Annotated in this window: 52 protein-coding genes, 2 pseudogenes and 1 riboswitch (1 of these 55 running past the window's edge); of the genes and pseudogenes, 22 read left to right on the top strand and 32 right to left on the bottom strand. The window is 70.3% G+C overall.

The annotated features are described in order from the left end of the window. The 6 genes from ATL40_RS14335 to ATL40_RS14310 form a co-directional block, all read right to left on the bottom strand. Positions 1-1390: the 5' portion of a ferredoxin reductase family protein gene (locus tag ATL40_RS14335; protein ID WP_098470141.1), read on the bottom strand. 53 nt of this gene lie to the left of the window's left edge; only the first 1390 of its 1443 coding nucleotides appear in the window; it begins with the start codon at positions 1388-1390; the stop codon falls past the left edge of the window. Positions 1391-1496: 106 nt separating this feature from the next. Further along, positions 1497-2123, bottom strand: a complete 627-nt coding sequence (locus ATL40_RS14330; protein ID WP_098470527.1) for a DUF4125 family protein — start codon at positions 2121-2123, stop codon at positions 1497-1499. Next, the gene (locus ATL40_RS14325) at positions 2120-4270 is read right to left on the bottom strand and encodes a tetratricopeptide repeat protein (protein ID WP_098470140.1); all 2151 of its coding nucleotides are present in this window, start codon (positions 4268-4270) and stop codon (positions 2120-2122) included. Before ATL40_RS14325 ends, ATL40_RS14330 begins: the two co-directional genes overlap by 4 nt. An 11-nt stretch (positions 4271-4281) precedes the next feature. Then, the gene (locus tag ATL40_RS14320; protein ID WP_098470139.1) at positions 4282-5142 is read right to left on the bottom strand and encodes an oxygenase MpaB family protein; all 861 of its coding nucleotides are present in this window, start codon (positions 5140-5142) and stop codon (positions 4282-4284) included. Between the two features lie 85 nt (positions 5143-5227). Further along, entirely contained in the window at positions 5228-6649 is a 1422-nt protein-coding gene (locus ATL40_RS14315; RefSeq protein ID WP_098470138.1) for an alanine/glycine:cation symporter family protein, read from the bottom strand. After that, the gene (locus ATL40_RS14310) at positions 6649-7083 is read right to left on the bottom strand and encodes a universal stress protein (protein ID WP_169925996.1); all 435 of its coding nucleotides are present in this window, start codon (positions 7081-7083) and stop codon (positions 6649-6651) included. The genes ATL40_RS14315 and ATL40_RS14310 overlap by 1 nt, the downstream gene beginning before the upstream one ends. A 407-nt stretch (positions 7084-7490) precedes the next feature. On the opposite strand from ATL40_RS14310, the gene ATL40_RS14305 reads away from it, so the two are divergent. Together ATL40_RS14305 and ATL40_RS14300 are read left to right on the top strand one after the other, a co-directional pair. Next, positions 7491-7802 (top strand): WXG100 family type VII secretion target, encoded by a 312-nt coding sequence (locus tag ATL40_RS14305; protein WP_098470136.1) that lies wholly within the window; start codon positions 7491-7493, stop codon positions 7800-7802. Positions 7803-7813: 11 nt separating this feature from the next. Then, positions 7814-8104, top strand: a complete 291-nt coding sequence (locus ATL40_RS14300) for a WXG100 family type VII secretion target (protein ID WP_098470135.1) — start codon at positions 7814-7816, stop codon at positions 8102-8104. Between the two features lie 138 nt (positions 8105-8242). Here ATL40_RS14300 and ATL40_RS14295 read toward each other — a convergent pair whose 3' ends face one another. The 4 genes from ATL40_RS14295 to ATL40_RS15125 all read right to left on the bottom strand — a co-directional run bounded on the left by ATL40_RS14295 (position 8243) and on the right by ATL40_RS15125 (position 12102). Next, the gene (locus ATL40_RS14295; RefSeq protein ID WP_098470134.1) at positions 8243-9676 is read right to left on the bottom strand and encodes a type VII secretion protein EccB; all 1434 of its coding nucleotides are present in this window, start codon (positions 9674-9676) and stop codon (positions 8243-8245) included. Between the two features lies 1 nt (position 9677). Beyond that, the gene (locus ATL40_RS14290; RefSeq protein WP_169925995.1) at positions 9678-10943 is read right to left on the bottom strand and encodes an EsaB/YukD family protein; all 1266 of its coding nucleotides are present in this window, start codon (positions 10941-10943) and stop codon (positions 9678-9680) included. Then, complete coding sequence (locus ATL40_RS15130) at positions 10940-11293, bottom strand: hypothetical protein (RefSeq protein ID WP_169925994.1); 354 nt, start codon at positions 11291-11293, stop codon at positions 10940-10942. The genes ATL40_RS14290 and ATL40_RS15130 overlap by 4 nt, the downstream gene beginning before the upstream one ends. Positions 11294-11376: 83 nt before the next feature. Then, positions 11377-12102, bottom strand: a complete 726-nt coding sequence (locus tag ATL40_RS15125; RefSeq protein ID WP_098470132.1) for a hypothetical protein — start codon at positions 12100-12102, stop codon at positions 11377-11379. A gap of 296 nt (positions 12103-12398) precedes the next feature. On the opposite strand from ATL40_RS15125, the gene eccCa reads away from it, so the two are divergent. Continuing rightward, entirely contained in the window at positions 12399-16373 is a 3975-nt protein-coding gene (eccCa, locus tag ATL40_RS14280; protein ID WP_169925993.1) for a type VII secretion protein EccCa, read from the top strand. Positions 16374-16376: 3 nt separating this feature from the next. Here the strand turns inward: eccCa and ATL40_RS14275 are convergent, their stop codons facing one another. The 6 genes from ATL40_RS14275 to ATL40_RS14250 all read right to left on the bottom strand — a co-directional run bounded on the left by ATL40_RS14275 (position 16377) and on the right by ATL40_RS14250 (position 23346). After that, positions 16377-16694 (bottom strand): DMT family transporter, encoded by a 318-nt coding sequence (locus tag ATL40_RS14275; RefSeq protein ID WP_098470130.1) that lies wholly within the window; start codon positions 16692-16694, stop codon positions 16377-16379. A gap of 10 nt (positions 16695-16704) precedes the next feature. Next, positions 16705-16770, bottom strand: a riboswitch (guanidine-III (ykkC-III) riboswitch). Between the two features lie 84 nt (positions 16771-16854). Continuing rightward, positions 16855-18219, bottom strand: a complete 1365-nt coding sequence (locus tag ATL40_RS14270) for a PAS domain-containing protein (RefSeq protein ID WP_098470129.1) — start codon at positions 18217-18219, stop codon at positions 16855-16857. 68 nt (positions 18220-18287) lie between these two features. Next, the gene (locus ATL40_RS14265; RefSeq protein ID WP_098470128.1) at positions 18288-20249 is read right to left on the bottom strand and encodes a DUF1565 domain-containing protein; all 1962 of its coding nucleotides are present in this window, start codon (positions 20247-20249) and stop codon (positions 18288-18290) included. Between the two features lie 36 nt (positions 20250-20285). After that, positions 20286-21113, bottom strand: coding sequence for a carbohydrate ABC transporter permease (locus ATL40_RS14260; RefSeq protein ID WP_098470127.1), 828 nt, complete (start codon positions 21111-21113; stop codon positions 20286-20288). Further along, positions 21113-22018, bottom strand: coding sequence for a carbohydrate ABC transporter permease (locus ATL40_RS14255; RefSeq protein WP_098470126.1), 906 nt, complete (start codon positions 22016-22018; stop codon positions 21113-21115). Before ATL40_RS14255 ends, ATL40_RS14260 begins: the two co-directional genes overlap by 1 nt. Beyond that, positions 22015-23346: an extracellular solute-binding protein gene (locus tag ATL40_RS14250; RefSeq protein WP_098470125.1), complete on the bottom strand. Its 1332-nt coding sequence runs from the start codon at positions 23344-23346 to the stop codon at positions 22015-22017. The genes ATL40_RS14255 and ATL40_RS14250 overlap by 4 nt, the downstream gene beginning before the upstream one ends. Before the next feature lie 194 nt (positions 23347-23540). Here ATL40_RS14250 and ATL40_RS14245 point away from each other — a divergent pair, with 194 nt between their 5' ends. After that, positions 23541-24599, top strand: a complete 1059-nt coding sequence (locus ATL40_RS14245) for a LacI family DNA-binding transcriptional regulator (RefSeq protein WP_098470124.1) — start codon at positions 23541-23543, stop codon at positions 24597-24599. A 27-nt stretch (positions 24600-24626) separates the two neighbouring features. On the opposite strand, the gene ATL40_RS14240 is transcribed toward ATL40_RS14245, so the two are convergent. Together ATL40_RS14240 and ATL40_RS14235 are read right to left on the bottom strand one after the other, a co-directional pair. After that, positions 24627-25586 carry an alpha/beta fold hydrolase gene (locus tag ATL40_RS14240; RefSeq protein WP_098470123.1) on the bottom strand — a complete coding sequence of 320 codons (960 nt, stop codon included), beginning with the start codon at positions 25584-25586 and terminating at the stop codon, positions 24627-24629. Beyond that, positions 25583-26308 (bottom strand): TetR/AcrR family transcriptional regulator, encoded by a 726-nt coding sequence (locus tag ATL40_RS14235; protein WP_098470122.1) that lies wholly within the window; start codon positions 26306-26308, stop codon positions 25583-25585. The genes ATL40_RS14240 and ATL40_RS14235 overlap by 4 nt, the downstream gene beginning before the upstream one ends. A 93-nt stretch (positions 26309-26401) precedes the next feature. Between ATL40_RS14235 and ATL40_RS14230 the strand changes: the two genes are divergently transcribed. Continuing rightward, positions 26402-27103, top strand: coding sequence for an NAD(P)-dependent oxidoreductase (locus ATL40_RS14230; protein WP_098470121.1), 702 nt, complete (start codon positions 26402-26404; stop codon positions 27101-27103). A gap of 369 nt (positions 27104-27472) precedes the next feature. Here the strand turns inward: ATL40_RS14230 and ATL40_RS14225 are convergent, their stop codons facing one another. The 4 genes from ATL40_RS14225 to ATL40_RS14210 all read right to left on the bottom strand — a co-directional run bounded on the left by ATL40_RS14225 (position 27473) and on the right by ATL40_RS14210 (position 32927). After that, positions 27473-27757 carry a hypothetical protein gene (locus ATL40_RS14225; RefSeq protein WP_143557009.1) on the bottom strand — a complete coding sequence of 95 codons (285 nt, stop codon included), beginning with the start codon at positions 27755-27757 and terminating at the stop codon, positions 27473-27475. 2967 nt (positions 27758-30724) lie between these two features. After that, positions 30725-31546: a zeta toxin family protein gene (locus ATL40_RS14220; protein ID WP_281254920.1), complete on the bottom strand. Its 822-nt coding sequence runs from the start codon at positions 31544-31546 to the stop codon at positions 30725-30727. 215 nt (positions 31547-31761) lie between these two features. Further along, on the bottom strand, positions 31762-32283 hold the full coding sequence (locus ATL40_RS14215) for a hypothetical protein (RefSeq protein WP_143557008.1): 522 nt from the start codon (positions 32281-32283) through the stop codon (positions 31762-31764). A gap of 35 nt (positions 32284-32318) precedes the next feature. Continuing rightward, positions 32319-32927, bottom strand: coding sequence for a recombinase family protein (locus tag ATL40_RS14210; RefSeq protein WP_098470526.1), 609 nt, complete (start codon positions 32925-32927; stop codon positions 32319-32321). A 163-nt stretch (positions 32928-33090) separates the two neighbouring features. On the opposite strand from ATL40_RS14210, the gene ATL40_RS14205 reads away from it, so the two are divergent. The 4 genes and pseudogenes from ATL40_RS14205 (at position 33091) to ATL40_RS14200 (ending at position 36750) form a co-directional block, all read left to right on the top strand. Beyond that, on the top strand, positions 33091-33774 hold the full coding sequence (locus ATL40_RS14205; RefSeq protein WP_098470117.1) for a hypothetical protein: 684 nt from the start codon (positions 33091-33093) through the stop codon (positions 33772-33774). Between the two features lie 443 nt (positions 33775-34217). Further along, complete coding sequence (locus ATL40_RS14870) at positions 34218-34790, top strand: hypothetical protein (protein WP_143557007.1); 573 nt, start codon at positions 34218-34220, stop codon at positions 34788-34790. A gap of 576 nt (positions 34791-35366) precedes the next feature. Continuing rightward, positions 35367-35705, top strand: coding sequence for a hypothetical protein (locus ATL40_RS14865; RefSeq protein ID WP_143557006.1), 339 nt, complete (start codon positions 35367-35369; stop codon positions 35703-35705). A gap of 147 nt (positions 35706-35852) precedes the next feature. Beyond that, positions 35853-36750 (top strand): annotated as a pseudogene (locus tag ATL40_RS14200) (IS5 family transposase). Here ATL40_RS14200 and ATL40_RS15510 read toward each other — a convergent pair. The 5 genes from ATL40_RS15510 to ATL40_RS14855 all read right to left on the bottom strand — a co-directional run bounded on the left by ATL40_RS15510 (position 36721) and on the right by ATL40_RS14855 (position 39925). Then, positions 36721-36870 (bottom strand): recombinase family protein, encoded by a 150-nt coding sequence (locus ATL40_RS15510; RefSeq protein WP_098470115.1) that lies wholly within the window; start codon positions 36868-36870, stop codon positions 36721-36723. The pseudogene ATL40_RS14200 and the gene ATL40_RS15510 overlap by 30 nt on opposite strands. Positions 36871-38353: 1483 nt before the next feature. Continuing rightward, positions 38354-38758, bottom strand: a complete 405-nt coding sequence (locus ATL40_RS14190) for a hypothetical protein (protein ID WP_098470114.1) — start codon at positions 38756-38758, stop codon at positions 38354-38356. Positions 38759-38861: 103 nt separating this feature from the next. Beyond that, a complete protein-coding gene (locus tag ATL40_RS14185; protein WP_098470113.1) occupies positions 38862-39260 on the bottom strand; it encodes an Aca2/YdiL-like domain-containing protein in 399 nt (132 codons plus the stop codon). Between the two features lie 52 nt (positions 39261-39312). Next, positions 39313-39519, bottom strand: a complete 207-nt coding sequence (locus ATL40_RS14180; protein ID WP_098470112.1) for a hypothetical protein — start codon at positions 39517-39519, stop codon at positions 39313-39315. A gap of 97 nt (positions 39520-39616) precedes the next feature. Continuing rightward, positions 39617-39925: a hypothetical protein gene (locus ATL40_RS14855; protein ID WP_143557005.1), complete on the bottom strand. Its 309-nt coding sequence runs from the start codon at positions 39923-39925 to the stop codon at positions 39617-39619. 311 nt (positions 39926-40236) lie between these two features. On the opposite strand from ATL40_RS14855, the gene ATL40_RS14175 reads away from it, so the two are divergent. Next, complete coding sequence (locus tag ATL40_RS14175; RefSeq protein ID WP_098470111.1) at positions 40237-40908, top strand: DUF2461 domain-containing protein; 672 nt, start codon at positions 40237-40239, stop codon at positions 40906-40908. A gap of 10 nt (positions 40909-40918) precedes the next feature. Here ATL40_RS14175 and ATL40_RS14170 read toward each other — a convergent pair whose 3' ends face one another. After that, positions 40919-41695: a VOC family protein gene (locus ATL40_RS14170; RefSeq protein WP_098470110.1), complete on the bottom strand. Its 777-nt coding sequence runs from the start codon at positions 41693-41695 to the stop codon at positions 40919-40921. Positions 41696-41833: 138 nt separating this feature from the next. Here ATL40_RS14170 and ATL40_RS14165 point away from each other — a divergent pair, with 138 nt between their 5' ends. Then, positions 41834-45121 carry a DEAD/DEAH box helicase gene (locus ATL40_RS14165; protein ID WP_098470109.1) on the top strand — a complete coding sequence of 1096 codons (3288 nt, stop codon included), beginning with the start codon at positions 41834-41836 and terminating at the stop codon, positions 45119-45121. Positions 45122-45145: 24 nt separating this feature from the next. Here the strand turns inward: ATL40_RS14165 and ATL40_RS14160 are convergent, their stop codons facing one another. Beyond that, positions 45146-46090, bottom strand: a complete 945-nt coding sequence (locus ATL40_RS14160; RefSeq protein WP_143557004.1) for a hypothetical protein — start codon at positions 46088-46090, stop codon at positions 45146-45148. A 69-nt stretch (positions 46091-46159) separates the two neighbouring features. Between ATL40_RS14160 and ATL40_RS14155 the strand changes: the two genes are divergently transcribed. Beyond that, positions 46160-46435 carry an acylphosphatase gene (locus ATL40_RS14155; RefSeq protein ID WP_245867154.1) on the top strand — a complete coding sequence of 92 codons (276 nt, stop codon included), beginning with the start codon at positions 46160-46162 and terminating at the stop codon, positions 46433-46435. Here the strand turns inward: ATL40_RS14155 and ATL40_RS14150 are convergent. Beyond that, complete coding sequence (locus ATL40_RS14150; RefSeq protein ID WP_245867152.1) at positions 46432-47112, bottom strand: MBL fold metallo-hydrolase; 681 nt, start codon at positions 47110-47112, stop codon at positions 46432-46434. The genes ATL40_RS14155 and ATL40_RS14150 overlap by 4 nt on opposite strands. Before the next feature lie 82 nt (positions 47113-47194). On the opposite strand from ATL40_RS14150, the gene ATL40_RS14145 reads away from it, so the two are divergent. Genes ATL40_RS14145 through ATL40_RS14120 form a run of 6 tightly spaced genes read left to right on the top strand, consistent with a single transcriptional unit; the run spans position 47195 to position 50695 of the window. Next, positions 47195-47614 (top strand): TlpA family protein disulfide reductase, encoded by a 420-nt coding sequence (locus ATL40_RS14145; protein WP_098470106.1) that lies wholly within the window; start codon positions 47195-47197, stop codon positions 47612-47614. Continuing rightward, positions 47611-48099: a DUF4395 domain-containing protein gene (locus ATL40_RS14140; RefSeq protein ID WP_098470105.1), complete on the top strand. Its 489-nt coding sequence runs from the start codon at positions 47611-47613 to the stop codon at positions 48097-48099. The genes ATL40_RS14145 and ATL40_RS14140 overlap by 4 nt, the downstream gene beginning before the upstream one ends. 39 nt (positions 48100-48138) lie before the next feature. Then, positions 48139-48432: an SAV_915 family protein gene (locus ATL40_RS14135; protein ID WP_143557003.1), complete on the top strand. Its 294-nt coding sequence runs from the start codon at positions 48139-48141 to the stop codon at positions 48430-48432. Continuing rightward, positions 48429-48698, top strand: coding sequence for a hypothetical protein (locus tag ATL40_RS14130; protein WP_143557002.1), 270 nt, complete (start codon positions 48429-48431; stop codon positions 48696-48698). The genes ATL40_RS14135 and ATL40_RS14130 overlap by 4 nt, the downstream gene beginning before the upstream one ends. Beyond that, entirely contained in the window at positions 48695-49816 is a 1122-nt protein-coding gene (locus ATL40_RS14125) for a hypothetical protein (protein ID WP_098470103.1), read from the top strand. Before ATL40_RS14130 ends, ATL40_RS14125 begins: the two co-directional genes overlap by 4 nt. A 42-nt stretch (positions 49817-49858) precedes the next feature. Then, positions 49859-50695, top strand: coding sequence for a hypothetical protein (locus ATL40_RS14120; RefSeq protein WP_098470102.1), 837 nt, complete (start codon positions 49859-49861; stop codon positions 50693-50695). Between the two features lie 75 nt (positions 50696-50770). Here ATL40_RS14120 and ATL40_RS14115 read toward each other — a convergent pair whose 3' ends face one another. Further along, positions 50771-52546, bottom strand: coding sequence for an oleate hydratase (locus tag ATL40_RS14115; protein ID WP_098470101.1), 1776 nt, complete (start codon positions 52544-52546; stop codon positions 50771-50773). A gap of 238 nt (positions 52547-52784) precedes the next feature. Between ATL40_RS14115 and ATL40_RS14110 the strand changes: the two genes are divergently transcribed. The 4 genes and pseudogenes from ATL40_RS14110 (at position 52785) to ATL40_RS14095 (ending at position 55281) form a co-directional block, all read left to right on the top strand. Continuing rightward, the gene (locus ATL40_RS14110; RefSeq protein ID WP_098470100.1) at positions 52785-53018 is read left to right on the top strand and encodes a glutaredoxin domain-containing protein; all 234 of its coding nucleotides are present in this window, start codon (positions 52785-52787) and stop codon (positions 53016-53018) included. 112 nt (positions 53019-53130) lie between these two features. Next, on the top strand, positions 53131-53496 hold the full coding sequence (locus tag ATL40_RS14105) for an ArsR/SmtB family transcription factor (protein WP_245867150.1): 366 nt from the start codon (positions 53131-53133) through the stop codon (positions 53494-53496). Positions 53497-53630: 134 nt separating this feature from the next. Beyond that, a pseudogene (locus ATL40_RS14100) lies at positions 53631-54347 on the top strand (cation diffusion facilitator family transporter); the annotation flags it as partial. Between the two features lie 631 nt (positions 54348-54978). Beyond that, positions 54979-55281: a putative quinol monooxygenase gene (locus tag ATL40_RS14095; protein WP_098470099.1), complete on the top strand. Its 303-nt coding sequence runs from the start codon at positions 54979-54981 to the stop codon at positions 55279-55281. Positions 55282-55294: 13 nt separating this feature from the next. Here the strand turns inward: ATL40_RS14095 and ATL40_RS14090 are convergent, their stop codons facing one another. Next, positions 55295-56332 (bottom strand): YeiH family protein, encoded by a 1038-nt coding sequence (locus ATL40_RS14090; RefSeq protein ID WP_098470098.1) that lies wholly within the window; start codon positions 56330-56332, stop codon positions 55295-55297. Between the last annotated feature and the right edge of the window lie 56 nt (positions 56333-56388).

Below are 56388 nucleotides of genomic sequence, written 5' to 3'. Positions count from 1 at the left end.
CCAGGTCCCGGGTGAGGGAGGCCATCCAGGGGTCGGGTCCGCACAGGTACACGTCCCACTCCCCGGGCCGATCCAGGCCGGGTGCGAGGTAGCGCAGCAGGGTCGGCCCGTCCCAGGCCTCGTGGGTGCGTGGCATCCAGCCGGACTCGCCGCGCGCCCGGGGCCCCGGGAGGGGCACGTGCACCAGTCCGCGCTCCCGCTGCAGGCGGGCGATGTCCCCCAACCCCAGGGAGGCGGCGGGGTCGTGATCGCGCACCAGGAGGACCGCCTCCCCGGGCGCGTAGGGCTGCTCGCCGAGCAGCGCGATCAGCGGGGTGATCCCCGCCCCCGCGCCGATCATCAGCAGCCGGCGCCCCGTGCGCAGCTCACCCGTCATGCCGCCGTAGGGCCCCTCCAGCAGCACCCGGGTGCCGACGGGCATGTCGGCCAGCGCATGGGTTCCGTCCCCGATCCGGCGCACCGCGATCTCCATCGTGTTCCCGCCCGGCGCGCTGGCCACGGAGTAGGGATGGCCCCGGGTCCAGCCGGGGCCGGAACGGAAGCGGAACACGAAGAACTGGCCCGCGCGCACCCGCAGGGCGCGCATCCGGCGCCCCTTCATCCGCACCCGCACCCCGCCGACCCCGTCGGGTTCCACGTGGGTGACGCGGACGCGGTGCCGCCAGGAGCGCAGCAGGGGTACTGCGACGCGGAAGACCAGGACCGAGGCGAAGGCGAGGGCCCACAGGGTCCACCAGTACGCCGTCGCCACCGGAGAGAGCAGGAAGTCACCCCCGGTCCACAGCATGTGCGGCACCGCGAGGCCCACCCCGAGGTAGGCGTACAGGTGCAGCAGGTGCCAGGACTCATACCGCAACCGGCGCCGCGCGCGGCGGGCCGAGGTGATCATCACCAGGATGATCAGCGCGGTGCCGGCGGTGGCCAGCAGCATGCCGGGGTAGGTCCAGATCATGTCCCACAGCTGCACGAACGGGTTCATCCCGACCGGCAGCGCGTACCCGAGCACCAGCAGCACGATGTGCGCCATCATCAGGGTGAAGGACCACATGCCGATCAGGCGGTGGCCCCGCAGGAGCGCATCACGGCCGAACCCGCGCTCGAACAGCGGGATCCGCGCCATCAGCAGCACCTGGTAGAGCAGGAGGTTGGCCGAGACCAGCCCGGTGATCCGACCCAGCGTGCGCAGCGACTGGTTCCCGCCGACCAGGAGATCCTGCACACCGCCGCCGGCGACCCAGACGGCGACCACCCCGAGGCTGGTGACCCAGATCGTGGTGATCGCGGCCAGGTTCCACCAGGTCCGCGCACGGTTGTCCGCCGGCGGCACGGGCGGCGGGGAGAGCTGCCCCGCGGCGTCCGGGTGCGGTGGTGGTGCGAGTGAGGTGGCCATGGGGCCATCGTCGGGACCGGGTTCCAAGCAACGACCAAGGAACCCCGCGCGGCGGCGTGAGCCCGGTCACACCGCCGCGCGGACGGCGGATGGGCGCGCCCGCGCCTCAGTGCTGCGGCTGGGCGGCCTCCGCCTCCGCGAGACCCGGGTAACCGGCCAGCCGCACCGTCCAGCCGAGGATCTGCTCGGTGAGGTTGCCGCCCTCGGAGCGCAGTCCCGCGATCATCGCGCGGTACATCGCGAACGTGCGCCCGGAGTAGCTGCCGAGCTCGCCGCGCAGGTAGGTCTCGAAGGAGGTCTCGGTCGGGGTGTCCTGCGCGGTGCGCAGCACCCGCATCCCGGCGCCCAGGCGCGGGTAGCGCGCCATGAAGTCCGCGGCCCAGGCGACCTGGGTGGTCACCACTTCCTCCTGCTGCGCGATGCGCTGCTCGGGGAGCTCCTGCACCACGGGGGCGATGTCGCGCGCGTAGGCGATCGGATCGGTGTCGGCCATCATGCGGCCGTACTTCTCGCTCACGAGGTTGCGGCCCACCGAGCGGGCTCCCGCGAGGTCGCGGGAGTAGGACTCGATCAGCGCGAGCGGCCACGCCAGGAACTGGCTGATCCGCATCTGGTGGAACGTGGGCCAGTCGTCCTGGCACTGCGCGCGGCCGTCGAGGCCCTGCACCTCCTGGAACTGCTGCCACTCCTGCGCCACGACCTCCTCGGCCGCGGCCACCACGGGGTGCGTCATGCGCTCACCCCCCGCAGCCACGGGTCGGCGATCCGGGCGGCGACCTGCGCGCGCTGGGTCTCCAGGAACGGATCGGCGGTGTCGCTCAGGCCACTGCGGGAGAGCACCCGCGCCACCGCGGCGCACACCCGCTCGATGCGCTGCGTCACCTCGGCCCAGGCGGCCGCGTCGGCGCCGTTGCACGCCGCGGAGGCGAGCGCCACGATCGCCGCCAGGTCCTCCACCACCTCCGGCAGCTTCGCCCCCAGTCGCCCCGAGAGCCGCCGCAGCGCCGGGAACTGCCAGGCGTAGTAGGGCAGGTACCCCACCCGTGCCGGCTTGTTCACGAGGTACACCAGCGACGCGCTCGCCCGCACGAACTCCCCCAACGCCAGCCAGGCCGCCTCCCCCTGACCGCGCTCGAGCATCCGGGGCGCCTTCACCTGCCCCGCCTGCGCCATCATCCCCAGGCGACGCGCCATCAGCGCCAGGCGCACGTCGTCGGGCATCAACCGGAAGGAGTCACGCACCCCGCGGAACTCCCCGAGTGGGTCGCCGAACACGGCGCCGTTGGTGACGGCGGCGAGGGTGGGTTCCTCGAGCATCAGCCATTCGTGCACCGTCTCGGGAGCGCGGCGATAGCCGGTGATCCGTTCGTAGAAGTCCCCGATCTCGAACACCCCGAGGCGACGCTGCTCGCCGACCGCGCGCCCCGACTCCAGCCGAGGACCGAGACCCCCGAACGTGGTCGGGAGCGCCTCGTAGTCGGCCTGCAGCCGCTCGCCGATCTCGGCGTAGTCCTCGGCCGTGAGCCACAGGCAGAACCCGGGGCCCAGGTCGTGGTCACGGGAGTGGGCGTCGTCGAACCCGTAGCACTCGCTGCCGTGCCCCACCAGACCCGCGGCGATCCGCCCCACGTGGTGCGGGTAGCGCTCACGCAGCATCGGCAACCCGAACCGCTCCCAGTACTCCCGGTCGATCTGCAGCGCGGGGCGCACCGGGGTGCCCGCTCGGGCCGGGAGAGCGGTGCCCGACGGCGCAGACTCGCCCCGCGCCGTCGGCCCGCCCGGGGAGGTGGCCGGTGTGGCCTGGCCGGCGGCGGGGGTGGCCTGGCCGGTGAGCGCACGTTCCGCCTCGGCGAGGTTCTCCGCCGTCACGGCGTAGGCGTCGCTGGCGCGCCCGTAGCACTCCTCGATGATGTCCAGGGCGCGGCGGTAGGCGTCCACCGCCTCCGCGGGCCGACCCATCCGGAAGCACGCCTCGGCGTGACCGGCCAGCGCCGAGGCGTAGTGCGGATTGCGTTCGTGCGCGCCGCGGTAGATCGCCATCGAGGCCTCGGCGTGAGCGGCGGCCTCCTCGGCGCGGCCGAGGGTGAACAGCGCGAGGGCCAGGTTGGTGTGGGTGGTGGCGGCATCCAGCGCGGCATCGGAGTCGACGGCGTCGCTCCCGCTCGTGCCGCCACCCTCCAGGATCGCCAGGGCCGCCTCGAGTTCGCCGATGGCACCGGCCGGGTCACCGGTCTCGCTGCGCAGGATCGAGAGGTTGTTGTGCAGCGCCGCGAGGCGGCGATCACCCGCGCCGTAGGCGCGCTCGGCGACCTCCAGGGCCTGGGTGTAGCGCTCCACGGCCTCGCTGTAGCGGCCCGCGGCGCTCAGGGCGGTCGCGGCGTTGGTCAGGGTGGCGGCGTGCGCGTCACTCCCGGGGGCCAGGGCCGCGGCGATCGTGAGTGCCTCCTCGGCGCGACCGCAGGCCTGGTCGTGGGTGCCGGTGGAGCGGTAGAACCCGACCATCTCGTTGAGCACGGTGAGCCGGGCGGCGGCATCGCGGGACTGCTCGGCACGGGTGAGGGCGGCCTGCAGGTAGGGCTCAGCGCGGGTGGTGCCCTCGTGGGCGGCGAAGATCTCATCGAGGCCGGCGAGGAACGCCGCGGTGTCGAAGGGTGCGGTGTCGAAGGGTGCGGTGTCGAAGGGTGCGGTGGTGGGTGTGCTGCTGGCGGATGTGTTGGTGCTCTCGGTGGCGATGATGCGCTCCTTCCCCTGTCCGACCAGCCTGGCACCCGGGTGACGGCGGCGCGCGGGCCGAAGGTCACGGCACGGGGCTGGCGCGCCATACCTGCAGAACCACCTCGCGGTACCTGCAGAACCACCTCGCGGTACCTGCAGAACCACCTCGCGGAGGGTCAGGGGCCGGCCGTGTCCACGGCCGCCAGCGCCCAGCGGATCGTCCGCGTCGCGGCCCAGCCCGCCGCCGGGCCCAGGGTGCGGGTGACCGGGCCGCCGATCCGCAGTTCCTGCTGCGCCCAGCGCGGCAGCAACGCGACGGCGCCCGCGGCCACCAGCCGGTATCCCTGCCGGGAGCCGGGGTCCAGCGGCGGCTCGTGCAACAGGAACGCCGCGGCATCCAGGGCGGCCTCGGAGGCGGCCATCTCCCCGCGGTAGGAATCCAGTACGGCGGCGAGCTGCGCCGTCGTGCGCGGTGGCTCCAGCACGCCGAGCGCGGTGGCGACCCGGGAGGCCTGTGCCACGTAGGCGTCGGCCTCGGCCGGCGTGAGCGCGCGGCGACCGTAGCGCTGGTGGGCGCGCAGGAAGGAGTCGATCTCGGCGGCATGCACCCACGCGAGCAGGTGCGGGTCGCTCGCCCGGTAGGGCCGCCCGTCCGGCGCCTTGCCGCGCACCCGTTCGTGGACGGCGCGGATCGCATCGATCGTCTCCTGCGCCTGCTCGGCGGGACCGAACGTGGTCGTGGCCAGGAACGTGGCGGTGCGGGCCAGGCGCCCCCACGGGTCACCGCGGTACCCGGAGTGCCCCGCCACACCGGCCATCGCCAACGGGTGCAGGGACTGCAGCAGCAGGGCACGCAACCCCCCGATGAACATCGAGGAGTCCCCGTGCACCCGCTGGATCGGGCTGTCGGCCTCGAACCACCGCGGGCCGGGGGTCAGGTGGATCCTGGCGCGGGAGTCCAGGCCCTGATCGCCCGCCACCTTCGTGAACAGGGCGTGCCCGAGCCTGGTGCGGGTCTGCGTCACGGGGTGGGGCATGTCCCAGTATGGGCATCCCGGCATCGACACGGGAAACGGCCCGGCCCCCGAGCGGGGACCGGGCCGCATCGACCGGGAGTGCGGGCTACTTCACCATCGCGATCTCGCCGGACTTGACCTTCGCGCGGTACTGGGTGATCTCCTTCTTCACCACGCGGGCCAGGATGTACATCCCGATCAGGTTCGGGATCGACATGAGGAAGATCGCGGCGTCGGAGAAGCCCAGCACGGAGTCCATCGCCGTGGTGGAGCCGATCACCGCGAAGACGCAGAAGATCACCTTGTAGACGTTCTCCGCGGTGCGGCTGTCGCCGAAGAGGTAACCGGTGGCCTTCATGCCGTAGTAGCTCCAGGACAGCATCGTGGAGAACGCGAACAGCACCACGGCGACCGCGAGCACCGTCGGGAACCACGGGATCACCGACTCGAAGGCCGCCGAGGTGAGCTGCACGCCGTCGCCGTCGGCCGCCTCCGGGATCGCCCACACCCCGGTGATGACGATGGTCAGCGCCGTCATGGTGCAGATGATGATGGTGTCGATGAACGGCTCCAGGAGCGCCACGTGCCCCTCGGTGGAGGGCTGGTCCGTCTTCACCGCGGAGTGCGCGATGGAGGCCGAACCGATGCCGGCCTCGTTGGAGAAGGCCGCGCGCTGGAACCCGACGATCAGTACCCCGATGAAGCCGCCGGCGATCCCCTGCGGGTTGAAGGCCCCGGAGATGATCTCCCCGAAGGCCGTCGGCACGGCGGAGATGTTGCCGAAGATGACGATGAGGCAGGCGAGCACGTAGACCACGGCCATGAAGGGGACGACCTTCTCGGTGACCTTCGCGATGCTCTTGATGCCGCCCAGGATCACCGCGCCCACGACCACGGCGAAGACGATGCCGATGATGAGCGAGGGCGTCCCGCGGTCCTCCAGCGGCACGTTGAAGACGTTGAGGATCTGCGAGGTCGCCTGGTTGGACTGGAACATGTTCCCGCCACCGAGCGAACCCAGGATGCAGAAGATCGCGAAGAGCACCGCGAGCACCTTGCCGAGCCCGGCCATGCCGAGCTTGGCCAGGCCGTCGCGCAGGTAGTACATCGGGCCGCCGGACACGCTGCCGTCGGCGTGCGCACGGCGGTACTTCACCCCCAGCGTGCACTCCACGAGCTTGGTGCTCATGCCGAGGAACCCGGCCAGGATCATCCAGAACGTGGCACCCGGGCCACCGAGCGAGATCGCCACCGCGACACCGGCGATGTTCCCGAGCCCCACGGTGCCGGAGACGGCGGTGGCCAGCGCCTGGAAGTGGGAGACCTCCCCCTCGTCCTCGGGCTTGGAGTACTTGCCGCGGACCAGGTCGATCGCGTGCTTGAAGCCGCGGATGTTGAGGAACTTCAGGTAGAACGTGAAGAAGAACGCGGCGATGACGAGCCACACCACGATGAGCGGGAGGGCGACGCCGCCGACGTCCACGGAGTAGAAGACCGTGTCGGTGATCGCATTCAGCACTGCATCCATCAGGGCACCACCGTCACGGGTACGGACGCCATCTGCGTCAGGTGAGAGGGGAGACTGCCGAAGATCGCGCGACGGATCCGGCTGTCACCGGTGCGCCCGACGACGATCTCGGCGACGGAGAAGCTGTCGGCGAGGGCGATCATCATGTCCACGGGGTCGCCGTGGCGAACCTCAGCGGTGTGGACGGGCGCGCCGAGGGACTCGGCGAGTTCGACCATCGGCGCCATGATCTGCTCGGTGGCGGCCTCGATCTCCTTCTGCTTCACGGTGGTGCGGTGCTGCAGCTCGTCCTGCGTGGTGAAGGAGTACGGCGACCAGGGGATCACGTGGACGAGGAACACCCCCGCCTCTTCCTGCTGGGCGCGGGCGCATGCGAAGCGCACGGCTCGCGAACTCGCCTCGCTTCGGTCGACTCCGACAAGGATCAGCTCCACGGCTTCTCCCCCTCCTTGACCCTCTGCTGGGCCGTTGCTGACGCGGGTGTCCGGAACGTTAGCCAGAGGTGAACACTGAGCGCAACGGTTTCCTTCTCAGATCAGCAAACAGAAACACGACCGTGATCTGTTGGCATTGCGTTGTCAACGTGTGGTTACGGCGAGGTGGGGGTGTGGCGGTTTGCCTGCGTCCGGGCGCGTGTGCCGGCGCGTGTGCCCCCGCGATCGGCCATCCGATTCCCCCGACCCGGGCCCGGCCACCCCGTCGCACCCGCCCGCGTGTCCGGCGGCTGTCCACAGGGCCTCCGCCGCGGGCGGCCCACCAGAGCGAGTCGTTCTACTCTCTTTGAGTCGGTGTAACACTGTTTGGTACGGACCGAGCGGCGCCGACGCGAGAGGACGGCGACATGGCAACCGGATTCGTCTCCCGGGACAACGCGATCACCGCATCCGTGGGAATCCTGCAGGACGGCAAGACTCAACTGACTCAGGCGATCGCCTCGATGAACGCGCAGCTGGACTCCCTCGGCGGTGCATGGCTCGGCGCCGGGGCGAGCGCGTTCCATCAGGTCCGTTCGCGCTGGACCGGCTCGACGACGACCCTGCTGAGCTCCCTGGACGAGTTCGGTCAGATCCTGCAGTCCAGCCAGGCGGCGTACGTCGCCCAGGACGTGGAGACCACCGACGCGATGTCGCACCTCGCGGCACGCCTGAGCTGAGGAGCACGAGGATGAGCGAGAACATCACGGTGGAGTTCGGACGCGTGGCCCAGGCCGCCGGCGACATCCAGGCGGGCGTGGCCGCCCTGCGGGCACGCCTGGAGGACATGAAGGGGCAGCTCGCGGCGCACGAGGCGAACTGGACCGGCGTGGCATCGCAGGCCTACCGCGACGTGCAGTTGCGGTGGGACAACGCGCTGGTCGAGATGGAGCAGGTGCTCCAGGCGATCGGAGCGGCCACCCGCGCCAGCGGCGAGAACTTCCAGGCACGGGAGGCGGCGAACGCCGCGGCCTGGGGCTGAGGCCGGGCTATCGCGGGTACTGGTACGACGGCGACGGGCGGGACGAGCGATCGTCCCGCCCATCGTGGCGCTCGCCTGCGCGAACCAGTCAGCAGCCCTCAGCAGCCCTCAGCGGCCCTCAGCGGCTCTCACCGACCCTCACCGACTCTCAGCGGCCTGGATCGAGAGCGCCACGCCCACCGGGAGCAGGTCCGCCCAGGCTGGCGGGACGGTCACGGGCTCGACGTCCTCGCCGAGCAGGCGCCGTATCGCCTCGCCGGGGTCGGTGCCGCTTCCGCTCGCGAACGGGAAGGCGGTCCCCGTCTCGTCGAGGTAGGCGAGCATCTCGCCCGTCTCGGCGCCCACCCCCGAGCCGGTCTCCCCGCCGCCCCCCGAGCCGGTCTCCGCGGCGAACTCCACGCGCACGAGGGCGCCGGTGCCGGGCACCAGGGTCACGGCGTCCGCCCCCGTCACCTCCCCCGCCGGGGCGGCCATCAGGCGCACACCACCGCTCGCCGTCTGCAGCAGCACGCACGGGACCTCACCCTCCGCCACGGGATCCGGCAACCCCTGCGGCCATCGCGCGGGCCACAGGTCGGCGGGGTCACCATCGGGCACCTGCGCAATCTGGGCGGGCTCGGCGTCCCAGCGCCCGAGCAGCCCACCTGGACCCGCGGTGTACACCGCGTCGGCGAACGGGGTGAGCGCCACCAGGTCGCCGCCGGCGAGCGCGAGGTGGGGCTCACCCTCGACCACCACCACATCACCCGCAGCCACACCCAGGTCGCCGAGCACCCCCGCCGTGGGCCGGCCAGCACCCGCCACCTCGAACGGAGCGATCGGGTCTCCTGGCTCCAGCAACGCGAGCCACGCCGGGGAGACCTCTCGCGCGTCCGCGCGGGACAGGCCCACGGCACGTAGCACGCCGTCCACGCGATCCCCGGTGAGCTCGTGGCGACGCGAACCGACGATCAGCGCCAGGTACTCCCCCGAGGTGACCAGGGCCGCCACCTCGCGGCCGTCCTCACGCGCAGGCCAGGAATCCTCGCCGCCCCAGGCGCCCGCCCCGACCCACAGTCGCGGGTGGTTCCACGCACCGGCGGCTGCGCTCGTGGCACCGGCGACGTCCCCGGGCGAGGCGTCCTGCGAGGGAGCACACGCCAGCCAGGCGTCGCGCACGAGGGACTCGGGGGTGGCGACCCGGTCGGGTGCACCCGCGATGCCGGCCGCAGGCTCACGCGCCACACCGTGGAGCAGCGCACGGTCCAGTGTCAGGACCGGGGCGTCGGCGGAGGTAAGCAGACGCGCACTGGCCAGGTTCGGCACGGGCACCAGGGCGTCCTCCCGGCTGACGAACCGCTCCGCACTCTCGCGGACCACGATGATGCGCCCGTCGCCCCACCCCTGCGGCAACCGGGGCTCGAGCATGCCCGCGAGGCAACTCCCGCCGAGCGCCATACCCGCCACCACGAGGCTCGCCACCACACCGCGGCCCGGGCGCCAGTCCTCCTGGACGCTCCCGGTGCGGAAGGCGGCGAGGAGCCGACGACGCTCCCACCGCTGCGCCTGGAGCAGCTCCCCACGGCTGGGCACGTCAGGTGAGTCCCGCCGCGAGGACCGCGAGCGGCGGCACCAGGAGCAGGGTCGTCACCCATCCGAGGGTGCACACCCTCGAATGCCGTCGCCAGCGGGCGAGCACCACGGCGAGGAGCCCGAGACCCGCCAGCACGAGCGCGGCGACTCCGGCCGAGGCGAGCGGGATCGCCAGGCCCGCGAGCGCCAGGCACTCGCCTGCAAGGAGAGCGCCGCGCCCCCTGGCGCCGTGCCCCCGGGCCGGTGCCGGGGTCGGGGCAGGTGCTGGCGTCGGCGCCGGCGCAGGTGTTGGCACCGGCGCTGTGGTCGGGGCCAGCGCTGTGGTCGGGTCCGGAACGACCATCGGCATGGTCGGCATGGTTGGCATGGTTGGCATGGTCGGCATCGACGTGGCGACGTCGAGCGTGAGGACGGCGAACAGCGTCGCCCAGACCACGGGTGAAGCATCGGGGCCTGCCAGGCCGATGGCGCCACCCGCCACGACGGCGCAGGCCGCAGGCGCCAGCGCCATGAGCGGGACCGGGCGACCGGCGGGGGCGAGGTACCAGGCGAGGGCTGCCGCAACCATGCCGGTGGCGCCGGCCGCGACGAGCGAACCCGGAGGCGGCGCGGCAATCCCACCCCCCAGTCCCAGATATCCGGCCAACGCGGCCATCGCCGGAGCAACGCCCGCAAGAAACCCCGCCCGGCGGCTGCGTGATTCCCGCGCGCCCCCCTGCAGGCGCAGGGCGAGGAGCAGCAGCAGGCTCCCCCCACCGGCCAGGAGGACGCCGGGCCGATCCCGCCACGCCACCAGCCACCACGGTGCCGCCCCGTCAGCGGACGCCACCGCGCTCGGTGTCGCATCCGCGCGCAGCACCGTGACAGTGAGGACCGCCACCAGCAGGGTCAGGCTGGAACCGGCCACCGCGCCCAGGCGAGGGTCGTAGGCGCGATCCTCGCGAGTGGAGCGTGCCGCGGCGACGGCAATGGCCGGGTCGTGGTGGACCTCCTCGATCCCGACCTCCACCTCGTCCAGGATCAGCAGGTCGCCGTCCATCACCCCCTGACGCGCGAGCGGGAGGTCGCTGCGGATCCGGACGCCCTCCGCGGTGCTCAGCCCCAGGGCGAGCGCCCCCGACCCCGGGGATCCGGCGGCGTCGGACCCGGGGGCGGAGAACAGGCGAGTCAGACCTGGGAGGACCTCGGCCACGGCCACGGCGTGCGGCACCCTCGCCTCGCGGACCACCTCTCCCCGGGCCACGGCGATCCGCACGAAGCCGCTCACGCTGCCCTCACCCGGACCAGGCCGCAGAACCGATCGAGCGCAGCCCGGTGCGGCGTCATCAGCAACGCGAGGCCCAGCACGGACAGGGCGAGCAGCACCTGGATCGCCAACCGCTGCGTGGCGGCACCCGCGCTGGGCGCACCACCGCGCCGCCCACACAGCCGAAGGCCCGCCGCGGCATGACCCGGGGACGTTCCTGCCCGCACGGTGACCACCACCAGGACCACGAACGCCTCCACCGCCACCACGAGCGCCAGGACCACACCACCCACGTGCATCGCCGCGAGAATGAGGATCACGAGGAGCGCCAGGTCCACGAGCTCGGCGGCGACCGCTCGAGAGGCGGGCACCGGACCGCCTGCGCCGTTCGCGCTCACCGCGCTGTCATGCACTGCGCTGTCATGCACCGCGCTGGTCCCACTCACCGCGCCAGTCACCGGGTGATCCCGGCAAGCGCACCGAGCACCCCGGCCGCGCCGAGTGCGAGCGTCGGAGCCAACACCACGGTGGCCGATTCCACGCCGTCCACGAATCTCGCACGAGTGAGGGAGGGTTCGCCCCCGGGACCCCACCCACCCCTGGCGCCCCAGAGCATGGCCACCCCCGCCCCCACGAACAGCCCGAGGAGCACCGCCGCGCTCGCGAGCCCGACCCCCGGAGGCAACCACTGCGGACCGACCCAGGCCATGGCACTCGGCGGCACACCCGTCTCGGTCGATGCGCCGCGGGCCACGGCCGCGTCCGCCGCGGCACATGCGACCAGCACGCAGCACGCCGGCGCGCCCGAGGCGACCCGCAGGGCGCGGGCAGCCAGCGGGTCGACCTCACGACCCGCCTGCAGCACCAGTGAGAGCGACACCACCACCCCCAGCGCCGCCACCCCGAGCGCCGCCACCGGCTCCTCCGGTGGGCGCAGCGCGGTCACCCCGCACCCCACGACGAGCAGGGCGAGCACCACGGCGAGCGCCGCACGATGCTGACGCGTCACCGTGGCGACCAGCCCGGCCGCGGCCTGCTGGGTCAGCGCTCCGGCCACCCCGCGCCGAGCGGGCGCGCCCGAGTACGTCACGATCCGCAGGCCCGCCCGGTGACTCACGACGGGGAGCAACCGCAGCACGGCGGGGACCAGCCCGATCAGCACACACGCCGCCACCGTCATCTCTCCCCCTCCGTCCCGTTGCCCCGCGCCACTGCTGCGCGAGGGTTCGTGCCGTGACCGCCTGCGCAGTCCCGACCACCTCACCCTAGGGCTTCTTTGGCAGTGTTTGAGGCGGTTATCCACAATCCACAGGGGTGCGGGGAGGATCGAGCGCGGTGTCGGGCACACGTGCCACGATGCGCGCGAGGGAGGCGAGGGGAATGACGAGGACAGTGCCGCCGGCCACAGCACGCGATATCCCACCGGCACCGCATGCGCCGGGAGCTCCGGGTGCGCCCGGAGCACCGGCTCCACAGATGCGCGCGGCGTCACCGCCCGCGCCCCTGCCGCCGGCCCGACCCGAGGGTGTCCTGCACGTGGAGGCCCCGCCCGATCTGCTGCGGCCCGAGGGCGGGCTCTCGGGTCTGATGATGGCGATGCCCGCCATCGGTTCGGTGGGGTCCGTGGCCCTCATCGCCTTCGGCTCCCCCGGTTCGACCTCGGTGCTGCGCTACGTCTTCGCCGGGTGCGTCCTGATGGCCTCCCTCGGATTCGTCGTCGCCATGGTCACCCGGAACCGGGTGAAGCACGCCCGGGCCGTGACGGCGAGCAGGCGCGGCTATCTGACGCATCTCGACGGGCAACGCCACGCAGTGCTGAGGGCCGCCCGCGCCCAGCGAGCTCACGACCTCTGGCACCTCCCTCCTCCCTCGGCCCTGGCCGTCCTCATCGAGGCGGGCGATCGCGTCTGGGAACGCACCAGCGCGGACTCGGACCTCCTCCTGACCCGGCTCGGCACCTCGCCGCAGGACCTCGCGCTTCGTCTGGAACCCGCCGCGCCGGGGCCGATGAGCGACCCGGACCCGACCGCGAGCGCGGCGCTGCAGCGGTTCCTGGCCACCCATGCGGTGCAGCACGACCTTCCGCTCGGACTCGACCTGCGCGACCACTCCCACCTGCAGGTTCACGCGGAGGCCACCACCGCTGGGCTGGAACGCGCCCGGGGGCTGGTTCGCGCCCTGCTGTGCCATCTCGCCACCTTCACCTCGGCCCAGGAGGTCCGCATCGCCGTCGTGCGCACCGCCACCGATGGCTCGATCACCTCAGTGCCCGTGGCGCCGGGCCCGCCTTCCGACTCGGACACCGACCCGGCCCCGCGCCCGGGCGGGAGTCCGGACGCGGACCCGGATCCGCACCCGTCGTGGTCGTGGCTGCGCTGGCTGCCACACGCCTGCGACCCGGGCGACCCCGATTCGCTGCCGGCGAGTGGGACGTGGCCCACCCTGCAGACTGCCGTGCGGGCGCTCGACCTCGACGCGCGCCCTGCCTACTCACCCCTGCACGCCATGGCCGCACCACATGTGGTCCTGGTGGTGGACGGACCGATCCCACCCGGCGCCGAGGGCAGCCGGGTCCGGGACGGCGTGCAGGGCGTCACGGTGGTCAGCGTGGACCCGCGGCCGGGCGACATCCCGCCCTTCGGCGCCCTGGTGCGCCTCGTGGGCGGCAGCGTGCTGCAGCGGGGCGCCGGACCGGTGGCGCCGCTGCGACCCGACAGTCTGAGCGCCCCCGAGGCCACCGCCATCGCGCGGCGGCTCGCCGCGCCCGCGGCCGCACGGTGCCGCAGCCAGGGACAGCACGGCGCACCCTCGAGCCTGATGGAGCTCCTGGGGCTGCCACCCCGCCCGGAATCCGGCGACATCACCACGGTGCGACGCACCTGGCAGGCGCGGGCAGAGGAGGCTCGGCTCCACGTCCCGCTCGGTGTCGACGAGCAGGGCGCGCCGGTGATGCTCGACCTCAAGGAGTCCGCCGAGGGGGGACTCGGTCCCCACGGGCTGCTCATCGGCGCGACCGGGTCCGGCAAGTCCGAGGTGCTGCGCACGCTCGTCCTCGCCCTCACCCTCACCCACGACCCCGAGCAGCTGAACCTTCTCCTGGTGGACTTCAAGGGCGGAGCGACGTTCGCGCCGATCGCACCCCTGCCGCACGTCTCCGCCGTCATCACCAACCTCGGCGAGGAACTGGACCTCGTGGAACGGATGGCGCAGTCGCTGCAGGGAGAACTCACGCGGCGGCAGGAACTCCTGCGCAGGACCGGCCCCTTCGCCGGCGTCGCGGAGTACGAGCGGGCACGCCGTGGTGGCCGCGAGGACCTCGAGCCGCTGCCGACGCTGCTCATCGTGTGCGATGAGTTCTCCGAGCTCCTGGCCGCTCGGCCCGAGTTCGCCGAGACCTTCGCGGCCATCGGGCGACTGGGCCGCTCCCTGCGGGTCCACCTCCTCCTCGCCTCGCAGCGGCTGGAGGAGGGGCGGCTGCGCGGGCTGGAGTCCCACCTGTCCTACCGGATCGGGCTGCGCACGTTCTCCGCCGCGGAGTCGCGTCAGGTGCTCGGCGTACCCGACGCCCACACCCTGCCCGCCGAGCCCGGGCTGGGTCTCCTGCGGGGGGCACCCACGCAGTTGCGCGCCTTCCGCGCCTCCTACGTCTCGGGCCCTGCCCCCACGCCTGCCCTCACGCCGACCCCTGAGCCGGGTGCGCCCGACACTCTGCTCAGCGCGTGCGTGGCGGCGATGACCGACCTCGGGGCACCCGCGCACCGGATCTGGCTGCCGCCGCTGACCAGTGCGCCCGCCCTGGGCGCGCTCCTCGGCGACCTCGCCGAGGACCCGACCCTGGGCCTGCACTCCCCGACGTGGCGGGAGCATCGGGCGCTTCCCGTGGCCGTGGTGGACCTCCCCCGCGAGCAACGCCGAGAGACACTGACGGTCCCACTCGACGGCGCCGGAGGGAACATCGCCGTGGTCGGAGGCCCCAGGTCGGGCACGAGCACCGCCCTGCGAACGATCGTCGCGGCGCTCGCCCTGACACACACGCCGCTCGAGGTGCAGGTCTTCGCCCTCGACCTCTCGGGCGGGCTCGGCCCCGTGCACGCATGGCCGCAGGTGGCCGGGTACGCCCGCCGCCGCGAGAGCGACGTGGTGCGGCGCAGCGTGGCGGAGGTCGCCACGATCCTGCGACAGCGCGAGGGCTTCTTCGCCGACCACGGCATCGACTCGATCACCGACTACCGTGCGCGCCGGGCTCCCGGCTGCGACGACGGGTACGGCGAGATCTACCTCGTGATCGACGACTACGCCGCCCTGCGCGCCGACCACGAGGACCTCACCCCGGTGGTGCAGGACATCGCGGCCCGTGGCCTGGCTTTCGGCGTGCACATCATCGTCAGCGCCAAGCGCTGGCTCGACCTGCGCGCCGCGCTGAAGGACGCGCTCGGAACCCGCTTGGAGTTGCGTCTCGGCGAGACCACCGACTCCGTCCACAGCCGCCGGCTCGCGCAGTCCGTCCCCGCCGATGTGCCCGGGCGCGGCCTGACCCCGCAGGGCCACGCCATGCTCCTCGCGCTCCCGCTGGCGGACCAGTCGCGGGCATCCGACGGCGAGGCCCAGTGGGCGGCGCGCCTCACCGCGGCATGGCGTGGCCCCGCCGGACCCCGCCTGCGCCTCCTGCCCGACCGCATCAGCCGCCAGGAGATCACCAGCGGGGGGATCGTGCGAGAGGACGCGATACCCCCGGGCACACCCGATCGCCCGACTGCGCCCTCGATCATGCTGGGCCTGGAGGAGGAGAGCCTGCACCCGTTCCTGCTGGATGGCAACGAGCGCGTGCTGACGGTGTTCGGGGACGCCGGATCGGGGAAGTCCTCCCTCCTGCGGCTCCTCGCGCAGGAGGTCACGCACCACGCCCCCTCCGGCGCGGGGGATCAGGTCCTCGTCCTGGACCCGCGCCGGTCCCTGCTCTCGGACGTGGCGGAACCCGCACTGCTGGGCTACGCCGCGAGTCACGAGGCGGCGCTCGCGCAGGTGACATCCCTGGCCGAGTACCTGCGCGGGCGTCTGCCCGGAGCCGAGGTCACCCCGGCGCAACTGCGCACGAGGTCCTGGTGGCACGGCGCCGAGGTCACGGTGCTCGCGGACGACTACGACCTGCTCACCACGTCGCAGGGCAGCGCGCTCGCCCCCCTGGTGCCCCTGCTCCCCTTCGCCGCCGATATCGGCCTGCGGCTCGTGTTCACCCGCAGGACCGGGGGCGCCGCCCGCGCCTCGTTCGACCCGGTGCTGCAGGCCGCGCGGGATCTGGGCGCACCGGGGATCCTGCTCTCCGGCGACCCAGCGGAGGGAGCGTTGGTGGGCGGGGTGAAGGCGCGGCACGCACCACCCGGACGGGCACTGCTGGTGCACCGCGGGCAGACGCGGGTGCTGCAGCTCGCCTACGAGCCACCACGGGCATGAGCCTCAGTGCGTGATCAGCTTCAGCCCGAGAACTCCCCCGACGATCATCAGCAGGAACAGCACCTTCAGCACCGACACGACCTCGCCGCCGGTGGCCATGGCATAGACCACGGTCAGCACCGCGCCGATGCCGACCCACACCGCGTACGACGTGCCGACCGGCAGCTCCCGCATGGCGTAGGCGAGGCCCGCCATGCTCGCGAGCAGGGCACCGGCGAAGACCAGGGACGGCCCGAGGCGGGTGAATCCCTCCGACTTGCCCAGGGCGGTGGCCCACACGGCCTCCAGCACCCCGGAGAGAATGAGAACGAGCCACGACATGACAACCTCCCGTGGGCCGTCTTGTCGCACACCGGGTACGGCACCCCTCGTCCGGGAGACCCTGATCGGGCTCCCCGCCACCGTCTCACACCCGGGGGCCGCCGGCAACGGAAGCCGGCCCGCGACGGGTTCCGGCCCGCCACCGGCGGGCGCCTCGGCCTCAGGCGAGGCCGGCGACCCCGGCGGCGATGTGCTGCACCTGCTCCCGCGCCTGCGCCACCTCGAACCGCACCGGCGTCTGCCGCATCCGCGCCGAGAGCCCGACGATCTCACCCAGTGGCTGCAGCTGGGTGCGCATCACGCGGCACACCTCCTCGGCCGCGGCCCTCGCTTCCGCCGGTGCCTGATCCGCGGTCACGGCGGCGCGCCACCCGTCCGCGCGCACCTCGACCTTGTCGGTGCTGCGCACGGCGGCCTCGACCTGCTCGGGGATCTCCCGCAGCAGCCGCGTCACGTCCTCCACCTGCCGCTCCGCCTGCGCCAGCGCGTGCGCAAGCGCATCCGAGAGCAGCCGCAGTTCGGTTCCGCGCTCCTGCCCGGAGGCGATGACCTCGCTGGTGAACCGGCTCACGGTGTGGGTGTGCAGCACGAGCATGCTGGTGCGCAGGGCGAGGTCACGCAGCGCCCGCTGCAGGTCGTCCAGCTGGCCGGGTAGATCCTCCAGGCCCGCGATCGCCTCACCGATCCACCCGTCCATGTCCCGGGTACGCGCGGCGAGGTCGGGGTCCGCCACCGCGGCGGCGACCTCCTGCAGGAGAGAGCCGACCCGGCGCAGGTCCCCCAGCACCGGGGTCACACTCTCGCGCTCGGCCTGCACCCGGCGAGCCAGGTCCTCGAAGTCGGCCAGTCGCGTGGCGAAGGCCCCGACGTTGACCCCGAGGCTCTGCGCGGCACGCAGCACGGCGGGCAGCGGCCCGGGGCCGGCACCCATCGCGCGGGCCGGGGGGACCGCGGCGAGGAAGGCCTCGACCTCGCGCGGCAGCACCGCCCGGGTGAGGTCGGCCATCGAGGCGTACCCGAGGTCCGCCAGCTGCTCGAGCAGCACCTGGGAACCGCGCTCGGCGCGCTCGTGACGACCCACGCCGCCCTCCTGCCACTGCTGCTCGGCAGCGCGCGTGGCGTCCAGCGCGCGCAACACGCCCCGTTCGAGCTCGGCCACGCCGGGGCGCAGGCGCACCGAGAGGTAGCCGCCGTCGATCGGGCTGATGGTGGCGGCGACGTCGTAGCGCACCCCGTCACTAGCGCGGTTGGCCATGTAGAGGCAGACCGGGCGCCCCGCCTCGAGTTCGTCCCACACCAGGCGGAAGGCGCCCCCGGGCATGCCGGGGTGGCGGATGAGGTTGTGGGGCGAGCCGATCGCGGCGTCGGTCTCGAGCCGGGCCAGCCGCAGGAAGGTCTCGTTGGCGTGAGTGATGACGCCCTTGGTATCGGTGGTGGAGAAGAAGACGTCCGCGGCCTCGAAGGTGCGGCGCTCCTCCCCCGTGGTGGCGTCGGTCTCGGCGACGAGCGGTGTCAGCGTGTCCACCCCTCCACGCTAGGCAACGGCGCTGCGGCGCACCCGGGCATGAGGTCCCGGGTGCGCCGCGAGGTGGATCACCACACGCGGATGCGGGCGCTGCCTGCCGTGAGCGAGGCGATCGGGCCGGCCGCCACCGGGGTGCCGGACGCCGCGGCCTCCCCCAGCAGGTCCGTCTCCAGCCGCACGGGGCTGCCGTCCCGCTCCTCGAACTCGGCGTCGGCGAACCGGACCCGGGGGAGTTCGCCCGCGTGAGCCGCCGCGTGCCGGGCCTCGTCGAAGCCCTCGGGCATCCTCGCCTCCAGGTAGACCGCGTCGCCTTCCTCGCGCACCGCGATCCCGGCCGCACCCTCGAGCACCACCGGGGAGTCCTCGCCGTCGCGTCCCGCCGCGCCGGTCAGGTAGACGTTGCGGGCGAGGTAGGCCGGCTGCAGCTGTCCGAGGAAGCGTTGGTGATCGCCCTCGGTGTCCACGCGTTGCAGGTACTCCTCGAATGTGGCGGGGTAGGCGGCGTATCCCGCCGTGCCGTAGCCCGACAGCTCATGCCCCAGCGTGCCCTGCGGGTAGGCCGCGGCCAGGTCCCCACCGAGGAAGACGTTGCCGATCCACCGGTCGTCACCGCCCTCGATCACCGCGTATCCCGCCACCTGGGTGGTGTGCGGCAGGTGGTAGGGGGTGGCGCGGTCGCGCACCGTCTCCAGCCGCACGGCGCCACCCACCAGGTTGTGCACGTAGGCCCCGCCCTGGCTGAAGTTGTCCAGGGCGACCGGCGAGGCGAGCACGTTGTGGTCCACCACGTAGGGACCGTGACTGACCTCGATGAACAGGTCGCGGCAGTTGTCGTAGTACAGGTTGCGCGTGACGCGGGTGCCCTGGGTCTGCCAGTCCAGCCAGGTCCCCAGCGAGCAGTCGTGGATCCGGTTGCCGCGGATCTGCACGTCGATCGCGGCGTGCAGCTTGATCCCGCCGATCTCATACCCGTAGAACTCGCGCTTGGTGGCGATCGCGTGGATGTGGTTGTCCTCGATCACGGAGAACACGCAGCCGAGGTGTCCGACCACGCCGTTCTGCCCGCAGTCGTGGATGTGGTTGCGGCGCACGATGTGGGAGCCGATGTGCTCGGCATCCCACCCGCGGGAGTGGGCGATGAAGACCGACTCGAGCTGGTACTGGTAGCCGGGCTTGTCACCGCGCTCGGTGCAGTAGTTGTGTCCGGTGGATGCCTCCTTGCCCAGCGAGACCGCGGAGCACTTCGCGTCGTGGATGTCGTTGTCCTCGATGATCCAGCCCTTGGCCCAGTTCGGGCCGATCAGACCGGGCTGGTCGGCGGTCGGCGGGGTCCACGGGCAGGCGGCCTTGTCGAGCTCGAAGCCCCGCACCGTGATGTAGTCCAGGTGGTGCTCGGTGGGGTAGAAGACCGAGCGGCGCACGTTGATCTCCACCTCGTGCTCGCGCGGGTCGGCGCCGTCGAAGCTCGCCCAGATGGTGGTCTCGCTCTGCCCGACCTCCGCGTACCAGGTGCGACGGGTGGCCGCCACATCGGGGACCGGGACCTCCCGCTCGGTCCAGTCATCCAGCACCGTGCGCCGCTCGCGCGGCTCCCGGACCTCCTCGAGGGTCTCCACCTCGTAGGAGCCGGCGCCGTCGAGGTAGACCTCGGCCAGGTGACGCGGGCCCTGTCCTGGTCGCTGCACCACCCAGTCACCCTCGACCTCCCGGGCGAAGGGGTTGTGGTCCCCGAAGAGGGCATTGGGCACGACGGCGCGCCACGCCGCTCCCTGGTCCGGCTCCCAGCCGGTGATCACCTCGGCGCCGGTGATGCGCACGTGCTCGCCGGGGGCGGCGGCGTAGGTGATGCGCCGGGCATCGCTCAGGCCACCGCGGCGTGGCTTGACCCACTCGCGGTAGGTGCCGGCGTGCACCAGCACGGTGTCCCCGGGCACGGCCCGTTCGGCTGCGGCGCCGATCGTGCGCAGCGGGGCCGCCTCGGTACCGGCGGCGGTGTCATCGCCGTTGGTGGCGACGTGGATCTCGGTCATGGTGCAGCCTTTCTGCTGAGGAAGTCGATGGGTCGGCTACTTGCCGAAGCCGGCGGTCAGACCCGCCACCAGTTGGCGACGGCCCACGATGTAGGCGGCAAGCAGCGGCAGGATGGACAGGACCACCGCGGCGAGCACCGCGGGGATGTCGGTGGAGAACTCTCCCTGGAAGCTCCACAGCGACAGCGGGATCACGCGCATGTCCGCGCTCTGGGTGAGCACCAGGGGGAAGAGGAACCCGTTCCACACGGTGAGGGCGTCGTAGATCCCGACCGTCATCAGCGCGGGCTTGGTCAGCGGGAGCACGAGGCGCCACAGGATCATCCAGTCCCCCGCACCGTCGACCCGCATGGATTCGAAGAGTTCCTTGGGGACGTCGCGAATGAAGTTCACCAGGATGAGCACGGTGATCGGGATCGCGAACGCCACCGAGGGCAGGATGAGCGCCCAGAGCGTGTCATACAGGCCCAGCTGAACGATCAGGTAGTACACCGGGATGATCGTGGCCTGCATCGGGATGGCGAGACCGAGCAGGAATATCGTGAAGATCCGCCGTGCGGCCGGGCTGCTGGATCGCACGATGACGTAGGAGCCCATCAGCGAGACCGCCAACAGGATGGCCACGGTCGCCAGGGTGACGATCACGCTGTTGGCGAAGTACCGCAGGAAGTCATTCTCCAGCACTCGCTGATAGGCGCCCAGCGTCGGCTCGGAGGGGATCGAGAGCGGATTCTCGGTGTAGTACACCGCCTGCGGGCGCAGGCTGGAGACCAGGATGAAGTAGATGGGCAGCAGCACGACGGCGAGCCACGCCCACGCGAGGAAGGACCCGATGATGTTGGGTCGAGTCTTCACGGCGGTCATCAGGCTCCCTCCTGCTGAGAGTCCATGCGGTGGCTCCCGGACATCCGGTTGAGTCCGAGCGACATCGTCAGGCCCACCACCACGAGCAGGACGGCGACCACGCTGGCACCACCCATGTCGAAGGATCGGAATCCGGTGAGGTACATGTGCAGCGGAAGGATGCGGGTCGCATCCCCCGGGCCACCACCGGTCAGCACGTAGATCAGGTCGAAGTAGGTGAGCGACCCCACCAGGATCAGCGTGGTCGAGGTGACGATCGTGTACCGCAGTTGCGGGATCGTGATCTGCCAGAACCGCTGCCAGGTGTTGGCGCCGTCGAGCAGCGCCGCCTCGTACATCGTGGTCGGGATCTGCCGCGCACCCGCCTGGTAGAGCAGCGAGTGGAACGGGATGAAGCACCACGAGATGACGAAGACCGTCACCACGAGCGCGAGGTCGGGTTGCCCGAGCCAGTCCTGACTGAGGAAGTCCAGTCCGGTGGCCGCCCCGAGCCCGAAGTTGGGGTCGAGGAGCGACTTGAACGCGATCGCCACCGCCGCGGAGGAGAACAGCAGCGGCAGGAAGTACAGGATGGACAGCACCTCACGCCACTTCTGCTTGCCGGCCATGAAAACCCCGAGCAGCAGGCTGGCCGGCGCCTGGAAGAGCAGACACAGCAGCACGACCTTGACCGAGAGCCAGATGGCGTTGTGGGTGAGGGGGTCGGCGAGCATGCGCGACCAGTTGGATCCACCGATGAACTCGGGGGACCCCAGCCCGTCCCAGCTGGTGAAGCTCAGGACGAGGACCCCGACGAGGGGAAGCAGCGCGAAGAACGCGAAGAACCCCAGCGCCGGCGCCGCCAGCCATGGGGCCGGGCCGGTGCGGCGGCGACGAGCCGCACCGGTTCCGGCGCCACGGGTCATTCGATGGTCGCGTTCATGTTGTCGACGAACTCCTGCGGCGTGATCTGGAGCAAGAAGATGTTCTCCAGGTTCGTCAGCAGTTCCTGAGCGGCCGCAGGAGCAAGCGCCTGGTCCCAGGAGAGCTGGAAGTGCGGGGCGTCGCGCACCATGCCGTAGGCGAGTTCCACGAACGAGGAGTCCTCGATCTCCGCGATCCGGTCCTCCAGGCCTGTCACCGGGGGAACGCCACCCTCGGAGAGCAGCAGGTCGGTGTACTCCTCGTCGAAGATGATCTCGTTGAGGTAGGAGACCGCGGTCTCCTGTGCCGCCTCATCGGCATCGGCGGAGACCGACCAGTAGTTGGAGGTGTTGCCCACGATGTTCGCGGGGTCACCGGCGCCGCCCTCCACCTCGGGGAAGGTGGTGTACCCGAGGCCACCGTCCATCGTGAACTCCTCGGCGTCGGCCTTGAAGGTCGAGTACACCCAGGAGCCCTGCAGCATCATCGCGGCGCGGCCGGTGTAGAGCAGGGCGAGGTCGGCGTTGGCATCGGCCACCACCGATCCGTACCCGTCCACGAACCCGTCGGCCTCGACGAGCTCCTGGATCTTGGTGAGCGCTTCGGTGATCGCGGGGTCGGACCATGCGTCGGGCTCGTTGTCGAGCACCGCCTGGAAGACCTCGGGGCCGCCGATGCGGTCCGTGAGGTACTGGATCCACATCAGGTAGGGCCACTTGGACTGCCCGGCAACCGAGAACGGCGCGATTCCCGCCTCGTTGAACGTGGCGGTGACCTCCATCACCTCGTCCCAGGTGGTGGGGACCTCCGCGCCGACCTGCTCGAAGAGCTCGGCGTTGTAGTACATGATGACGGGCTGGCTCTGCGCGTTCGGCACACCGTACACCGAGCCGTCGACGATGCCTCCGGCCGCGACGGAGGGGATCACGCGGTCCAGGACGTCCTGCGTCCCCTCGGTGATGTCCACCACGTTGCCGTTGTCGACGTACTCCTTCAGGCCACCACCGCCCCAGCCGAAGATCAGCGTCGGGGCGTTGCCGGCGCCGACCGCCGTGCGGATCTTCTCCTTGTAGGCATCGTTGGCGAAGGCCTCGACCTCGAACGCCTCGTCGGGGTTCTGCTCGTTCCACCACTCGAAGGAGTCCGCCCACAGGGCACTGGACCCGGTCGTGATCCAGGCGGAGGCGGTGGCGCTGCCGCCGGCAGCACTGGACTCGCCGTCGCCCGCGTCACTGCCCTCCCCGGGCTGGACTCCACTGCCGCACGCTGCAAGCAGACCGATCGAGGCCGTGAGAGCCGCAACCACGCTGAGCCGTCTCTTCGTTTGCATGAGCTTCCTTCCGTCGTCGTCGACGTTTGTCTCTGAAACTTTCCGGCCCATGGGGGTGTTGGGTGACCGGACAACCCGATACTTGCCGCGGTTGATCGCGCCGTCAAGGGTGTCACTCCCCCAAATCACGCGGATTCGGCGATCTGAAACTCAATCGAGACCGGATGAAAGTTTCGGGCGAGTAGGGTGGGGGCATGCCTGATGCATCCGATGCGCAGCCGCGTCGCGTCACCCTCGCCGACGTGGCGCGTGAGGCGGGTTGTTCCGTCCCAGCCGCGTCCAAGGCGCTCGCCGGGAAGCCCCACGTCGCCGCGGACACCCGCGAACGCGTGCTCCACGCCGCCGCTCAACTCGGGTTCCGGCGTAGACCCGTCCGGCATCCGCAGCGCGAGAACATGATCGTGGCGGCGTTCGACGGTTTCGGGTCGGTATACAGCGGCGAACTCTTCTCCGGGGCGCTGGCGACCGCGACCGAGTCCGGCGTGGAGGTGCTCACGCAACTCCTGCGACGCGGCAAGGGCGTGGACGCCGTGGTACTGGACCGCCTTCTGGCCACCGAGGCCCGCGGCGCGCTGATCGTGACCTCGACGATCGAACCGGAGTTCCTCCGAGCGGCGCGCGAGGCTGACTTCCCCATCGTCACGGTCGACTCGAAGTCGCGGGTGGACGACCGCGTCGTCTCCATCGGCGCCACGAACTGGGCGGGTGGCGCCATGGCCACCACCCACCTGCTGGACCTCGGGCATCGCCGCATCGGGTACATCGGGGTCGACCACGACAGCGACTTCGGCCTCGAGCGGTTCGCCGGGTACCGCAGCGCGCTCGAACGCGCCGGCGTGCCCTTCGACGAGAGGCTCACCTATCCCGGCGACACGGAGTACGAGACGGGCTTCGCGATCGGTCGCTCCCTGGCCCGCGACTCCACGCCCCCCACCGGCGTGGTGTGCATCTGCGATGCGGTCGCCCTCGGGGTGATCGAGGGTGCGCGCCGCGGCGGCCTACGCACCCCCGACGATCTCAGCGTGGTGGGATTCGACGACATCCCGCCGGCGAAGTGGATGTCACCCCCGCTGACCACGGTGCGCCAACCCATGCGCCGCATGGGCGGCGTGGCGGTGCGTACCCTGCTGCGGATGATCGAGGGCCGGGAACCGGACTCCCACCACGTCCAGCTCGCCACCAGCCTCGTGGAACGTGGCACCACCTCGCCGCCCGCGGCCCTACGGGAACAGGACACCGAGTCGGCGGACTGACGGCACTGAGGCGCCGAACTCCAGGCCTCAGGCCCGGGTCGCGAAGCGGTCCATCGCCCGCCGGGCGAGGGCCATCTGCACCGGCCCCCCGTGCCCCTCCTCCTCCACGATGTGCAGTGCGCTCCCGGGCCAGGCGCGGTGCAACAGCCACGGCGTGACGGCGGGGCCGGAGATGTCGCGCCGGCCGTGGATGAGCACCCCGGGGACGCCCGCGAGTCCGCCGATCCGGTCTCGGATCCGCAGCGGGCCGGCCAGGAAGCAGTCCTGCGACCAGTAGTGCGTCACGAGCATGGCGAAGTTCACCCGATCCACCGGATCCTCGCGGTAGGGGCCGGGCGCCCAGTGCGGGTCGAGGCTGAGGTGGGTGGACTCCCAGGCGTCCCACGCGGCCGCCGCCTCCTCTCGCCTGGCCGGGTCCCGCAGCAGGCGAGCGACCGCGTCCACCGGCCGTTCGCCGTCGTGCGCTAGGGCGGCGAGCCGCGACTGGGCCTCGGGGAAGATCGCCCCGACGCCCTTCGTGATCCACTCAATCTCCTCGCGGGCGCCGGTGGTGACGGCGACGAGCACGAGCTCGCTCACGCGGTCCGGGTGTGCGAGGGCGTAGGCGAGCGCGAGCGCGCAGCCCCAGGAGACGCCGTGCACGAGCCACCGCTCGATGCCGAGATGCTCGCGCAGCGCCTCCAGGTCGTCGATGAGCGCCTGGGTGGTGTTCGTGGTCAGGGACTCGGGGTGCTCGACGGCGAGGGGCCGGCTCCGCCCGCAGCCTCGCTGGTCCAGGCCCACCACGTGGTAGCGCTCGGGGTCGAACCGGCGCCGGTAGCCGCCGGGGCCCAGGCCACCACCGGGGCCGCCGTGCAGGTAGAGCGCGGGCCGACCGTCCGGGTTCCCGGAGGCCTCCCAGTACAGCGCGGCGCCGTCGGGCCGCAGCAGGGTGCCCGTGCGCTGCGGCTCGATCGCCGGGTAGAGGCCGGGGTGGGTGTCGCTCATGCGCCAGAGGTGAGCGAGGAGGAGGTGGGCGACGCACGGCCTGCGGCGTCGCGCACCGCCGCGAGGGAGTCCAGCACCAGGGCGAGCCCGATCTCGAACTCGGCGCCGTAGTCGTAGCCCGGCCGGGCGACGTGCTCCCGAGTGAGTTCCGCGAGGTAGGGGAACGCGGCGGCCGCCTCAGGCGGCATGATCTGCTCGGCGACCTCGTCGGCCCCCTGCTCCGCGGTGAACGGCAGGCTCAACTCCTGCAGCACGAAGCCATAGAGGTAGGCGTCGAGCAGGGAGACGGCGTGAGCGGCGCCGGACACGGTGAATCCGCCGCGGCGCAGCACGCCGAGCACGGCGTCGTGGTGGCGCAGGGTGGCCGGGCCCGGCGTCGCTCGGGAGTCCATCAGCCCCAGCGCCCACGGGTGGCGCGAGAGCGCCGCCCGAGCCGAGCGGCAGCGCTCGGCGAGGGTCTCCCGCCAGGCCGAGGCTGTGGTGTCCGAGGCCGTGGTGCCATCGGAAGCCTCGGCGCCGTCGGGGATCTCGATCTCCGCGAAGACGGCGTCGACCATGCCGTCCAGCATCCCCTCACGGTTCTTCACGTGGTGGTAGAGCGACATCGCCTCGACGCCGAGTTCACGCGCCACGGCGCGCATGGTGACGCCCGCGATGCCCTTCTCGTCGGCGACGGCGAGGGCCTGCGCCACGATCCCGTCCCGGGTGAGCTTGCTCGCCATGCCTCCCCTTCCCTTGACTTCCTTACGCCGTAAGCCTAGCCTGCCTTACAGCGTAAGTCGCGGCGAGGGTCCGTGACTGGATTGGGGAGAGCAATGGGAGACATCAGGCGGGTCGCGATCATCGGGGCCTCGGGCAAGCTGGGGCAGTACATGGTCGAGCAGTGCCTGGAGCGCGGTTACCAGGTGGTGGCGGTGTGCCGGGAGCAGAGCGTGAGCAAGCTGGAGCGGTTCGCCGGCCGGATCGAGCTCCTGCCGGGCGCCACCAACGACCGGGAGGTGATCCGCCGGGCGGTGACCGGGGTGGACGGTGTGCTCACCGTGCTCGCGCCCTGGGGTGTGCAGCAGTACTCCTCCGGCACGGCGCAGGCCGTGATGGACTTCGCGCCGGTGGATGCGCGATTGGTCTTCTCCTGCGGCTGGCACATCAGCCGCGACGGGAAGGACCGCTACGACTGGAAACTGCGGCTGATGGTGCCGATCATGACGCGGCTGGCAAAGCTGGCGCGGGTGGTGGAGATCGACGACCAGGTGGAGGCATGCCGGCGGATCTTCGCCAGCGACACCCGGTGGACCGTGGTGCGCGGCAGCGACCTGGAGGAGGGACCCAGCCAGGGCCTGCCCGTGTGGTCCGAGCACGTGGGGGACCCGGTGCTGGCCAGCAACATGACGCGGCGGGTGGACTTCGCGCTGTTCATGGTCGAGGCACTGCGGGACGACGCGCTCGTGCAGGTCGCGCCGGCGATCGTGGGGCGCGAGACGGCCAGCGCACGCGAGCACCGCGCGGCCGCCGCCTGACCCCACCCCCTTCGCGAGGCCCTCCCGTCCCCACCGCGAGGCAGTCCCGCCCCCACCGCGAGGCAGCCCCGCCCCCACCGCGAGGCAGCCCCGTCCCGTCCGCCGGGAGGTGTCAGCGTCGATACGGGCGCCCTGCCTGGGTAGGGGAGGGTGGTTCAGTTCATGTTCGTATCGAGCGCTTCAAATTCCGCTGCGTGCTTGCCCTCGATGTGGCGGAATCCCCAGCCGACGGTCGAAGCGGTGTCGGCCGCACCGCAGCGCAGTGTGTTGCTACCCGACGACATCGATGACTTCGCGGTGCGGCTGTACGTAGCCAGCGACGTCTGGTTCGACCCAGACGAGGGGCATTGCTTGTCTTCTTCGCGTGGACTACTCCTTGATGATGGTGCACCTCGAGCCCAATTCAGCGGTCAGTCCTTTTACTGATTCGTCGAGCAAGCGCATATACTCGTGGCGACGCTGTTCCGACTTCCAGCCAAGCTCGGGTACCACTGAATCGTTGAAGACCTCCGCGGTCTCTCTCAGCGTCTGCTGTAGCCCGAGGGAGAGTCCCAAGGCATCGAGATCTTCAATCAGGCCCGCACCCCACAACGGCGTCGATGCGCCGTAATCAGCAAAGACACGTAGGACCCGCTTGTCACTCGGCGACGTCATGCTCGGACGGTAGCAGAACGGGAAGTCGAGAGGAAGAGCCTCCACCACGGGAACCATACTGGGACGTTCCGAAAAGAGCCATCTGCTGGGCGAAGGCGCGTGGTATATCAACCCGGTGGCCGGTTGGCACATTCCGTCCTGGGCTAGATGTTGCGAGAGATGCAGCCTCTGCATTTCTGTACTGATTCGCAGGAAAGCCTAACTACTCTCCTCCTGCCACATCCCCGTTCTCCGACGTAGCAACAAGCAACATGTGATGTCAGCGACGAACGCGGGGCTGGCTGGTTTGACTTGGGCCTCGCGCTCACGCTGGGCGCGGTGCTCGGCGGTTCGCTGGGCGCGGTGCTCGGCGGTTCGCTGGGCGCGTTCTTGGGTGATGCGTTGGCTGGGGGAGCGACGTGGGGTGCCGTTGCTGGTCCAGTGGCGGAGTCGGTAGGCCAGCCACGTGCCGACGTTGCCAACTCCGGTGGCACCGTCGTGGTGCCACCGCGCGTCCCCTGGGCGGACGTCGATGGCGATGAGGATGTCACCGACTGTCCAACCTGCCTCGACGAAGGGGCGCAAGATGCTGCGAACGTGCTTGGAACTGATGGATCGCAGGACCGGTAGCCGCACGCCTAGCTCGTGGCTGGCTCGCAAGGCGGCCGCCTGGCCGTCTGTCGTTACGCCACTGGGCCACCAGTGCCCTGGACGATGCCTGAGGACCGGATCGCGGCGCCGCGCTTGCGCGGCCGTGATGTGGTGGCCGCGAAGCGGCTCCGCATTGGACTGCGGACTGTGCTCTCGCGCGCGTGCGGGGGGGGGGAGTACCAAGCCCTTACGGGGAGGGGTGCCATTTGCATCCACAGACTCGGGGGCGCGCATCATGCTGCGAGCACGAGCGGGCTCCGCGAGTACGTACACAGCGGCCTCGTTGATGGGGTCAGTGGCGCTGTTGACCACCGGCGTGCGCAGGCTGCGGCTACGTGCGAGATGGCCACCGGGGGCGAAGCAGCCGCGGCGTCCTGTGGCCACGATCCCGAGGAGACCCCAGGCGCGCAGGGTGGCTAGCGCACGTGCGACAGTGCGCCGGGACCGCCCAGAGGCGCCCATGAGTGCCTGCCAGCCCGGCCTGGTGGTGTAGCTCGCGTCGGTGTGAGCCAGGAGGCAGCGAGCCACGGCTGCGATGGTGGCGAGTCGGTCGCCCCGTAGGTTCTCGCGAGTGGCGCGGTCGTTGACTAGGGTCAGCCAGGTGCTGGCGCGTTGTACGCGCTGGGAGCCTTGGGGGATGGCCATGGCGATTGCGAGGGGGCTCTTCTCCGCTTCACGCCGCACACGCCGCAGTCGCTTCGGAGGTACGACGCAAGTCTCTTTCGGCGTGTCCACGCCGAAGGGGTCGCCAGACGTCGATGTTGGCAGTATCGTGGGGTCCAATCTCAGGATGCACGAGGGTGCATGAGGTTGAGCGTTGGACCCACCAGCGGCCAAGCAGAGGGGTCCTACGCTTCGGACTTGGGGCCGGCTCCTACGGGGGCCGGCCCTTTTCGGTTTCCTACGGGTTAGGCGCTAGCTCTGACCTCCGGGGCAGTCTCGAGGGGCTCCTGGATGTAAGGGCCTGCGGGCCGCACGAGGCATGCCTCGGCGTCCGCCAGCGTGAGTTGTTCCAGGTACATGGAGATGCTGATGCCGAGGGCGGCAGCAGCTTTCCCTTGCGGCATCCCGGGCTTCCGGGCTGACGCGTCCTTGTAGCAGAACGCTGGGCGCGTTCCGCTCACGGTTCGTTCTCAGGGCCGTACGCTTCCGAGGCATTTATGCATAATGCAGCCTCGAGGTGGGCTCCGCGCGGATTTGAGGTGGGCGTGTCGCGATCAATCTTCATGGGTGCCCTAGAGGCCAGGTCCCTCCACGGCCACCTGGGCTCCGAGCGAGTGCCCTTGCCCAGAAGTCACCTAGTCGTTATCAACCACTCTCCCATACAATGGCTGCGATCCGCGAGCAAGGGAAAGCAGTGCAGTGGTACCCGCTAGCGCGAGACAATGGCCTCCCGATGTGCCCGGCAGGCTCGTCCTTGAGCGCAGGCGACACTCCGGACTGGTGCTAGTTGGAAGATCGTAACAACCATCTCGCAAGGCCTCACCACCTGCGGAAGGTGAGTACCGACCCTCTTCTCGGCAATGGGGTCGGTACTCACCGAACAGTTGTATCGCGAGAGTCCGGCCTTACCCGACCCGCGGGCGAAGGCACCCTGCGCGCCCCGGCAAGAATCACCCAGCGCCAAGCAAATTTGCTCGCCATTCACCGTCAACGATGACGAACTCGATGGACCACGTTACCTGTGTACCTTCGGGCAGTGACAGGTCTGTACCGTGCGCAGTAAATGAGACGTCAACGATTGCGGTGCCGTCAGCCCGTTCCCGGGGTGGATACAGTTGTGCATCACGCATTGACGCGCCAGAATCCAGCCACGACGAAAATGGTGAATTGCTCGTGCTGAGTTCCGCAACTAAGTCTGAATCCCCCACATTCACTGCATCGACAAGGGCCTGAGCAACCACAGCGGGAGCTGCCCCCTCCGGCGGCGTGGCGATCAACGAAGCATCCGATCCGTCCCCGCATCCAGCAAGAAGCCCAACCGCAACCGAAGCGCTCGCGAGGGCCGCACAACGAGTGTTCATCTAGAAAGACTAACGGTGCCTGATCCGCACGGCGATGCGGTTCGTGTCCGACGGCGACGGGTAAAGCCATCGCCGCAGAGCTGAAGCCGATCTACACCGCCCCGTGGGGTGTGCCCCACGGGCGGCGCGAACCCTCACCCGTGACCTCTCCGACGGCGAACAGCAGAGGACCGCGCCGTACGGCTCCTGCTCGAACAGGCCCACCAACACAGGGCAGCCCTCTTGATCGTTACTCATGACCCCGCCATCGCTGACCAAGCCACACACCACCTGCACCTCGCAGACGGCCACCTCGCGCCCGCATGAAACTCATCTAGAGCTCGCGGCCAGGATCGGACGCAGGCCCCGGCGCCCGTCGAGGCTGCTCACCACGGCTGGAGGTGCCACGTGCTCGGCCTGGAAAACTGGCTGAGCGGAACTGCCCGGCCACCGGCACGCTGCGCAACTCTCCCCCAACCTCCGCCCGGCGCTTCTCCTCCACCAACTCCCGTGGAACGTGCGCAGCGGTGGCCTCGAACCGGCGGTAACGCACCACCGCAGGACAGGTCTCAGCCAGCAACTCAGTAGAGCGCTGAGACAGAGACCGCTGATCGGGATCCTCCGGCGCGGCGAACACGCTGCGCCGGTACTCACTCGGCACCCACCGCCCACCCAAGTGCTGCTCACTGACAGGGCTGGCCTCCTGCGCCTCGAGGTACTGCTCACGCCATCGGCGCTCGATCGAAGCTTCCGAGACCGCCTGAGGCACCTCGACGTCCACCACCTCAACGGTGTACCCCGCCGCGTGCAACTGCCGGCCCAAGACCTGCGCCGCCTCCGGTTTCGACAGCACCGTATCCAGCACCACATTGCGACCAGCCGCCAGGGCCTCACGCCGGGCCGAGGCCGCCAACATCGAGGACTCTTCATGCACCAGGGAAGCAAGTTCCATCGGGTAGAACGGCTCACCCGCCTCTCCTGCCGCACGGACCTCCGGCGGCACCAGCACACGCGCATAGGAACCATCCCGCAGCGCCTCGTGCAGCAGGGCGGCCTTGAACTCATCCGCGTCGATCCGCTGCCAGCGCGAGGGATCATGCGAAGGATCGTTGCCCATCACCCGCGACTTCCCCGCACCAGGAGGGCCAGCAAGCACCAGCGCCCGGTACTCCCGCGGCACGTCGCGGATAGCTTCGCGGCTCAGGCGCCGATGGAGCTGACGGCGGGCACCGCGAGGCTCGGGCCCAGGATCGAACCACTCAGGCTGGTTGACCGAGGCGTTCGGCCCCTTGGCGTCAAGAGGCGCACCCGGGCGTGAAAACTCCCGGATGCGCTCCCTGTGCCTGGCCGCGACCTCGAAGGACTCCCCGCTCACGCGCTACGCGCGTTGCGGGACAGTGAGGCGGTGTCCTCACCAAGGGTGACGACCACGTGCTTCTCCGCGATCTCGTCGTAGGTCTCCATGTCGATCAGACCTTCATCGAAGGCTTGCCCGACGTCCTCGAAGGACCCCTCAGGCAGGAACAGCAGATCGTCATACGGACCGTCGGTGAGAGGCCGGGGCGGGTACTTCCATCGGGTCAGTTCCTCCACCAGCTGCGTCCGGTCAATGTCTCCGGCCGCGTAGCGCTGAGCAATCTCGTACGGGCTCGCCCCGCTGAACCCCTCCACCACCGCCGGGGTCTTGTTCACACCCTTGGACAAGCCACCCTGCGTGATGCGCAACTCCCGAGCCACCTCGGCCTGGGTGATCTGCCCACTACGCGTGGAGCTCTGCACGAACCGGTAGAAGTCCAAGTCATCCAACGCTCGCCGCACATACCGAGCGCGCGCCTCGCGCACGATGCGCAGCGCACCCGGCTGAGCAACCGCTGATTCCATTTCCGTGGCCATAGCCACCATCCCCTTACCTATTCCTACGGGAAATCCTACTCTGTTGCGGCGCCAGCCGCCAGACCCCCATCCGTGGACGCGGCCCGTTCCAGCGCTCGGGTCACCGAGGAGCGACCCACGCTCAACACTCGCGCGATGCTCGCCAGGCTCGCCCCGGCCTCGCGCATAGCGCGGGCCTGGGCGACCTTCTCGGGCGTCATCACCGTGGGGCGCCCGCCCACGCGCCCCTGAGCGCGAGCGTGAGCCAGGCCGCGCATCGTGTTCTCGCGGATCGTGGCCACGCGCAACTGCGCCAGGACGGCCATGATCCCCACGATGGCCTCCCCCATCGGCGTGGACGTGTCCACGTCCAAGAACGGCTCCGTCAGGCTACGTAGCCGCACCCCACGCCGGCCAAGGTCTCGGATCAGCTCGATAGCCATCTGCTCGGTTCCAGCGATCCGATCCAGGGCCCGGACCACCAACGTGTCCCCCTCGCGCACGTAGTCCAGGCACGCGCGCCACTGCGCGCGATCAGCGATCCGACTCGACTCCCCGTGATCCACGAACACCCGCACAGCGCCCGCGGCCCGCAACTCCGCCTCCTGCGCCTCGGGATTCTGCTCGCGGGTACTCACACGCGCGTACCCAACGACACCGCCCACCACTTCTCACTCTCCCTCGCCTCACCGACGCTGCGAGGCCACGCCCCACCTGCCCGCAAACGGCGCAAGGCACCTTCCGGACAGCCAACGCATTCTCTCGCGCGCTATCTCCTGGCTGGATGAGCACCACGAGGGCATCCCGACCATTCCAGACCTGCTCGCCGTGGTGCGCCAGGCACCACCGGAACTGCGTGAGGCAGCGCTGGACCGCGGCCGCGACGAGAAGTACCGCCAGGTGACCGAAGAGCTGGAAGCATCACTGGTGGCCCTGTGCCCGGGCGGCCGGTTCGGGGACGTGTTTGCTCGACAGACCACCAACCCGATGCGGCGCGATCGCGCCGTGGGGTACGACGTCTCGGCCATTCCCCAGTCAGATGGTGACCTGCGTGCCGTGGCACTGCTGGCCTCCTGGACCAGCGGGTTCGCCACGGTGAACATTGCCCAGACTCTCGCCGATCACAACCTGGAACCGCGCCGACACTACTTCGTGATCCTGGACGAACTACACCAGGCCCTCAAGGCCGGCCCCGGTCTGGTCGATCGTGTCGACTACCTCACGCGCCTGAACCGCTCAGTCGGCGTGGGCATGGCGATGATCACCCACACGATGAAGGACCTGCGCTCCCTCCCGGTAGAGGAGGACCGGCAAAAGGCCATGGGCTTCATCGAGCGTTCGGGCTTCGTGGTGTGCGGAGGCTTGCCCATGAGCGAAATGCCCGAGGCCCCTGTCCCTCCTCGCGCAAACTTGAGCGCTATCGCACCACCCAATCCGCGCACTTTCCGCACCCTTGACCCAACGATGACGCTCGTGTACGGTCTTCAGACCGATACAGTGGAGGACCGATGACGATCCGCCCCGCCGAAGCGCAAAACTGCAAAACCAAGCGCAAGTACGGACTAGCGATTTTCCTGCTTGCTCTTGCCACGCTCGCTCTCACTCCGACAGCCCAGGCGTTGAACCACTACTACGCGTACAATCTGCTAACCGATGAAAATGTCACTCGCTACTCCGGGTCGATCCCCGGAAGTATATTCGGGGGCGTTGTCAGACCCGATCCAATTTCAGCCGACGGTGCAGACGTACACACATCAATCTCAACCTATCGGCCAGCTCCCGGGTACATTTTATTGTCTAGGGCCACCGGCGGAACGACCACAACCATGTCACACCGCCACTACAGTGACGTAAGCCAGAAGTGCCACTGGTACTGGCCATATCATCCTGGAAGCATCGGAGAACTAGAACTAACCTGCTACGCAAGGAAATAGATCGAGAGAAAGGAAACAGCCGTGAGGTCGATCAAACTAGCAGTAGTTGTTCTTGGCGTCGGAGTAACTGGTGGACTCGTGGGCGCATCAGGCAGCGGCCAAGACGCCACCCCGATTGAAGAACTAATCCCTGCACTAAGCAGCCCAACCTCCAAGACAGACATCCCCCCGGCGACCCTGGGGTTGCGGTCCTTGAACGTGCCAGATGATGCCGTGATTCGAAATCTTGGGAGCGACAGCCTCGCCGAGTATTGGGTTACCGTTGCAGACGACGAAGTCTGCCTTATCGCTGACATCAACACTCACGCCGAGTCGGCCGCTTCCGGCTGCTCACCCCTGCCTGCATTCAAAAGAGAGGGCCTTTCTTTAAACGCCTACTCTCACGTCGACGGAGATACGATCGAGGTAGAGGCGCACCTAGTCCCGGGCGACGTTGAAATATCGCCCGACTTGAGCGACTTGCATGCTAGCCGTGGCCTACAGCCGGGTCTCATCACTTTCGACCCCCGTCTAGAAACCTTGGAGACCACACATCTTTACCGGACCAATGGCGGCACGTTTGAGTTGACACCGGTGGAGGTTCCCGATGCCTAGAAAACGCCGCGCTATCGGAAAGACCCTCGCGGCAGTCGCTATCGGCCTAATGGGAGTGGCCTCTCTCGCCCCCGCCGCCACGGCTGCAACGACCGTGTACTGGAATGGAGCCACCGAGCAAGGAGTGAATAGATACTCAGGGTATACGCCTGGCCTGAGAGGGGGAAGCAGTTCAGTGTGGATCGGCGTGGGAACCAATACCGTAGTAAACTATCTATCCTACCCTGGCTACACAGTACTCTCGGGAGCTACGAGCCCCAACCACATTAGTGCAACTGTCACTCATCCAGCCACCAACGCATATAGCAAGTGCTACTGGTCTGTTACTGGATACGGAGGCGGCGGAGAGATTCTCCGCTGCGAAAAGCGCACTTAGGGAGAAGAATGCAGGGTGATGTTGCGCCTTCACGAGAACTATGGCGCCCTTTGATGTGGACAGCGATTGGGACCGTCGCAGGAGCGGCTTATGTTCTGATCGTTGGATTTAACTCAGCGCAAGCCGTCGCTCAGAGGTCGGGGGTTTTAATCGACGCGAGCAACTCAGTGGTTGCCATAACGGGAAGAACATACCCATTCTTGCCGAGCCTGTCGATTGCCTGCGCCGGCACCTTGGTCCTGTTTTTCCTAGTACGCTGGCAGGAAACTGCGGCGAATCGCAGATCCTCCTTTTTCATGATGATCGGCGCCTGCTTGGCGCTGGTGCTATCAGTAATTGTTGGCGTGGCATTGGCGAGCGACCTTGATGCTAATAGTTCGATGGTTACGAACGACCGAGCCCCACTACAAGAGTGGTTTGAGTTTGGCGCAGAGTCTGCGGCCACGCAGACCGTGACGCTGGTTGCGGTGCTGATTCTCGCGCGCACGATTCGGCGCCATCGGATGGCGATCCGCGAGGCAGCAGAATCGGAGTCATAGTCACGCCCACAACCAGGTTTTAGACACCTGACTCGCCGCGGCTCTGGGACTGGTCTTGTCAGTTCCTCGTCGGACCAACTAGCGGGACAGTTCGCTGCGCTGCCTAGGGCGTGTTGCTGAACCTCTTCGAGGTCGGGATCGGCGAGCATGAGACGCGTGACGCGCGATGTGATCTCTGATGAGCTCTGGACGGTGATCGAGCCGACGTTCCCGGCGGCGCGGGCGGTGGGACGGCCGCCGGTTGACCGCAGGCTGGTGGTCGAGGCCATGGCGTGGCGGTTCCGCACGGGATCGCCGTGGCGTGATCTGCCCGAGCGCTTCGGGAACTGGAACACGATCTACAAGAACTTTAGCCGCTGGGCCGAGCAGGGCGTGTGGGCTCGTCTGCTGGAGCCGGTCCAGGCCATGGCACAGCGTGCCGGGACGCTGGACTGGGTCGCCTCGATCGACTCCACGATCGTGCGCGTGCATCAGCACGGCGCGACGCTCCCGCGCGACACAGGGGGCAGGGTCGAGTGACAAGAAGTTCGCCGATGAGCCGTCCGATCACGCCATCGGCCGTTCCCGAGGGGGTCTGACGACCAAGAATCACCTGGTCAGCGACGGCAGGGGCAGGGTGCTGGCATTCGTCCTGTCCCCCGGGCAGAGTGCAGACACGAGCATGCTGATCCAGACGATGGAGCAGGTCCGGGTGCCCACCGGTGGTCGTGCGCGGACCCGTCCGGACCGACTGCTGGCCGACAAGGGCTACCCCTCCAAAGCAAACCGCGCCTGGCTGCGACAACACGGAATCGCCGCCACGATCCCCGAGCGCGAGGACCAGATCGCGCACCGACGCAAGAAGCCCGGCAGACCCATCGACTCCGGCGATGCCCAGCGCGAACGCTACAAGGGCCGCAACGTCGTTGAGCGCTGCTTCAACAAGCTCAAGCAGTGGCGCGGCCTCGCGCTGAGATCAGACAAGTACGCCCGCAACTACCACGCCGGCATCTGTCTGGCCGCCACCCTCGACTGGCTACGAACAGGGTTCAGCAACACGCCCTAGCACGCGCTCGCGCCTCCACCTCCGCTGCCTTTCAACCGCGGCGCGCAACTCCGCCTCCTGCGCCTCGGGATTCTGCTCGCGGGTGCTCACACGCGCGTACCCGACGACGCTGCCGACCACTTCTCACTCTCCCTCTCCTCACCCACGCTGCGAGGCTACGCCCCACCTGCCCGCAAACGGCTCGAAGCACCTTCCGGGCAGCCAACGTTTCGGTCCCTAGTTTCGGGCAGTCCGCACGCGGCGTGTCGCACCCACCCGGCACCGACGTCGCCACCTGCCCAGAAACGACCGTTAACGACCCCGCCACCCAACCTCCGAGCTCCGGGGTAGTTGTGCTGACGGCCCACCAGGGCCCTCCCGTGCACGGCCGGCGCCTCCCGCACACCTAGAGGAGGACTGGCCGTGCTAGCGGCATCAGGCAGGAGAAAAGGAGGCGACATGGTGTCGTCCGAGACGAAACGGCGCAAGCACGAGTGGCGCGTGCGCAAACTACAAGCCGAGGTGGTTGCCCACTACGTGAGAATCGCCCTGACGGTCCTGTGGAGCCTCATCCTCATTGGGTAGCGGCGACACCAAGGCGGGGCAGTCCGCGGAGCTCTCGGCGGACCGCCCCGCCTTGGCCACCGTGCTCGGTGAGCTCGGCAAGAGCGTCGCGGGTTCAGACAGCGAAACGCGCCGGACCGGTTGAACTTGGTCACCGCCAGCGGGCCCGAGAGTTGACGTCCGTGCGTACCGTGGCTGCTACCGGTCGCAGGCAGGCGCAGGCCAGTTGTCCACACGACCAACACCCGGCCCACGGGGTAGTTATCCACACGAGAGAGGGTGCCCCTTACAGCAACCTTCAGGCGCAGGACCGAAGGAGCACCACGGAGAACGTCCCACGCAAAGAACAAGGCACACGGGTAGAAAGCTCACAAGCAACACGCCGAGGCCTTCCCCTCTATGCACAGGTCGCCCTCGGCTTGCTGATTCTCATTGGGATCATTGGGGTAGCGCCCGCTACCAGGAACAACACCATCCCAACAACCTGTGGAAAATCCTCCTGTGGACTACAGCTATGCCCCACGAGACGCCCCCACGAGGGCTATACTGAAAAAGTGCGCCACGGCGGCAACCGTGACGCACTTAGCCCCAGAGAGAAGGGGCGGGTACTACTGGCAGCACCAGCCTATACAGGGCCGGCGGCTTTGTCCACACCCAACCCCTTCTCTCACACACAGTGAGGAAGGAGCTGACATGGAGACGGTCCTGATTCTCGTTCTGATTCTGGCCATCTTGCGCCTGAAGTAGGACCACGGGCCCTCGCGCGCCGCGCGAGGGCCCGTGCACCAGCCACGTCAGCGGAGCGCATCCGGTGTAGCGCCAGCGCTTCGCCACAACCTTCGACCTCGTGGGCACCCAGCCCCGACATCAACGATCCTAGGCAACTCCGGGGTACACACCTCCGCGCGGTCCCTGGCGGCGGTGGTCGCGAAGATCGGCACTTAGCCCTCACCTGCCGCAACTACAAGGTCGCGGAGGGGTAAGGCGGCGCAGGTTCCGCCCTTGGCCAGTTTCCTAGTCGCGCAGGAGTATTTCTCAATGGGCGCCATCCGCGGCGGCCTTACTCGCCCGATTTCGTTTGTGGCCAGTCGTAGAGGCTCGGGAGGGCGGGAAACCCAGCCGGGTAGCCGTCATCGTCAACAATCACGGTGCTGTGTTCGTGCGAACCTCCAGCATGAGCGATCGCCGCGAGCACGAGCTCAAGTTGATGGCGATCAAGCCGGGGCACTTCGTCGCTGAGGTCCACTGAGTCCCCAAAGAGGAGCGAGGCCGCGATCGTGACTAGCCTCCTCACGCCACCAGGCTGCCCCTGAGTCTCCTCGATAAGCACCGCACCGACGACCCTCCCGCCCGTTACCCAGGGCGCGCCGTCGTACAGCAGACCACTGCGTGCGAGGAGCTCGACGCCTGCCTCTCGAGGGTGATTGCCCTTGGCCCACTCACGGGCAGCCTCTACGTTGCTCATGCTTCCTCCTTAACACCGGGCACTGACATGGTGCGGCACTCCCTCATGGGGCGGCTGGCGGGGCTCACAACACGGCACACGGCCACGCGTGGCACCAGTACGGTCACCGCGCTAAGGCATCGCCGCTGACGACCTCCACCCCCGGCACCTCCTGGCAGGCGCGCGCCACGACATGCCGCCACCACCTCGCAGGTAGGTGCGCCAGGTCCGGGCGGGCAGCGTGCATGTCGTCATCGGTGCGGTAGACCACCACGGCGGGGTCACGGGCGTCGGAGAGGGCCGCCACGACCTCACCGACCGCCGCGCCCGTCATGACCTCAATTTGCTCAACCTGCTCGCGGATCGCGTCGGGGACTGAATCGCGCCCCGCCTCCCACGCCCGCAGTGTGCGCGGCTTCACCGGTTCCCCGAGCCGATTGCGCAGCATCCCCGCCAGCCCATCCCCGGTCAGGCCCAGGAACTCCCGGACCATCTGCAACTCCCCGCCATCCATCCTGTCCATGCGGCCTCCTGGTAGCAGTGCGCAGTGCGCATCCTTCCCCGCCTCAGTGTGTTCAACGAGCGTGGCGCTCGACAGCGGCCCAGAACCCCTCGGTGTTCGCCATGACCTCGTATCCCGGGAGGTAGTCGGAGAGCACCTCGTCGGCGATCGCATCAATGTCGAACTCAACGCGGGCGTCGGCGACCTCACCTGTCCCCTCGATCGCGGCGATGATCTCGCGCTCGATGGCCTCCTTGCGGGTGGCGTAGTTGGCGCTCATGGTGCCCTCCTGGACTCTATGGTCTGGGCTCATCCCCTGACCTCAGGAACACCATGCTCCCACCTAATTTAGGGGGTGTGCAACCGGTGCGCGGTGTTCACCGCGGCGTTGGTGCGGGTATGGGTTCCCCGCCGGCCACGGCGCGTTTGATGCGGGCGATGATGTCAGCAACGAAGGCGGAACTGGCTGGTTTCACTTGGGCCTCGCGCTCGCGCTGGGCGCGGTGTTCTGCGGCGCGTTGGGAGCGCTCTTGGGCGATGCGTTGGCTGGGGGAGCGACGTGGGGTGCCGTTGCTGGTCCAGTGGCGGAGTCGGTAGGCCAGCCACGCGCCGACGTTGCCAACTCCGGTGGCGCCGTCGTGGTGCCACCTGGCGTCCCCTGGTTTGACGTCGATGGCGATGAGCACGTCACCGACTGTCCAACCTGCCTCGACGAAGGGTCGCAAGATGCTGCAAACGTGCTTGGAACTGATGGATCGCAGGACCGGTAGCCGCACGCCTAGCTCGTGGCTGGCTCGCAAGGCGGCCGCCTGGCCGTCTGTCGTTACGCCACTGGGCCACCAGTGCCCTGGACGATGCCTCAGGACCGGATCGCGGCGCCGCGCTTGCGCGGCCGTGATGTGGCGGCCGCGAAGCGGCTCCGCATTGGACTGCGGACTGTGCTCTCGCGCGCGTTCGTGCGGGGGAGGGGAGTACGGCCCGTGACAGGATCAACGCCATGGCGGCGCACGCAGGCATCCCCACCGATGCGGTCAGCTTCTACGCGGACCTGACCGCGAACAACGACCGCGAATGGTGGGCGGCCAACCGCGATCGCTGGCAGACCAGCGTCAGGCAGCCCGTCACCGCGCTCACCGACGCCCTCGCCGAGGAGTTCGGCTCCGCCAAGCTCTTCCGCCCCAACCGGGACGTGCGCTTCTCCAAGGACAAGTCGCCCTACAAGACCCACCAGGGCGCCGTCGTCGGGACCAGCGCCGGATGCGGCCTGTACGTTCAGGTGAGCGCGCGCGGCCTGATGACCGGCGCCGGCTGGTACCAGCCCACGCCCGCGCAACTCAGGGCCTACCGGGCCGCCGTGCTCGCCGAGGGCTCGGGCGCCGAACTCGACGCCCTCACCACGGCCCTCGCGGGCGACCCGGACGCGCCCGAGACCGACGACCTCCCGCAGGATGCGATCCGCATCGACGGCGACCAGCTCAAGACCGCACCGCGCGGCTTCCCGAAGGACCATCCTCGGGTCCATCTGCTGCGCTTCACGTCGATGCTCGTCTCCCGCGACCACGGCACGCCGACCTGGCTGGCGAGCGACGCCGTCGTGGATCACGTCCGGGAGGACTGGCGCATCTACGCGCCGCTGCTCGGGTGGTTCGCCGCGCACCTCGCCCCGTGAGTCCTCGGGACTACTGATCCCAGCCCGGCGCCAGCTCGTGCAACTTGAACTGCGCCCCGCCGGAGTCCTGCACGGAGGCGAGGCGACCGAACGGCGAGTCCTCCGGCGGCCGCACGACCCCACCACCGAGTTCCGTCACCTTCGCGCACGCCTCGTCGATGTTCGCCACCCCCAGATAGAACGACCAGTGCGAGGGCACCCCCTCGGGCAGGAAGTCCCCGGCGTCCATCACCCCCGCCACGCGCGTGCCCTCCAGCGACGCGATGCCGTAGGTCATCTCCCCCGGCGTCCCCTCATACGACCACCCGAAGACGGTGGTGTAGAACTCCGAGGCCGTCGGGTAGTCCCGCGCCGCCAGTTCGAACCAAGTCGGGGCGCCGACCTCGTCCACCACGCCGAAGCCGTGGTGCCCGCGCGGCTCCCAGAAGAAGATCGCGGCCCCGGAGGGGTCGGTCACGCCCGTCATCGCGCCCATCGCCGGGATGTCCATCGGCTCCATCAACGCGGTGGCCCCCGCCGCGGTCGCCGCCGCGAGGTCGTCCGCAATCGACTCGCTGCGCAGGTACAGGCCCCACATGTCGGGCATGCCGGGCATCTGCGCGGGGCCCGCGCCCGCGATGGGCGCGCCGTCCTTGGTGAAGAGCACGTAGCCGCCGTACTCCTCCCCCTGCGCCTGCGCGTCCCAGCCGAACAGGCCCGTGTAGAACGCGGTGGTGCGCTCCAGGTCGTTCGATGACATGTCGATCCAGCACGGCACTCCCCGTGCCGGTGCCTCGGTGCGCTTCATGATTCGCTCCCCCCGGGCCGCTTCGCCCAGCCGCGCACGGCGCCGCTCGCCGCGCCTGGCTACCCAGTGAACCACTCCGGCCGCGCCTTCCACAGCCCCCGCAACGGATTGTCACACCGCGGGCCTAGGCTCGTTGCCATGCATGCACCGATCGAGCTCGTGGGGCTCGTGGGCCGCCACGCGTTCGACGCGGGCACCGCCTACGCCCGCCAGCACCGCGCCGTGGTGCGCCGCCACGACGAGGCCGCGCACGTCGTCGTCGGCACGATCGAGGGCTCGGGGCGCAACGTCTACACCGCCACCACGTACTACGACCTGACCCGCAACGGCGTGATCGACGAGTTCGACGGCCGCTGCTCCTGCCCGGTGCAGGTTGACTGCAAGCACACCGTGGCGCTGCTGGTCACCGCCCTGACACAGAAGCAGAACGGCAAGACCACGCCGTCCCTGGGCCGGTGGCGCTCCCAACTCGAGGGCATCTTCCCCGATCCCGCGGCCACGCCGTACTCGCCGCTGGCCCTGACCCTGCAGTTCGCGGCTCCCGCCGAGCTGCCCGGGGCCGCCGGATGGCGCGCCGCCGCCGGCGGGCTGGAGGCGCGCGCGATGCGCCGGGGGAAGAAGGGGAAGTGGATCGCCACGGGTGCCTCCTGGTCGGAGATCCAGCGCAATGCGATCGCCGACGCCGACCCGGCCCAGTTGGACGCCCTCGCTGCCCTCGTGCGGCTGCACCAGGTCGCCGACCCGTACTCCTACGGGATCCCCGCCTGGCTGTCGCTGGCGGGAGTGAACAGCCGGGAACTGTGGAGCGCGCTCGCGGACGTGGTCGCCTCCGGGGTGAACCTCATGGAGCAGGACGGCGGTGAGGTCGCCCTGGCCACCGAACCTGCCCGGGCCACGGTGGCGGTGGGCGCGCCGGAGGCGGCGGGTCACCCCGACCTGACCGTCACCGCCGCGCTCGAGCATCCGACGGCGATCGCGGAGCCGCTGCTGATCGGTCGCCCCGCGCACGGGTACGCCGGGCGCGACGAGGCGGGCACCCTCACCCTGGTGCCGCTGGCCACCCCCGCGACCCGGGCCTGGATGGACCTGCGCCGCGCCGGCACCGTGGTGGTGCCCGGCGGGGAGCGGGAGGTGTTCGAGCGCACGATCCTGCCGCGGATCGCGAGCCAGTCCTGGCGGCCGGAGGGTTCCTACGAGCCCGCACCGCCGCCGACCCCCACGTTCGTCATGACGGTGCGGCTGCTCTACACGGAGATCGGCGCCACGCCACGGGCCTCGGTCGAGTGCCGCTGGTCCTACGGCGAGGGCCCGCACGCGGTGGTGCACACCCTGCCGCCGGATCCGCGCGGGATGGGACGGGACGCCGCGGCCGAGCGCGCGATCCTCGCGCGGGTGAGCGAGGCGATGGCGCCGCTGCCCACGATCCTGAACTCCGCCGGTGGCCCGCTGGAGGAGGCCGTGGTGGCGGGGCACGCCTTCATCGCCCTGATGGAGGAGGTCGTGCCGCGCCTGGAGGTGCTGGAGCACGTGCGCCTCGACCTCCCGCAAGACGTGCCGACCTTCCGTGACCTCGGCGAGGCGGAGATCGCGGTGGACGTGGTGGAGACCACGCGCGACTGGTTCGACCTGGAGGTCCGGCTGAAGCTGGCTGACCGGGACGTGCCGATCGGGCAGGTGATCACCGCGCTGGCGCGCAACGAGCGCACCCTGTTCATGGAGGACGGCGGGTACGTCAAGCTCGACCGCCCGGAGCTGGACCACCTGCGCCAGCTCCTGGAGGAGGGCCGGGCCCTGCAGGACCAGCGCCGTGCGGGCCTGCGGGTCTCCCGGCTCAACCTCTCCTGGTGGGAGGAGCTGCAGGCGCTCGGGGTGATCGACCACCAGGCGCAGGAGTGGCTCGCGCGGGTCAAGGCGGCCACCACCGACGGCGACCCGCCGCCGCTGCCCACCGGCCTGCAGGCCACGATGCGCCCCTACCAGCGGGAGGGGTATGAGTGGCTCACCCGGCTGCGTCACGCCGGCCTGGGTGGGGTGCTGGCCGACGACATGGGCCTGGGCAAGACCCTGCAGACCCTCGCGATGATCCTGGAGCACAAGACCTCCGAGCCCGACGGCGCCCCCTACCTGGTCGTCGCCCCCACCTCGGTGGTCTCCAACTGGGCGGCGGAGGCGGCCCGGTTCACCCCCGACCTGACGGTGGCGGTCATCAGCGCGACGGCGAAGAAACGCAACCGCCCCATCGCCGAGCTCGCCGCGGGCGCGGACATCGTGGTGACGAGCTACACCCTGTTCCGTCTGGAGCACGAGGAGTACGCGGCCCTGGAGCCCGCGGGGCTGATCCTGGACGAGGCGCAGAACGTCAAGAACCGCACCTCGCGGGCGTTCGCGCTGGCCAAGACCATCGACGCGGGCGTGAAGTTCGCCATCACCGGCACCCCGATCGAGAACAACCTCACCGAGCTGTGGGCGATGTTCGCGATCGCCGCGCCGGGGTTGCTGGGCACCCCGCAGCAGTTCCATGAGTTGTATGCCGCGCCCATCGAACGCGGCCACGGGGAGGAACTGGAGCTGCTGCCGCGGCTTCGACGACGCATTGCCCCGTTCCTGCTGCGGCGCACCAAGGAGCAGGTCACCCCGGACCTGCCGCCGAAGCAGGAGCAGGTGCTCTCGGTCGAGCTCGAACCGGCGCACCGGCGCGTCTACCAGCGCCACCTCGGCCGTGAGCGCCAGCGGGTGCTCGGGCTGGTCAAGGACATGGAGCGCAACCGGGTGGAGGTGCTCAGCGCCCTGACCCGACTGCGTCAGCTCGCGATCGACGCGTCCCTGGTGGACGAGGAGTATGCCGACATCCCCTCCTCCAAGCTCGAGGCGCTGCTGGAGATCCTCACCGAGGCGGCCGAGGAGGGCCACCGGGTGCTGGTGTTCTCCCAGTTCACGCGGTACCTCGCGATGATCGCCGCGCGCCTGGACGCCGCCGGGATGGACTACGCCTACCTGGATGGGTCCACCACGCGGCGGGCGCGGGTGATCGAGGGCTTCGCGCAGGGCACGCAACCGGCGTTCCTCATCAGCCTCAAGGCCGGCGGTGTGGGCCTGAACCTCGCCATGGCGGACTACTGCATCCTGGCGGACCCGTGGTGGAACCCGGCGGCGGAGGCGCAGGCGGTGGACCGCGCGCACCGCATCGGTCAGACCCGGCCGGTCATGGTCTACCGGATGGTCGCCAAGGACACCATCGAGGAGAAGGTGATGGCCCTGCAGGAGTCCAAGCGGGCCCTGGTGGCCGGGGTACTGGGCGCTGGCGGCGAGAGCGGCTCAGCCGGTGCGAACGGCGGCGGCGATGTGAGCGGCACGGGCGCGGTGAGCGGGAAGGGCGCGGCACCAGGCCGGCTCACCGCCGAGGACATCCGGGACCTGCTGGCCTGAGCCCCGCCCCGCCCCGCCTATGCGTCAACCCGCTGGAGTGGCGGCAGGACCCTGCACCTCGGTTGTCCCGCCCTCTACGCGTCGGTACCAGTCGTCGTGCAGTCGCACGTAGGGCTGGGCCCACGGGCTGGTCACCTCGTCATCCAGGGCCCTGTCGAGGACGAGCGTGAGCGTGCTGCCAGCGGGGATGTCGATGGCGGTGGTGTATGAACTCCACGTCGGGGGCACGATGGCCTCGGGTCGGTCGGCGCCGTCGACGAGCACCTGCTGCAGGGTGAACTCCTCGACCACACCCGAGAAGGGTGAGAGTCGAACACCGGCGGGCAGGGGGCCACCGGCCGGGTCTGTTGTGACGCTCACGCGGACGGGGAAGCTCACGTTCCAGCCGTCCACCACCGCGGTGCCCCACTCCGCCGAGACCGTCGGCGTGTACGGCGCCGTAGGAACGACAGTCACCGGGCTTCCGAGCACGGGGGCCTGACCGCCGACGGTCACCACGACGGGTTCGAACGACGGGCCTGCGGGCCCGATACCGTCGACGATCCGCGAACCGGCCCCAATCGATGCGTAGATGAACTCTCCCGCCGGTACCGGCGCCTGGGTGGCGAGGGTCATCGTCACCTTGTCGCCGTCGGTGTCCTGCGACACCAGCGAGAGATTCGTGAGCGGTTCCATGTCGAAGATGCGGCCGTCGTAGGACACCGTGATGAGGGCACCGGCGGGCACCTCGTCAGTCCCCTCGTTCACGAGCTGCCAGTTCGTCCCGACCGAGGCAGTGCAGGCGATGGTGCGCTCGGCATCGACCCAGTGCTCAACACCGCCGGCGTAGCTCACCAATGTGAACTCGCCCGTGGGCGTGCTCCCGGCGACCGCCGCCGGGGTGAGGGCCGTGACGGCGACAACGGGTGCCGACCAGGCGGCAGCGCTCAGGACGCCTCTGCGGCTCGGGCCGTGTTCGGACATGGTCATGTTCATGGTTTCCCCCCCGTAGTGCGATCACATCGCATGAACCCCGCGCCATTGTGCCACCCTGAAGGTATGCGTCGAGTCAACGCACGCATCACCGGTGTGGTGCAGGGCGTCGGTTTCCGCTGGTCCGCTCAGTCCCAGGCCGAGGCCCTGGGGCTCACGGGCTGGGTGCGCAACCGGCGCGACGGCAGCGTCGAGGCGGAGATCCAGGGGCCGCCCGGGGCGGTGGAGCGCATGCTCACGTGGCTGCGTGAGGGACCCTCGACCGCCCGGGTGAGCGACGTCGTCGTGCGCGAGCGGGAGTTGGTGCGCGAGAACGGCTTCGATCAGCGCTCCACGGCCTAGGCCGGACCGACCGGTGCCACCCCGGCGTGGGTGACGCTCTCCCCCACCCCGACCCGGCGGTAGCGCTCGCCGAGGAAACGGGAGGCCACGCCGTCCAGCAGGGCGGTGCCGCGCTGGTTGAGGATCCCGTCGTGGATGGGGTGCACCGCGGCCCCGGGCGTGCGGCGCGCGAGCGCGATGGCCTCGCCGAGGCGCAGCCAGGGCGCGGTGACGGGCAGCAAGAGCACGCGGACCTCCCCGGCCACGGCGTCCAGGTCGGCGTGATCGACGGCATCGCCCGGGTGGAAGACCCCCTCCAGGAGGTAGCCGTTGTTCGCGATCCCGGGCTGGGCATCGGCGATCTCGGCATGGACCCCGCCCAGGACCATGAGCCCCAGGCCGGCCACGGTGGTGTGGTCGCCGGGTGCGAGGGTGTGCAGCCGGTCCGGGGCGACGCCGGCGTCCGCGAGGTGGGCGACGGCGTCGGCCGGCCCCCAGATCGGCACGTCGCGGTCCACGAGCGCCGCGGGCGCCACGTGATCGGGGTGCAGGTGGGTGACCAGCACGGCGTCGGCGCCCTCCAGCGCCCCGCCCTCGCGCAGGGCGTCGTCACTGAAGACCCCCGGGTCGATGACCACCCGGGCGCCCTCCCGCTCGAGGGAGACACAGGAGTGGCCGTGGAACGTCAGCGTCACCATGCGGGCACCCTAGCGCGTCTCACCGAGTGAGATGTGGCGGGGATCCGGCGGGGTCCGTCCCGGCCGGACATAACCTCGCCGCGTGACCGCACTGATCATCCTCGCGCTGGTGGCGATATCCACGGCCCTCGGCCTGTGGTGGCGATCCCGCCAGGGCCGCACCCGCGCCGTCGACCGCCCGCTCACCCTCGCCGACGTCCCCGGCCTCACGGCCGGCGATGCCCCCGGTGTTCGTGGCCCGCTCGTGCTGCAGGTCTCCAGCGCCACCTGCTCGCCGTGCCGGGCGACGGCGCGCACGTGGGGCTCCCTGGGCGTGGCCCACCGCGAGGTGCTGGTGGAGGAGCGGCCGGAGGTCGCCGAGGCCCTCGGGGTGTGGCACACACCCACCTCCTTCCTCTTCGACGCCGACGGCGCGCTCATCTCGCGCATCGACGGTGCCCCCACCCGGGCCGCGGCGGCCGAGGCACTGCAGGCGATCGACGCCCCGGCGGGTGCACGATGAGCAGCGCAGCCACGCCGGGCCACGCCCCGCACGGCATCGACCCCCGTGGGCCGCGGGTGGGCGCCGGGATCACCGCGGTGCTCCTGCTCGTGGTGATCGCCCTGCAGGGGACGGCGCCCGAGGCGCGGCCGGCCGCCGTCGTCGTGCTCGCCGTCATCGTGGCCTCGTTCATGCTCGGGTCGCTCGGCGGCGTGGGGCGCACCTGGCAGGGGGCGCTCTACCGGGCCGTGATCGCTCCGCGCCTCGGGCCGCCCGCCGAGCTGGAGGATCCGCGCCCGCCCCGGTTCGCCCAGACCGTGGGTCTGGTGATCACCGGGGCCGGGTTGGCGCTTGCGGCGATCGGGATCCCGTACGCGGTGCTGATCAGCAGCGCGCTGGCGTTCGTGGCGGCATTCCTCAACGCGGTGTTCGGCCTGTGCCTCGGCTGCGAGATGTACACGGCCCTGGCCCGCCTCCGGCGCCGGATATCCACAAGTACGCCCTAATCGCTTCAAACCACCTCGCATGTGTCCCAGACTTGGGGCATGCCCGAACTAGCCGACCTCCCCGCCGCGTTCTATCTCCCGTGCGCCCGACCGCCGTCGGACCTCCGGGACCCCGACGACCTCGAGGTCCTCATGCGGCGCACCAGCGATGGGCGCACCGCCCTGCTGCTGTACACCACCCTTGAGCGGTTCCGCCGCTGCAACGGGCCGGATGCCCCGTGGGTCGTGGCACCCGTCCCCTGGCTCAATGACCTGCGCCAGCAGCACCCGTACGACGTCGCCTACCTCGATCTGGTGGTGCCGGAGCGCGAGCGCATCGGGGCGCCGTCATGAGCGTCTCTGTGAGCCCGGGCGTCCTGACCGCGTGCGCTGGGGAGCTCACCGCCGCCGCCGACTCGCTCGCGGTGCTGCCGCCGGGCACCGACAGCCTGGGCGCGGCAGCCGCGGCGCTCACCGAACTCACCGACGCGGTCGCCGGGGCACTCAGCCGCCTGGACCAGGCCACGCGATCCGGCTCCGATGCCTTGCTCGCGAACGCGGCGGCCTACCTCGCCGCGGACCGCGCCAGCGCCTCCGCGCTCGGGTCGGTCGTGTCATGAGCGCCACGCTGGACACCCACCTCACCGGCTCCCCGGACGCGATCCACGCCATCGCCTCCTGGCTGCGCACCGCGGGCCTGCGGACCGAGGATCATGCCGACGCCGTGGCGCGGGCACGGTCGGCGGCGATGGAGTCCTGGACCGGGAACGCGGCCACGGCATTCGGCAGCTGGTCGCTGACGGTCACCGACGGTGCGGGCAGGATCGCCGACACCGCACAGGGACTCCAGTTCCGGGTGAGCACGCTCGCGGAGACGCTCGCCGGGTGCCTGCGGGCCCTGGAGGGCACGCGCACCCGGGCGCGCGCCGCCGGGCTGTCGGTCAGTGGCACGGTGATCCACGCGCCGTCCCCGTTGATCGGGATGCCCGGCGGCCTGAGCGAGGAGCAACTCGAGGCGTTGCGCGCCGCGCACCGCGCACTCCAGGCTGCCTGGCAGGAGGCGCAGGAGTCGACGCGCGAGGCCCTGCGGCGGTGGCAGGACGCCGTCGAGGAGTTCTGCGACCGGACCACCTCGGCGCGGGAGGTACTCCTGGGCGCCCTCGCCGGCCTCATCGAGGCCGTGGCCGACACCCTGGGAGACGCGGGCCTCCTCGACGACGTCCACCCGTACCCGTTGGTCGATCCCCTCGGTCCCCGGCACCTACCGGATGTGGACCTCTCCTCACTCCCGGACCCCCCGAGCGGCATCCGCGTCCCCGTACTGGACGTCCTCCTGGCGGCGTGGAGCACCAAGGCCGACATGGACGCCGGCGAGCCGTTCCCTCAGGCCGTCACCTCTCAGGGCGCCGCGTTCGCGGCCGGCGTCGGCTCGGGGCTCGTCGGAAGCGCTGCAGGCACCGCGATCGGCGGAGTCGGCGGGGCCGTTGCCGGGGCGGCCATCGGCACAACCCTGGGCACAGCCGCGGGGACCTTCGCCAACGGCTTCGTCGACGGCTTGTGGGAGGAGCGCAGCCTCGGTGGCGCGATCCGCACGGGCTGGGAGGATCTCGCTCGCCTCGGCTACGACCTAGGCATGCTCACTGCCTCGCCCCCTCAGGTCGTGGGAGAAGCGCTCGGAGAGGCCCTGCAGGCCACGGCGGACACCGTACTGGACTGCTGGGACGCGCTGTTCGACTGACCACCGCGGTCAGACGAGAACGTCACGAACGGGAGGACGACCATGGCACGAGCCTGGGGACGACGCGCGCTCATCACGACGGTCACCCTCATCAGCGCCGGGAATGCGGCGATCTTCGTCGCCGGCGGCTGGATCGAGGACATGCCGGTGCTGTACACGATCTCGCTGACGCTGCTCGCGACGCCGATCGTGTTCTACCTCGATCACCTGCGGCCGCCGCGCCGGGACGCGGCACTGGTCACCACCGGCGCGGGATCCACCCGCATCACCTACCGGCGCGACCTCATCGTGCTGCGCATCCTCGGGTACGCGATGTGGCTGCCGATGCTCGTGGGCATCCCGATCGCCGTCGGCGTCGCGCTGGGCCGCTCCGAGAGCACCGGTTCCGGCGTGGCCGTGGGTGTGCTGCTGGGGACGGGGAGCGTGGCCCTCGCCCTCGCTCTGACCGACCAGGTGCGCCGGGCCCTGGTGCCGGCGGTGATCGAACTGACCCCCGACGGCGTGCGTGCCACCCTGCCGAACGAGGACGTCGAAGTCGCCTGGCAGGGACTCGTGGAGGTCCGTCGTGCACACGACGTCAACGGCCGGGTCCTCTACCTCGGGTGCATTCCCGCCGGCCTCCACCGCCGCCCACGCAAGCGGTTCTTCCGCAATACCTTCCGCTCCGTGGGCATCCGCCCCCCACTGGCAAGCGTGACCGTGCCGCTGGTGGGCCTGCCGATCGACCCGGACGCCCTGGGTGCCGCGCTGATGTCCTACGCGCGGGACCCCGGTGCGCGGCAGCGGATCGGCACGATCGGGTCCGTGCGAGATCTGACCGCCGCAGCGAGCGGGTCACCGGTTCACCGGCAGGCCACCACCGGGGTGTCGCGGCCCTAGGCCCGAGGGTCGCGCCGGCGGTCCGCCGTCGAGACTCGACGGGCCACCGCCGACGCGACCGTGGAGGAAACCCTGTCAGAGCAACTTGGCGTCCTGCAGCAGTTCCTCCACGTAGGTGCCCTCGACCTTCTTCAGCGCGACCTTCTCGATCATCCGCGCCATGAAGGGCAACTTGATCTCGTGCAGCGGCTTGCGGTCGTTGAGGTAGTAGACGGCGTTGAGCAGCATCCGGACGTCGAAGGAGGAGGCGAACACCTCCGGCACGCCGCGCTCGACCTCGAACAGGGTGTAGACGGCTTCCATCGCGGTGCGGGTGGAGTACTCGGTGGTGAACACCGTGTCCCGCTCGGTCTCGGCGAAGTTCCCAAGGAAGGCGAGGTTCACCGAGCCCTCCGGCACCACCTGGGGGCGGTCACCCAGGGCCCGCGGCATGAAGTAGGAGGTGATGTAGGGCATGTTGCACGGGATGGTGCGGGCGGAGTTGTGCGCAAGGTCCTCGATCTCCTCCACCGGCACCCCCAGGTGGTAGAGCCACTCGGCGCACAGCTCGGCGCCCGTGCACTCCCGGATCGTCTTCTTCACGTAGTCGCCCGGCCGGTCGGAGAACATGCCGTACAACCAGACCACCAGCTCCTTGCTCGGGTCCTGGGCGTGGAAGTGCGGCTGACGGCTCATCGTGAAGCCGTAGAGCCAGCTGGAGTCGGCGATGTTGCACGGCCCGCCGGTGATGATGTGCCCCGAGCGCGGATCACGGCCGGTCAGTCGCTCGATGTAGGGCGCGATCCGGTCATCAGTGAGCGTGACGGTGGCGGAGATCGTCCAGTTCGCCTCCGGGATGTTCTCGCAGAACTTCTCCGGGTGCCCCAGGGCGGGGTCCTGGGCGGCGAGGTTCTTCCACAGCCCCCAGGCTCCGCCGTCGCGCATCTCGATCGGGGCGGGGGAGTCGTTGTCGCCGAAGGTGGAGCTCTCGGTGATGGAACCGTTGGTGACGAACACCAGGTCGCTCGGCGACAGGTCGATCGTGCTCTCCTGGTCCCCGACCGTCAGGTGGAGACGGCGAGCATGGAGGGCGCCACCGGCGCGCTCCACGTCGATGCCATGCACCCGGGTGGCGTACTGGAACCGCACGCCGTGATCGGTGAGGTAGGCCACCAGCGGTGTGATCAGCGACTCGTACTGGTTGTAGCGGGTGAAGCGCAGCGAGGTGAGGTCCGCGAGCGAGGCGATGTGGTGGATGAAGCGCAGGATGTAGCGGCGCATCTCCAGGGCGGATGCCCACGGCTCGAAGGCGAACATGGTGGCCCAGTAGAGCCAGAAGTGGGACTCGAAGAACTCCTCGGTGAAGACCTCGTCGATGCGCTTGTCCTGCAGGTCCTCCTCGCGGGTGAGGGCGAGGCTCAGGAGCTCCTCGACGGCCTTCGGGGTGAGGGTGAGGTCCTTCATGTCCGCGATCGCCTCGCCGCGGTTGTGGATCGCACGAGTGGGGACCGAACTCGGGTCGTCCTTGTGCAGCCAGTACATCTCGTCCAGCACCGAGGCGCCCGGGGTGTCGAGGGAGGGGATCGAGCGGAAGAGGTCCCAGAGCACCTCGAAGTGGGCCTCCATCTCGCGGCCACCGCGGATCACGAAGCCCTTGTGCTCATCGAGGATGCCGTCCATCGAACCGCCCGCGATGTCGAGTTCCTCGAAGACGGTGATGCGCTCACCCGGCACCTGGGCGTCGCGCACCATGAACGCGGCAGCCGCCAGGCCCGCCAGCCCGGACCCGACGATGTAGGCGGACTTGCCCTCGGTGGCGGCGGGCCTGCGCGGGCGCGCGAAGGCTTCGAAGTTGCCGTTGCTGCGGTACATCACTGCTCCCTGTCGTGGATGGTGGCGCGGCGGCCGTGGGACGGTGTCGCGGCGGCGACGGCGAGCCCCGGCGGATCCGGCGGTGAGCCCGATCGCGTCGGACGCCGTCGTCCCCTTCACCCTGCGCGGTGGTAGCGCTTCCACGCGCGCCGAGCGAGCGTGCGCACGCCCGGGCCGGGAGAGAGTGCGGGTGGGGGGTCCGTGTGCACAATGAGGGGTGACTACCGCCCCCATCACCATGTATGGCGCAGACTGGTGCGGCGACTGCCGCCGGACCAAGGCGCAGTTGGACTCGCTCGGCGTCCCCTACACCTACGTGAATCTCATCGAGGAGCCCGAGCAGGCCAAGGTCGCGCTCGAGATCTCCGGTCGCACCAACATCCCGGTCCTCGTCTACCCGGACGGCTCCCACCAGGTGGAGCCCACGAACCTCGAGGTCGCCGCCAAGCTCCACCTGTTCGGCCTGGCCTGACCGCCACCGCGCCACCGCGCCACCGCGCCACCGCGCCACCGCGCCACCGCGCCACCGCGCCACCGCGCCTAGAACCTTCCCATGGTTCAGCGATCGCTGTATCGTCTCGAGGGTGACGACAGCACCCGCCGCCGAGCCGATCGCCGAACGGTCCGTGACCCTCACCCACAGCGCCGCGCTCGCGCGCCTGGGGTATGCGCTCTCGGACGAGACCCGGGCGCGGGTGCTGCTCGCGCTGCGCGAGGCGCCCGCGTGCCCCTCGGACCTCGCCGACACCCTGGGCGTCTCCCGTCAGGTGATGTCGAACCAGCTCTCGTGCCTGCGTGGGTGCGGCCTGGTCGACGCCGTGCGCGAGGGCCGGAACACCTGGTACCGGCTCGCCGATCCCGTCCTCGGGGAGGCGTTGGCCGACCTGCTGCGGGTCGTGGTCATCGTGGACCCCTCCTGCTGCGAGGGAACGGAGTGCACCTGCGCATGAGCGAGCGACTCCCTTTCACCTCAGAGACTGTCCCTGGCGCAGGTGCGGGCCCTCACTCCGGCCCAGTCCCCGCCTCCGGTGCAGCCTCGTGCGACCACGCGCATGAGGGGGCCCGCTCCTGGGGCGGCGAGCGCCTGTCTCGCCCCACCGCGCCGGACCTGACTGCGACCCGGCGAGACACCCTCACCCGGCGGGTGCGCTGGATCGTCGTCGCGACCATCACCTACAACGTGATCGAGGCCGTCGTCGCCCTGGTTGCGGGTGCCGCGGCGTCCTCGAGCGCGCTGATCGCCTTCGGTCTGGACTCGGTGGTGGAGGTGCTCTCGGCCGCCGCCGTCGCCTGGCAGTTCTCCGCGCGCACCCATGCGCTGCGCGAGCAACGTGAGCGGCACGCGATGCGGCTGATCGGCGTCTCCTTCATCGGCCTCGCGGCCATGGTGACCATCGACTCGCTCCGGTCCCTGTTCGGCGGCGAGGAGGCGCAGCACTCCGGCGTCGGGATCGCGCTGGCGGCCGTGAGTCTCGCGATCATGCCCGCCCTCAGTTGGTTCGAGCGCCGCACCGGCCGCGAACTGGGCTCGGCGAGCGCCGTGGCCGACTCCAAGCAGACGCTGCTGTGCACCTACCTCTCCGCCGTGCTGCTCGTCGGCCTGCTGCTCAACTCCGCGGTGGGCTGGTCATGGGCGGATCCGATCGCCGCCCTGGTCATCGCCGGCATCGCAGTACGCGAGGGCGTCCAGGCCTGGCGGGGCGACGGCTGCTGCTCGCCCGCCGAACTCCTGGCCGACCCCGGGCACACCGCGACCGGTGCACACGGGTGCTGCGAGAGCACACCCGCGGACGCCGCGGCAGAACCCCCCGCCGATGACGACTGCTGCACCCCTGCCAATCCCACCGCGGCGGGCCTGCGGGAGGGGCGGGGGGACGCCCCCACCGAGGAACGTCAGGCTCCCGCCGAGGCGTCGGCGCACGACGGTGCCGAGACCGGTGCCGAGACCGGGGCCGGCGCCGGGGAGCGGCTCGCCGTCATCCGCGGTCGTGGCTCGTGCGCGTGCTGCGCCTCTACTCCCGATCGCCGCTCCTGAACGTGAGGCAGAGCTCGATGGGACCACCCGGGCTCGCCACGAGATCAGACCCCGGACTGGGGTGACCTCCGGTGTGCCGTGACGACACGGATCGCCGCGGCACGCCGATCCCCCTCGCTCAGGGCGGTGGACCCCTCGCTCAGGGAGGTCTCCTCGCCCCTTCGGACGGACCGCAGTCGCCCCTGACCGCCTCTCACCTGCGACGATGCCTCGGCAGCATCGGGAACGTGAGCGGTGCTTCCTCCCTCAGCGAGGGATCCACCGCCCTGGGCGAGGGCTGGCCGGCGTACCGGGCAGGCCCTCCTGGGTGAACCCACCGCTGTACACGACGTGCCGCGCCCGCGCCGCCTGCCGCGGCCGGCCCACCCTGTCGGCCCCCGTCGCTACCGTGTCCCCCATGACCTTCGTGAACGCCGGAACCCTGGGAGCCGCGCCGGGCAGGCGCGACGAGCTCGTCGCGCACCTCACCCGCGCCAACGCCGCCCTCGCCGATGTCGGCTGCCTGGCCTACGAGGTCGGCGTGAACGACGAGGAGCCCGACACCGTGTTCGTGGTCGAGATCTGGGAGAGCGCCCAGGCCCACCGGGACTCGCTCGCGCTCCCGCAGGTGCAGGAGTCGATCGCCGCCGCCCGGCCCCTGCTCTCCGGCCAGTTCGGCGGGTTCCGGTTCGACGTCGTGGGATCGCCGCTGCGGCCCTGAGCCCGCAAGCCCGCTAGATCTGCCCTGTCGCCCAGAGCACGCCGAGCGAGGTCAGGGTCACCACCGCCCACAGCGCGCCGCCCAGCAGCAACGGCCGCACCCCGGCCCTGCGCAGCGCCGCCACATCCGTGGACAGCCCGATCCCCGCCATCGCCATGGCGACCAGCGCCACGGCGAGCGTGGTCGCCAGGTGCGCGGCGCCGTCGGGAATCCATCCGAGCGATCGCGCACTCGCCATCACGAGGAATCCCACCAGGAACCACGGGATCAGCCCCAGGGCCCCGCGCCACCCCAGGCGTGCGCCGCCGCCCTCCCCCGCGCGCTGCGCCATGCGGGCCGTGCGCACCCCGAGGGTCACGCTGATCGGGATGATCATGAGGGTGCGCACGAGCTTGACGACCACCGCATACCCGAGCGCCCCGCCGCCGAACACCGCGGCGGCTGCGACCACCGAGGAGGTGTCGTTCACCGCGGTCCCCGCGAACAGGCCGAAGGCGTGCGGGTCCATCCCCAGGGCATGGCCGAGCAGCGGGAAGATCAGCACGGCGAGCACGTTGAACAGGAAGATCGTGGACATGGCGTAGGCGATCTCGGCGCTCGCCGCCCCGATCACCGGCGCCACCGCGGCGATGGCGGAGGCGCCGCAGATCCCGGTGCCCACCCCGATCAGGGTGCGCAGGTTCCCCGTGACCCCGAGGCGGCGCCCGATCAGCCACGCGCCCCCGAGGCAGGCCGCGAGCGTGGTGAGCATGATCGGGAGCGAGTCCAGGCCCGCCGCGGCCACGTCGCCGAGCGAGAGCTGCGCCCCCAGCAGCACGACGGCGAACTGCAGCACACGCTTGCCGGAGAAGGCGATGCCGGGCACCAGCCGCGCCGAGGGCCGCCGCAGGAGCGCGAGGCCGAGGCCGAGCAGCAGCGCCGGGACCGCGGAGCCGGCCAGCGGGAGCACCGATCCGATCGCGAGCGCCAGAGCGGCGAGCAGCGCCGTGAGCAGCATGCCGGGAGCAAGGCGCACGACGGCGCCGCCCGCCCGGGTGGTGGTGGTTGCCATGGCACAACCCTGGGGTGAGGGCGGGTGACGCCACCAACGCGTAGACCGCATCGCGC

This window comes from Serinibacter salmoneus (genome assembly GCF_002563925.1).
GTDB classification, from domain to species: domain Bacteria; phylum Actinomycetota; class Actinomycetes; order Actinomycetales; family Beutenbergiaceae; genus Serinibacter; species Serinibacter salmoneus.
Note: the sequence above shows the minus strand (reverse complement) of the source record. Positions and strands in the feature narration are given on the sequence as shown.

What these genes read in the sequence shown, in the direction of transcription:
- ATL40_RS14330 (WP_098470527.1), bottom strand. Translation starts at nt 2,123, where the DNA reads ATGACGCACCCCGTGGTGGCCGCGGCCGAGGAGGTCGTGGCGCAGGAG.
- ATL40_RS14320 (WP_098470139.1), bottom strand. Translation starts at nt 5,142, where the DNA reads ATGCCCCACCCCGTGACGCAGACCCGCACCAGGCTCGGGCACGCCCTG.
- ATL40_RS14315 (WP_098470138.1), bottom strand. Translation starts at nt 6,649, where the DNA reads ATGGATGCAGTGCTGAATGCGATCACCGACACGGTCTTCTACTCCGTG.
- ATL40_RS14305 (WP_098470136.1), top strand. Translation starts at nt 7,491, where the DNA reads ATGGCAACCGGATTCGTCTCCCGGGACAACGCGATCACCGCATCCGTG.
- ATL40_RS14300 (WP_098470135.1), top strand. Translation starts at nt 7,814, where the DNA reads ATGAGCGAGAACATCACGGTGGAGTTCGGACGCGTGGCCCAGGCCGCC.
- ATL40_RS15125 (WP_098470132.1), bottom strand. Translation starts at nt 12,102, where the DNA reads ATGACGGTGGCGGCGTGTGTGCTGATCGGGCTGGTCCCCGCCGTGCTG.
- eccCa (WP_169925993.1), top strand. Translation starts at nt 12,399, where the DNA reads ATGCGCGCGGCGTCACCGCCCGCGCCCCTGCCGCCGGCCCGACCCGAG.
- ATL40_RS14275 (WP_098470130.1), bottom strand. Translation starts at nt 16,694, where the DNA reads ATGTCGTGGCTCGTTCTCATTCTCTCCGGGGTGCTGGAGGCCGTGTGG.
- ATL40_RS14265 (WP_098470128.1), bottom strand. Translation starts at nt 20,249, where the DNA reads ATGACCGAGATCCACGTCGCCACCAACGGCGATGACACCGCCGCCGGT.
- ATL40_RS14260 (WP_098470127.1), bottom strand. Translation starts at nt 21,113, where the DNA reads ATGACCGCCGTGAAGACTCGACCCAACATCATCGGGTCCTTCCTCGCG.
- ATL40_RS14255 (WP_098470126.1), bottom strand. Translation starts at nt 22,018, where the DNA reads ATGACCCGTGGCGCCGGAACCGGTGCGGCTCGTCGCCGCCGCACCGGC.
- ATL40_RS14250 (WP_098470125.1), bottom strand. Translation starts at nt 23,346, where the DNA reads ATGCAAACGAAGAGACGGCTCAGCGTGGTTGCGGCTCTCACGGCCTCG.
- ATL40_RS14245 (WP_098470124.1), top strand. Translation starts at nt 23,541, where the DNA reads ATGCCTGATGCATCCGATGCGCAGCCGCGTCGCGTCACCCTCGCCGAC.
- ATL40_RS14240 (WP_098470123.1), bottom strand. Translation starts at nt 25,586, where the DNA reads ATGAGCGACACCCACCCCGGCCTCTACCCGGCGATCGAGCCGCAGCGC.
- ATL40_RS14235 (WP_098470122.1), bottom strand. Translation starts at nt 26,308, where the DNA reads ATGGCGAGCAAGCTCACCCGGGACGGGATCGTGGCGCAGGCCCTCGCC.
- ATL40_RS14230 (WP_098470121.1), top strand. Translation starts at nt 26,402, where the DNA reads ATGGGAGACATCAGGCGGGTCGCGATCATCGGGGCCTCGGGCAAGCTG.
- ATL40_RS14225 (WP_143557009.1), bottom strand. Translation starts at nt 27,757, where the DNA reads ATGACGTCGCCGAGTGACAAGCGGGTCCTACGTGTCTTTGCTGATTAC.
- ATL40_RS14215 (WP_143557008.1), bottom strand. Translation starts at nt 32,283, where the DNA reads ATGGCCACGGAAATGGAATCAGCGGTTGCTCAGCCGGGTGCGCTGCGC.
- ATL40_RS14190 (WP_098470114.1), bottom strand. Translation starts at nt 38,758, where the DNA reads ATGAGCAACGTAGAGGCTGCCCGTGAGTGGGCCAAGGGCAATCACCCT.
- ATL40_RS14185 (WP_098470113.1), bottom strand. Translation starts at nt 39,260, where the DNA reads ATGGACAGGATGGATGGCGGGGAGTTGCAGATGGTCCGGGAGTTCCTG.
- ATL40_RS14180 (WP_098470112.1), bottom strand. Translation starts at nt 39,519, where the DNA reads ATGAGCGCCAACTACGCCACCCGCAAGGAGGCCATCGAGCGCGAGATC.
- ATL40_RS14175 (WP_098470111.1), top strand. Translation starts at nt 40,237, where the DNA reads ATGGCGGCGCACGCAGGCATCCCCACCGATGCGGTCAGCTTCTACGCG.
- ATL40_RS14170 (WP_098470110.1), bottom strand. Translation starts at nt 41,695, where the DNA reads ATGAAGCGCACCGAGGCACCGGCACGGGGAGTGCCGTGCTGGATCGAC.
- ATL40_RS14165 (WP_098470109.1), top strand. Translation starts at nt 41,834, where the DNA reads ATGCATGCACCGATCGAGCTCGTGGGGCTCGTGGGCCGCCACGCGTTC.
- ATL40_RS14160 (WP_143557004.1), bottom strand. Translation starts at nt 46,090, where the DNA reads ATGACCATGTCCGAACACGGCCCGAGCCGCAGAGGCGTCCTGAGCGCT.
- ATL40_RS14155 (WP_245867154.1), top strand. Translation starts at nt 46,160, where the DNA reads ATGCGTCGAGTCAACGCACGCATCACCGGTGTGGTGCAGGGCGTCGGT.
- ATL40_RS14150 (WP_245867152.1), bottom strand. Translation starts at nt 47,112, where the DNA reads ATGGTGACGCTGACGTTCCACGGCCACTCCTGTGTCTCCCTCGAGCGG.
- ATL40_RS14140 (WP_098470105.1), top strand. Translation starts at nt 47,611, where the DNA reads ATGAGCAGCGCAGCCACGCCGGGCCACGCCCCGCACGGCATCGACCCC.
- ATL40_RS14135 (WP_143557003.1), top strand. Translation starts at nt 48,139, where the DNA reads ATGCCCGAACTAGCCGACCTCCCCGCCGCGTTCTATCTCCCGTGCGCC.
- ATL40_RS14130 (WP_143557002.1), top strand. Translation starts at nt 48,429, where the DNA reads ATGAGCGTCTCTGTGAGCCCGGGCGTCCTGACCGCGTGCGCTGGGGAG.
- ATL40_RS14125 (WP_098470103.1), top strand. Translation starts at nt 48,695, where the DNA reads ATGAGCGCCACGCTGGACACCCACCTCACCGGCTCCCCGGACGCGATC.
- ATL40_RS14120 (WP_098470102.1), top strand. Translation starts at nt 49,859, where the DNA reads ATGGCACGAGCCTGGGGACGACGCGCGCTCATCACGACGGTCACCCTC.
- ATL40_RS14115 (WP_098470101.1), bottom strand. Translation starts at nt 52,546, where the DNA reads ATGTACCGCAGCAACGGCAACTTCGAAGCCTTCGCGCGCCCGCGCAGG.
- ATL40_RS14110 (WP_098470100.1), top strand. Translation starts at nt 52,785, where the DNA reads ATGTATGGCGCAGACTGGTGCGGCGACTGCCGCCGGACCAAGGCGCAG.
- ATL40_RS14095 (WP_098470099.1), top strand. Translation starts at nt 54,979, where the DNA reads ATGACCTTCGTGAACGCCGGAACCCTGGGAGCCGCGCCGGGCAGGCGC.
- ATL40_RS14090 (WP_098470098.1), bottom strand. Translation starts at nt 56,332, where the DNA reads ATGGCAACCACCACCACCCGGGCGGGCGGCGCCGTCGTGCGCCTTGCT.